General features: G+C 61.5%; 54 protein-coding genes and 1 pseudogene (1 of these 55 only partly in view). 29 read left to right on the top strand and 26 right to left on the bottom strand.

Annotated features, from left to right (window positions below):
• Positions 1–724, bottom strand: partial view of an LPS export ABC transporter permease LptF gene (lptF, locus tag BT173_RS06815; RefSeq protein WP_245794138.1) — the 5' portion only. Its footprint begins 389 nt before the window's first position; 724 of the gene's 1113 nt are visible here — the first part of the coding sequence; the start codon lies at positions 722–724; the stop codon falls past the left edge of the window.
• Positions 725–878: 154 nt separating this feature from the next.
• Here lptF and BT173_RS06810 point away from each other — a divergent pair, with 154 nt between their 5' ends.
• The 5 genes from BT173_RS06810 (at position 879) to BT173_RS06790 (ending at position 6372) form a co-directional block, all read left to right on the top strand.
• Positions 879–2507 (top strand): leucyl aminopeptidase, encoded by a 1629-nt coding sequence (locus tag BT173_RS06810; RefSeq protein ID WP_072427879.1) that lies wholly within the window; start codon positions 879–881, stop codon positions 2505–2507.
• 1 nt (position 2508) lies between these two features.
• Positions 2509–2955: a DNA polymerase III subunit chi gene (locus tag BT173_RS06805; RefSeq protein WP_072427878.1), complete on the top strand. Its 447-nt coding sequence runs from the start codon at positions 2509–2511 to the stop codon at positions 2953–2955.
• 17 nt (positions 2956–2972) lie between these two features.
• The gene (locus tag BT173_RS06800) at positions 2973–3869 is read left to right on the top strand and encodes a hypothetical protein (RefSeq protein WP_139256073.1); all 897 of its coding nucleotides are present in this window, start codon (positions 2973–2975) and stop codon (positions 3867–3869) included.
• 144 nt (positions 3870–4013) lie between these two features.
• Entirely contained in the window at positions 4014–5729 is a 1716-nt protein-coding gene (locus tag BT173_RS06795; RefSeq protein ID WP_072427876.1) for a proline--tRNA ligase, read from the top strand.
• 16 nt (positions 5730–5745) lie between these two features.
• On the top strand, positions 5746–6372 hold the full coding sequence (locus tag BT173_RS06790; RefSeq protein ID WP_072427875.1) for a lytic transglycosylase domain-containing protein: 627 nt from the start codon (positions 5746–5748) through the stop codon (positions 6370–6372).
• Positions 6373–6411: 39 nt separating this feature from the next.
• Here BT173_RS06790 and xth read toward each other — a convergent pair whose 3' ends face one another.
• From xth to BT173_RS19605, 3 genes are all read right to left on the bottom strand, one after another.
• Complete coding sequence (gene xth / locus BT173_RS06785) at positions 6412–7182, bottom strand: exodeoxyribonuclease III (RefSeq protein WP_072427874.1); 771 nt, start codon at positions 7180–7182, stop codon at positions 6412–6414.
• 91 nt (positions 7183–7273) lie between these two features.
• Positions 7274–7777, bottom strand: coding sequence for a glutaredoxin family protein (locus tag BT173_RS06780; RefSeq protein WP_072427873.1), 504 nt, complete (start codon positions 7775–7777; stop codon positions 7274–7276).
• 50 nt (positions 7778–7827) lie between these two features.
• Positions 7828–7986: a hypothetical protein gene (locus BT173_RS19605; RefSeq protein WP_175545567.1), complete on the bottom strand. Its 159-nt coding sequence runs from the start codon at positions 7984–7986 to the stop codon at positions 7828–7830.
• On the opposite strand from BT173_RS19605, the gene BT173_RS06775 reads away from it, so the two are divergent.
• From BT173_RS06775 to BT173_RS06760, 4 genes are all read left to right on the top strand, one after another.
• Complete coding sequence (locus BT173_RS06775; protein WP_072427872.1) at positions 7985–8869, top strand: Rossmann-like and DUF2520 domain-containing protein; 885 nt, start codon at positions 7985–7987, stop codon at positions 8867–8869. The genes BT173_RS19605 and BT173_RS06775 overlap by 2 nt on opposite strands.
• Positions 8866–9561: a tRNA (N6-threonylcarbamoyladenosine(37)-N6)-methyltransferase TrmO gene (gene tsaA, locus BT173_RS06770; protein WP_072427871.1), complete on the top strand. Its 696-nt coding sequence runs from the start codon at positions 8866–8868 to the stop codon at positions 9559–9561. Before BT173_RS06775 ends, tsaA begins: the two co-directional genes overlap by 4 nt.
• Positions 9558–11609 carry an ATP-dependent DNA helicase RecG gene (recG, locus tag BT173_RS06765; RefSeq protein WP_072427870.1) on the top strand — a complete coding sequence of 684 codons (2052 nt, stop codon included), beginning with the start codon at positions 9558–9560 and terminating at the stop codon, positions 11607–11609. The genes tsaA and recG overlap by 4 nt, the downstream gene beginning before the upstream one ends.
• Before the next feature lie 178 nt (positions 11610–11787).
• Entirely contained in the window at positions 11788–12588 is an 801-nt protein-coding gene (locus BT173_RS06760) for an NUDIX hydrolase (protein ID WP_072427869.1), read from the top strand.
• 59 nt (positions 12589–12647) lie between these two features.
• Here BT173_RS06760 and xseA read toward each other — a convergent pair whose 3' ends face one another.
• Complete coding sequence (xseA, locus tag BT173_RS06755) at positions 12648–14003, bottom strand: exodeoxyribonuclease VII large subunit (protein WP_072427868.1); 1356 nt, start codon at positions 14001–14003, stop codon at positions 12648–12650.
• A 342-nt stretch (positions 14004–14345) separates the two neighbouring features.
• Between xseA and BT173_RS06750 the strand changes: the two genes are divergently transcribed.
• From BT173_RS06750 to BT173_RS06710, 9 genes are all read left to right on the top strand, one after another.
• Complete coding sequence (locus BT173_RS06750) at positions 14346–14954, top strand: MotA/TolQ/ExbB proton channel family protein (RefSeq protein WP_072427867.1); 609 nt, start codon at positions 14346–14348, stop codon at positions 14952–14954.
• A gap of 4 nt (positions 14955–14958) precedes the next feature.
• On the top strand, positions 14959–15372 hold the full coding sequence (locus tag BT173_RS06745; protein ID WP_072427866.1) for an ExbD/TolR family protein: 414 nt from the start codon (positions 14959–14961) through the stop codon (positions 15370–15372).
• A 72-nt stretch (positions 15373–15444) separates the two neighbouring features.
• Positions 15445–16464, top strand: a complete 1020-nt coding sequence (gene lpxK, locus BT173_RS06740; protein WP_072427865.1) for a tetraacyldisaccharide 4'-kinase — start codon at positions 15445–15447, stop codon at positions 16462–16464.
• A 52-nt stretch (positions 16465–16516) separates the two neighbouring features.
• Entirely contained in the window at positions 16517–16702 is a 186-nt protein-coding gene (locus tag BT173_RS06735) for a Trm112 family protein (RefSeq protein WP_072427864.1), read from the top strand.
• Complete coding sequence (gene kdsB, locus BT173_RS06730; RefSeq protein WP_072427863.1) at positions 16699–17469, top strand: 3-deoxy-manno-octulosonate cytidylyltransferase; 771 nt, start codon at positions 16699–16701, stop codon at positions 17467–17469. Before BT173_RS06735 ends, kdsB begins: the two co-directional genes overlap by 4 nt.
• A gap of 81 nt (positions 17470–17550) precedes the next feature.
• A complete protein-coding gene (gene adk, locus BT173_RS06725; protein ID WP_072427862.1) occupies positions 17551–18204 on the top strand; it encodes an adenylate kinase in 654 nt (217 codons plus the stop codon).
• A gap of 300 nt (positions 18205–18504) precedes the next feature.
• Positions 18505–19125, top strand: a complete 621-nt coding sequence (trhA, locus tag BT173_RS06720; protein WP_072427861.1) for a PAQR family membrane homeostasis protein TrhA — start codon at positions 18505–18507, stop codon at positions 19123–19125.
• A 127-nt stretch (positions 19126–19252) separates the two neighbouring features.
• On the top strand, positions 19253–19816 hold the full coding sequence (locus BT173_RS06715; RefSeq protein WP_084658271.1) for an SRPBCC family protein: 564 nt from the start codon (positions 19253–19255) through the stop codon (positions 19814–19816).
• Positions 19817–19873: 57 nt separating this feature from the next.
• Positions 19874–21133: a 6-phosphofructokinase gene (locus tag BT173_RS06710; RefSeq protein ID WP_072427860.1), complete on the top strand. Its 1260-nt coding sequence runs from the start codon at positions 19874–19876 to the stop codon at positions 21131–21133.
• A gap of 119 nt (positions 21134–21252) precedes the next feature.
• Here BT173_RS06710 and BT173_RS06705 read toward each other — a convergent pair whose 3' ends face one another.
• Positions 21253–23067, bottom strand: a complete 1815-nt coding sequence (locus tag BT173_RS06705; protein ID WP_072427859.1) for a phosphoenolpyruvate carboxykinase (GTP) — start codon at positions 23065–23067, stop codon at positions 21253–21255.
• A 301-nt stretch (positions 23068–23368) separates the two neighbouring features.
• Here BT173_RS06705 and BT173_RS06700 point away from each other — a divergent pair, with 301 nt between their 5' ends.
• Positions 23369–26185, top strand: a complete 2817-nt coding sequence (locus BT173_RS06700) for a TonB-dependent receptor plug domain-containing protein (RefSeq protein WP_072427858.1) — start codon at positions 23369–23371, stop codon at positions 26183–26185.
• 53 nt (positions 26186–26238) lie between these two features.
• Here BT173_RS06700 and miaA read toward each other — a convergent pair whose 3' ends face one another.
• Genes miaA through mutL form a run of 3 tightly spaced genes read right to left on the bottom strand, consistent with a single transcriptional unit; the run spans position 26239 to position 29788 of the window.
• Positions 26239–27162 carry a tRNA (adenosine(37)-N6)-dimethylallyltransferase MiaA gene (gene miaA / locus BT173_RS06695; protein ID WP_072427857.1) on the bottom strand — a complete coding sequence of 308 codons (924 nt, stop codon included), beginning with the start codon at positions 27160–27162 and terminating at the stop codon, positions 26239–26241.
• The gene (locus BT173_RS06690) at positions 27159–27929 is read right to left on the bottom strand and encodes a hypothetical protein (protein WP_072427856.1); all 771 of its coding nucleotides are present in this window, start codon (positions 27927–27929) and stop codon (positions 27159–27161) included. Before BT173_RS06690 ends, miaA begins: the two co-directional genes overlap by 4 nt.
• Positions 27929–29788: a DNA mismatch repair endonuclease MutL gene (mutL, locus tag BT173_RS06685; RefSeq protein ID WP_072427855.1), complete on the bottom strand. Its 1860-nt coding sequence runs from the start codon at positions 29786–29788 to the stop codon at positions 27929–27931. The genes BT173_RS06690 and mutL overlap by 1 nt, the downstream gene beginning before the upstream one ends.
• Before the next feature lie 62 nt (positions 29789–29850).
• Between mutL and BT173_RS06680 the strand changes: the two genes are divergently transcribed.
• Positions 29851–30225, top strand: a complete 375-nt coding sequence (locus BT173_RS06680; RefSeq protein WP_072427922.1) for a response regulator — start codon at positions 29851–29853, stop codon at positions 30223–30225.
• 58 nt (positions 30226–30283) lie between these two features.
• On the opposite strand, the gene BT173_RS06675 is transcribed toward BT173_RS06680, so the two are convergent.
• Complete coding sequence (locus tag BT173_RS06675) at positions 30284–31558, bottom strand: N-acetylmuramoyl-L-alanine amidase (RefSeq protein ID WP_072427854.1); 1275 nt, start codon at positions 31556–31558, stop codon at positions 30284–30286.
• The gene (gene tsaE, locus BT173_RS06670) at positions 31510–32007 is read right to left on the bottom strand and encodes a tRNA (adenosine(37)-N6)-threonylcarbamoyltransferase complex ATPase subunit type 1 TsaE (RefSeq protein ID WP_072427853.1); all 498 of its coding nucleotides are present in this window, start codon (positions 32005–32007) and stop codon (positions 31510–31512) included. The genes BT173_RS06675 and tsaE overlap by 49 nt, the downstream gene beginning before the upstream one ends.
• A gap of 18 nt (positions 32008–32025) precedes the next feature.
• Here tsaE and queG point away from each other — a divergent pair, with 18 nt between their 5' ends.
• From queG to BT173_RS06645, 5 genes are all read left to right on the top strand, one after another.
• A complete protein-coding gene (gene queG / locus BT173_RS06665) occupies positions 32026–33102 on the top strand; it encodes a tRNA epoxyqueuosine(34) reductase QueG (protein WP_084658267.1) in 1077 nt (358 codons plus the stop codon).
• 63 nt (positions 33103–33165) lie between these two features.
• Positions 33166–33975 (top strand): glutamate racemase, encoded by an 810-nt coding sequence (murI, locus tag BT173_RS06660; protein WP_072427851.1) that lies wholly within the window; start codon positions 33166–33168, stop codon positions 33973–33975.
• A 68-nt stretch (positions 33976–34043) separates the two neighbouring features.
• Positions 34044–34514, top strand: a complete 471-nt coding sequence (locus BT173_RS06655) for a hypothetical protein (protein ID WP_072427850.1) — start codon at positions 34044–34046, stop codon at positions 34512–34514.
• 119 nt (positions 34515–34633) lie between these two features.
• Positions 34634–36001, top strand: a complete 1368-nt coding sequence (gene purB, locus BT173_RS06650) for an adenylosuccinate lyase (protein WP_072427849.1) — start codon at positions 34634–34636, stop codon at positions 35999–36001.
• A 21-nt stretch (positions 36002–36022) separates the two neighbouring features.
• The gene (locus BT173_RS06645) at positions 36023–37525 is read left to right on the top strand and encodes a YdgA family protein (RefSeq protein WP_072427848.1); all 1503 of its coding nucleotides are present in this window, start codon (positions 36023–36025) and stop codon (positions 37523–37525) included.
• A 145-nt stretch (positions 37526–37670) separates the two neighbouring features.
• Here the strand turns inward: BT173_RS06645 and ppnP are convergent, their stop codons facing one another.
• Entirely contained in the window at positions 37671–37952 is a 282-nt protein-coding gene (gene ppnP, locus BT173_RS06640; RefSeq protein ID WP_072427847.1) for a pyrimidine/purine nucleoside phosphorylase, read from the bottom strand.
• 80 nt (positions 37953–38032) lie between these two features.
• On the bottom strand, positions 38033–38617 hold the full coding sequence (gene rsmD / locus BT173_RS06635; RefSeq protein ID WP_072427846.1) for a 16S rRNA (guanine(966)-N(2))-methyltransferase RsmD: 585 nt from the start codon (positions 38615–38617) through the stop codon (positions 38033–38035).
• 83 nt (positions 38618–38700) lie between these two features.
• On the opposite strand from rsmD, the gene ftsY reads away from it, so the two are divergent.
• From ftsY to rpoH, 4 genes are all read left to right on the top strand, one after another.
• The gene (gene ftsY / locus BT173_RS06630) at positions 38701–39867 is read left to right on the top strand and encodes a signal recognition particle-docking protein FtsY (protein ID WP_217651412.1); all 1167 of its coding nucleotides are present in this window, start codon (positions 38701–38703) and stop codon (positions 39865–39867) included.
• A 31-nt stretch (positions 39868–39898) separates the two neighbouring features.
• Complete coding sequence (gene ftsE, locus BT173_RS06625) at positions 39899–40552, top strand: cell division ATP-binding protein FtsE (RefSeq protein WP_072427845.1); 654 nt, start codon at positions 39899–39901, stop codon at positions 40550–40552.
• Positions 40549–41454, top strand: a complete 906-nt coding sequence (ftsX, locus tag BT173_RS06620) for a permease-like cell division protein FtsX (protein ID WP_072427844.1) — start codon at positions 40549–40551, stop codon at positions 41452–41454. The genes ftsE and ftsX overlap by 4 nt, the downstream gene beginning before the upstream one ends.
• A 103-nt stretch (positions 41455–41557) precedes the next feature.
• Positions 41558–42403: an RNA polymerase sigma factor RpoH gene (gene rpoH / locus BT173_RS06615; protein ID WP_072427843.1), complete on the top strand. Its 846-nt coding sequence runs from the start codon at positions 41558–41560 to the stop codon at positions 42401–42403.
• A gap of 83 nt (positions 42404–42486) precedes the next feature.
• Here rpoH and BT173_RS06610 read toward each other — a convergent pair whose 3' ends face one another.
• The 13 genes and pseudogenes from BT173_RS06610 to BT173_RS06550 all read right to left on the bottom strand — a co-directional run bounded on the left by BT173_RS06610 (position 42487) and on the right by BT173_RS06550 (position 57082).
• Complete coding sequence (locus BT173_RS06610) at positions 42487–43965, bottom strand: O-antigen ligase family protein (protein ID WP_175545566.1); 1479 nt, start codon at positions 43963–43965, stop codon at positions 42487–42489.
• Positions 43966–44032: 67 nt separating this feature from the next.
• Complete coding sequence (locus BT173_RS06605) at positions 44033–45961, bottom strand: LTA synthase family protein (protein ID WP_072427841.1); 1929 nt, start codon at positions 45959–45961, stop codon at positions 44033–44035.
• Positions 45962–45992: 31 nt separating this feature from the next.
• Positions 45993–46901 (bottom strand): ABC transporter ATP-binding protein, encoded by a 909-nt coding sequence (locus BT173_RS06600; RefSeq protein WP_072427840.1) that lies wholly within the window; start codon positions 46899–46901, stop codon positions 45993–45995.
• Positions 46898–47728: a hypothetical protein gene (locus BT173_RS06595; RefSeq protein ID WP_139256070.1), complete on the bottom strand. Its 831-nt coding sequence runs from the start codon at positions 47726–47728 to the stop codon at positions 46898–46900. Before BT173_RS06595 ends, BT173_RS06600 begins: the two co-directional genes overlap by 4 nt.
• A gap of 11 nt (positions 47729–47739) precedes the next feature.
• Positions 47740–48585, bottom strand: coding sequence for an ABC transporter permease (locus BT173_RS06590; protein ID WP_139256069.1), 846 nt, complete (start codon positions 48583–48585; stop codon positions 47740–47742).
• Between the two features lie 19 nt (positions 48586–48604).
• A complete protein-coding gene (locus tag BT173_RS06585; RefSeq protein WP_139256068.1) occupies positions 48605–48967 on the bottom strand; it encodes a hypothetical protein in 363 nt (120 codons plus the stop codon).
• A 137-nt stretch (positions 48968–49104) separates the two neighbouring features.
• A pseudogene (locus BT173_RS19745) lies at positions 49105–49201 on the bottom strand (prepilin-type N-terminal cleavage/methylation domain-containing protein); the annotation flags it as partial.
• Between the two features lie 80 nt (positions 49202–49281).
• Positions 49282–49476 carry a type IV pilin protein gene (locus BT173_RS19985; RefSeq protein WP_308417557.1) on the bottom strand — a complete coding sequence of 65 codons (195 nt, stop codon included), beginning with the start codon at positions 49474–49476 and terminating at the stop codon, positions 49282–49284.
• A gap of 370 nt (positions 49477–49846) precedes the next feature.
• The gene (locus BT173_RS06570; RefSeq protein ID WP_072427835.1) at positions 49847–50614 is read right to left on the bottom strand and encodes a 3',5'-cyclic-nucleotide phosphodiesterase; all 768 of its coding nucleotides are present in this window, start codon (positions 50612–50614) and stop codon (positions 49847–49849) included.
• A gap of 52 nt (positions 50615–50666) precedes the next feature.
• Positions 50667–52892, bottom strand: a complete 2226-nt coding sequence (locus tag BT173_RS06565; RefSeq protein WP_072427834.1) for a CHASE2 domain-containing protein — start codon at positions 52890–52892, stop codon at positions 50667–50669.
• Positions 52893–52899: 7 nt separating this feature from the next.
• Entirely contained in the window at positions 52900–53652 is a 753-nt protein-coding gene (locus BT173_RS06560) for an FHA domain-containing protein (RefSeq protein ID WP_072427833.1), read from the bottom strand.
• Between the two features lie 22 nt (positions 53653–53674).
• Complete coding sequence (locus BT173_RS06555) at positions 53675–54505, bottom strand: Stp1/IreP family PP2C-type Ser/Thr phosphatase (protein WP_175545565.1); 831 nt, start codon at positions 54503–54505, stop codon at positions 53675–53677.
• Between the two features lie 12 nt (positions 54506–54517).
• Positions 54518–57082: a CHASE2 domain-containing serine/threonine-protein kinase gene (locus BT173_RS06550; RefSeq protein ID WP_072427832.1), complete on the bottom strand. Its 2565-nt coding sequence runs from the start codon at positions 57080–57082 to the stop codon at positions 54518–54520.
• Positions 57083–57141: the final 59 nt, after the last annotated feature.

Below are 57141 nucleotides of genomic sequence, written 5' to 3'. Positions count from 1 at the left end.
CGATCACGCGGTAGTCAGCCTGACCTTGCACACCGTCATAGCGGCGGCCGTTCTGCAACACCAGGATGCGTTCGCCATCCGGGTGGCTCATCAGATAACCCTGCTCGGCAATCGTCACGGTCTGGCGCTCGCCCTCGCGCGACTGCACGAAGATATTGCGCGCCGCACCACCGTCACCGGAGAAGTTCTCGATGAAATACACGCGGTCGGCGCGCGAGGATTCCTTGAACATGCCGGGTGCCAGCGCCGACATATCGTCGCGAGTGGCCAACTGCTCGCGGTATTCGCGGCTCTTTTGCTTGGCCCAGGGCGTCATGCCCAGGCTGAGCGAGGCAGACAAGAGGGCCATCGGCACCGCGAAGATCAGCACCGGGCGCACCCAGGCGGTCAGCGGCTGGCCGGCGGCAAACCAGATATCCATCTCGCGGTCGCGCCAGGCGCGGGTCAGCGTCATCAGCACGGTGATGAACACGGTGAGCGAGAGCAGCCAGGGCACGATGCCGAGCAGCACAAAGCCGAGCAGCGCGGCAATCGCCTCGGAGGCTACCCGGCCACCGGCTGCGAGCCCGAGCAGCTTGGCGCCACGCGTGACCACCACAATGGCCAGCAGCACGAAGAACACCCCGGCTGCCATGCTGGTGAATTCACGCAATAAGCTGCGCTCGAACAGGCGTTCGGACGGTAAACAGAAGGACAGGAAGGGGAATTTGCGGGATAACGACAAGGCGCGCTTTGACTTTTACCGGTTGAGTTCGGAAAATCGCAGACGTTTTCCGGGTTTCCGCGCCGTGGCCACAAGCGGCGGCGCGAGTTCACAACGCAGGCGGTGTGCTTTCAATCCCGAAAGCGACCGAGCCGCGATCTTACAGGAGTCCTCCGTGGAAATCATTGCCAAGGCCGTGAGCGCCGACAAACACAAGGCCGCCGTGCTGGCCCTTTCCGTACACGATGGCAAGCTGGGCAGCGCCGGCACCGTCGCGGACAAGGCTGCCGCCGGCCACCTGGCCGCCGTCCTCAAGCTGGGCGACCTGGAAGCCAAGGCCGGCAGCAGCGTACTGCTGCACAAGGTGCCGGGCATTGCCGCCGAGCGCGTGCTGCTGGTCAGCGTTGGCAAGAGCGACAAGGATTTCCGCGATGCGGCCCGTGCCGCCGTCAAGGCTGCCGCCGCCGTCGGTGGCGAGCTGGCGATTGCCTTTGATGGCAAGGACGCCGCCTTCGTGGCCGAAGAGATCGCCACCGCCGCTTTCGACGCGACTTATAAGTACGACACCACCAAGTCCAAGAAGAGCGACAAGGCCGGCATCAGCAAGATCAGCCTCTTGGTCGCCAAGGCCGACGAAGCAGCAGCCAAGGCTGCCATCGTGGCCGGTGCCGCACTCGGCCAGGGCATGAATGTGGCCAAGCAGCTGGGCAATCTGCCGCCCAACTACTGCACGCCTACCCATCTGGCCGAAACCGCCAAGGACATCGCCAAGCAGTTCGGCATGAAGGCCGAGATCTTCGATCGTCCGGCCATCGAGAAGGAAGGCATGCTGTCCTTCGTGTCGGTGACCAAGGGTTCGACCGAGCCGATGAAGCTGATCGTGCTCAAGCACGAGGGCGGCAAAAAGGGCGACAAGCCGGTCGTGCTGGTTGGCAAGGGCCTGACCTTCGACTCGGGCGGCATCAGCCTCAAGCCCGGTGCGAATATGGATGAGATGAAGTACGACATGATGGGCGCCGGCTCGGTGCTGGGCACCATGCATGCAATTGGTGCTGCCAAGCTGCCGCTCAATGTCTACGCCATCATCGGCAGCTGCGAAAACATGCCGGCCGGCAATGCCAGCAAGCCGGGCGATGTGGTCACCACCAAGCTGGGCCTGACGGTAGAAATCCTCAACACCGACGCTGAAGGCCGTCTGGTGCTGTGCGACCTGTTGACCTATGCCGAACGCTTCGAACCGGCTGCCGTGGTCGATGTGGCCACCCTGACTGGCGCCTGCGTGGTGGCCCTGGGCAACCACACCAGCGGTCTGTATGCAAACAAGGACGAGCTGGCCCAGGAACTGGCCCGCGCGGGCGATGTGGCGGGCGACCGCGCCTGGCACATGCCGATGGGCGAGGAATACCATGAGCAGCTGAAGTCGAACTTTGCGGATCTGGCCAATATCGGCGGCCCTGGCGGCGGTTCGATTACCGCAGCCTGCTTCCTGTCGCGCTTCGCCGAGAAGTACGACTGGGCCCACCTCGACATCGCCGGCACCGCCTGGAAGTCGGGCGCAGCCAAGGGTGCCACCGGTCGTCCGGTGCCGCTGCTGACTCAGTTCCTGCGTCAGCGCGCTGCCCAGGCACCGGCTGCCAAGGCCGCACCGGCCAAGGCTGCTGCCGCGAAGCCAGCTGCGAAGGCCGTGGCTGCCAAACCCGCCGTCAAGACAAGCAGCAAGACCGCCGCAGCCAAACCTGCTGCCAAGGTTGTTGCCAAGGCAGCTAGCAAGCCGGCCGCCAAGCCTGCAGCCAAGAAGAAGTAAGATGTCACAGCCAGTGGCGAGCTTCTATTTCAATGTGGCCAACCGCGAGCAGGCGCTATGCCAGCTGCTGGGGAAGGCCGTGAAGCGTAAGCTCGCCATCGGCGTGATGACGGAGTCGGAAACAGCCAGCCGGGTCATTGACCGGCTGCTGTGGGAGATCCCGCCCACCGGCTTCGTCCCCCACTGCCTGGCCGAAGATGCCTGTGCCGCCGATACCCCGGCGCTGATCGACCACCGCCTGGATAAATTATTGCCACGCGATGTGCTGTTCAACTGGACCGCACGCATGGTGCCTATCGACCCACGCCTGCAGCGGGTGATAGAAATCGTGGCCCATGACGATGAACCCGGCCGGCAAGCCGCGCGCCAGCGCGTTGCGCAATATAAGCAGGCCGGCTATGAAGTGGAGTACACGGATATGGCCAAGCTGGCCCAAGGCGGTGCGTGATGGCCGATGATTTTCCCATGCTGGACCCCGACACTGAGACACCGGCCGTGCTGGGCAAGACCGACGCGCTGATCGCCAAGCATCGCGGCCAGGGTGCCGACCCACATGTACCCGTGCTGACCGACCTGGCAGCCGACTCGGCGCTGGGCGATATCCCGGTGCTGACCGATATCGAGCCCATCATCGGCGATGAGCTGATGTTCACGCCGGAGGAAATCCGCGCTGAGCACAGACCCGCCAAGCCAGCCGAGGCGCCGATAGCCGCCGCACCGATAGCCAGCCCGCCTACCCCGACGGCCAAGCCGGCAGCACCTGCCGAACCCAGCTCGATCGAGCTCCTCGACCTCACACCCGTCGCGCCGAGCAAGCCCACCGCCCCGGCCGCCGCGGCCCTGCCGGAATTCGACTTCCCGGAACTGACGCTGCCGACGCTCAAGCCTGCCGCCAGTCCGCGCCCCAGCCCGGCGCCCGTGACGCCACCACTGCCCAGCGGCCCGCTGATGCCTGAGCTCGCACTGAATTTCGACTTCAGCCCTCCGCCGGAAGACAAGCCCAGCGCAGCGCCCAGCCCAATCCCGGCTGCTCCTCCGGCGCCCGTGCCGCCCAGCCCCGCGCCGCAGCTGGCGCCGGCCAGCCCGGTCGCTTCGCTGGCCGACGATATGCTCAATGAGCTGAGCATCGAGCTGCCCGACGAGGCCTTCCCGGTCGCCATGCCCAGCATCGACCCAGCGCAACTGGCGCAGGAAGTGCTGGCCAGCCTGCGCCCCGAGGTGGAAAAGCTGCTGCGTGCCGAAATGGCGCGCCAGGTGGCCGGCCTGCATGCCGAAGCGCTCAAACGCACGCTCGGTGCCTTGCAGCCGCAGCTGGACAAGCTGGTGCGCACGCGTATCGACGAGGCGCTCAAGCAACGCTGAACCCACACCGCACCCTGCCCCCAAGCCATACGCCCCGCCCTGCGGGGCGTGTGCTTTTGTATGCGCACGCATTGCCGTTTACGCGTCGGGCGCCGGCTCGGTTAAAATCGCGCACTTTCAATCGATTACCGGGCCAGCCGCACCATGCGCACCTCGCAATTCTTCCTGTCCACGCTCAAAGAAGCGCCGTCCGAAGCCGAACTGCCTAGCCATAAGCTGATGCTGCGCGCCGGCCTGATCAAGAAGCTCGGCTCGGGCCTCTACACCTGGATGCCGCTGGGCCTGCGCGTGCTGCGCAAGGTCGAGGCCATCGTGCGCGAGGAAATGGACAAGGCCGGTGCGCTGGAGCTGTTGATGCCGGCCATCCAGCCGGCCGAGCTGTGGCAGGAAAGCGGTCGTTGGGCCGTATTCGGCCCGCAGATGCTGAAGATGAAGGATCGCCACGAACGCGACTTCTGCTTTGGCCCGACCCATGAAGAAGTGATCACCGATATCGCACGCAGCGAAATCAAGAGCTACAAGCAGCTGCCGCTGAACTTCTACCAGGTGCAGACCAAGTTCCGCGACGAGATCCGCCCGCGTTTTGGCGTGATGCGCGCGCGCGAATTCATGATGAAGGATGCCTATTCCTTCGACGTGGACGCCGCCGGCATGGCCGAGAGCTACCGCAAGATGCATGTCGCTTACTCGACCATCTTCACCCGCCTGGGCCTGCAGTTCCGTGCCGTGAAGGCCGACTCGGGCGCGATTGGCGGCGATGCCTCGCAGGAATTCCATGTGCTGGCCGACTCGGGCGAGGATGCACTCGCCTACTGCCCGACCTCCGATTTTGCCGCCAATGTGGAAGCCGCTGAGGCACTGGCACCGGCTGCGCCGCGCGCCGCCGCCAGCGAAGCGCTGCGCGATGTCGACACCCCCAAGCAAACCACCTGCGAGGCCGTCGCCGCGCTGTTGGATATCCCGCTGCAACGCACCGTCAAGCTGATCGCCCTGGTCGCCGGCGAGCAGCTGCAGATCGTGCTGCTGCGCGGTGACCATAGCCTGAACGAGGTCAAGGTCGGCAAGCTGCCCGGCATGGCCGATTTCCGCTTCGCCAGCGAGGAAGAAATCCGCGCCTTCTTCAACTGCCCACCCGGCTTCCTCGGCCCCGTGGGCATCGACCGCTCGCGCGTACGGCTGATCGCTGACCGCACGGTAGCTGCCATGAGCGACTTCGTAGTCGGTGCCAACAAGCCCAAATTCCACACCGCTGGCGTGAACTGGGGCCGCGACCTGCCCGAGGCCGACCTGGTGGCCGATGTGCGCAATGTGGTGGCCGGCGACGCCTCGCCCGATGGCAAGGGCGTACTGGAAATTTGCCGCGGCATCGAAGTCGGCCACATCTTCCAGCTCGGCACCAAGTATTCCCAGGCACTGTCCTGCAACTATCTGGACGCTGAAGGCCAGCTCAAGCCGATGGAAATGGGCTGCTATGGCATCGGCGTCAGCCGCATCGTCGGCGCCGCCATCGAGCAGAACTTCGACGAGAAGGGCATCAAGTTCAGCGCCGCTATGGCGCCGTTCAGCGTGGCCATCGTGCCGGTCGGCTACCAGCGCTCCGAAGCAGTCAAGGCCGCCGCCGATGCGCTGTATGCCGAACTGAAAGCACAAGGCGTGGACGTGTTGCTGGACGACCGTGACGCACGCCCCGGCTCGATGTTTGCCGATATGGAACTGATCGGCATTCCGCACCGCGTGACCGTCGGCGACAAATCGCTGGCCGAAGGCAAGGTCGAGTACGTAGCGCGTCAGGACGGCAATACCGAGCTGGTCGCCCAGGCTGACATCGTTGCCCGCCTGCTTGGCAAGCTGGCCCAGTAAGGTTTATGGTCGCCTCATGCTGCGCATAACGCTTGTCCTGCTGAGTCTGCTCGCTGCCCTGCCGGCCCTGGCCGGTGCGCAGCGCGAGGAGGCTTTGTCGCTCTCGGTGGCCACTGCCATGCAGCGCTCGATCAGCGATGCCGCCGCGCCGCGGCTGGTTTTCGCCAACCCGGCCGAGGGCAAGGCCTGGCTGAGTGAGATGTCGGCGCGCCTGAAGAAGAAGATTCCCGACGACTTCATGCGCGAGAAGCTGCTGGTGGCCATTCACTACGAATCCACCCGCGCCGGGCTCGACCCACAGCTAGTCATGGGGCTGATCCAGGTGGAGAGCGGCTTTCGCAAGTATGCGATCTCCTCGGTCGGGGCGCGTGGCCTGATGCAGGTCATGCCGTTTTGGCAGCGCGCCATTGGCACCAGCGAACATAATCTGTTCGACATGTATACCAATCTGCGCTTTGGCTGCACGATCCTGCGTCACTACCTCGATATCGAGAAGGGCGATCTGTATCGCGCGCTGGGCCGCTATAACGGCAGCCTGGGCAAGCCCGAGTACCCGAATCTGGTACTCGGTGCCTGGAAGCGCCACTGGGATTGGCAGCCGGGCCAGGCCAGCATCCAGACTGTTTCCTACCCCGGCAAATAAAAATGCCCCGCTTGCGGGGCTTTTTCTTGGGCGCTTGCCTCAGTCGGCCAGCGTGGCAATGACCGGCGCATGGTCGCTCGGCCGTTCCAGGCGGCGCGGTTCCTTATCGATTTCGCAGCCGGTGCAGCGTGCGGCTAGCGCATCGGACAGCAGCACATGGTCGATGCGCAGGCCGGCGTTGCGGCGAAAACCCATCATGCGGTAATCCCACCAGCTGAACGATTTCTCGGCCTGCTCGAACAGACGGAAACTGTCCTTCAACCCCAGGTCCAGCAAGGCCTGGAAGCGCTCGCGCTCGGGCGGGCTAACTAGAACATCGTTCGCCCATTTGGCCGGGTCATGCACATCGCGGTCTTCCGGGGCGATATTGAAATCGCCCACCAGCGCCAGCTGCGGGTATTGCGCCAGCTGCTCGCGCGTATAGGCGATCAGCGCATCGATCCAGGCCAGCTTGTACGGATATTTCTCCGAATCCAGCGCCTGGCCATTGACCACATAGGCACCAATCACCCGCACACCACCGACGGTCGCCGTGATCACGCGCTTTTGCGGATCGTCGAAATTGGGCAGGTTGAACTGCACGTCTTCCAGCGGCAGGCGCGACAGCATGGCCACGCCGTTATAGGTTTTCTGGCCGACGAAGGCGACATGCCAACCCGCCGCCTCGATCTCGGCGCGCGGAAACGCATGGTCCTCCAGCTTGGTTTCCTGAATGGCCAGCACGGTCAGCTCGGGCCGCGCCGCCAGCCAGTCCAGCACCTGGGGCAGGCGCACCTTGAGGGAGTTGACGTTCCAGGTGGCGATTTGCATGGCTAAGCTCGGGAAAGTGGTTCGGCGCGCTATTTTGCCAGCTTCCGGCAATAAAAAACCCCGCCGAGGCGGGGTTGCTGGCAAGCAGGGCTTACTGCTTGGGCGCTGCGGCCGGGGTCTCGCCCGCTTTCAGCGTGGGATCGGCAGTTTGGCCATAGCCGGCCGCATCCAGCGCGCTGGCCCAGCTGGCGGCATTGAAACCGGTCAGCTTGGTATTGCTGCCGATCTGTAGCACCGGCACCGAGGCGGCGCCAACCAGCTTCTTCAGTGCTTCGAAATCAGCCGCGCTGGCTTCCGGATTACGCAGGCTGTAGGCGATGCCACGCTTGCCCAGCAGGGCGCGCGCGCTATCGCAGGGCTCGCCACAGTTATTGGTCCATAGCGTGACCGGGTTCTTGCGCATCGCTTCGCGGGTATTGAAGTTGCCGCCGCTGGTCTGCATCACATTCGCCTTGATATCGCGCTGCTCGGCCTTCTGGTTCGGCGGCGGCTGGTCGGAGAAGATGGTGTTGCCATTGGCATCCTTCCACTTGTACACGGCGGCCTGGGCCAGCGGTGTCAGTAAGAGCAAGGCAAGAATAAGCAGGCGCTGCATGGGGAAACTCCGGTTCAAGACGGCAATGACAATGGAATTATACGGGAAGCTTATTTACCAGTCACATCTGCATTGTAAACAAGCTGTTTGGGCTTGCCTGCGCCGTTTGGCAATTCGGCGCTTATCCACAGCGGCCGGGCACTGCGCCGGGCATGGCCAGCCCGCATGGCCGTGCGATAATCGGCCATCGCTTGGCTGAACCACGGCATGACGCTCCCCACTCTCAATCTAATCGGCCCTGGCCGCCTGGGCCGCACGCTGGCCCGGCTCTGGCAGCAAGCTGGCCTCGTGCAGGTCCAGGACCTGATCGGCCGCCATCCTGATCACACACAGCAGGCCATCGCCTTCATCGGTGCCGGCCAGGCCGCCAGCCTTGCCATGCTGCGGCCGGCCACACTGACCCTGCTGGCCACGCCGGACGACTGCCTGGCCGACTGGGCCGAGCAATTGGCCGCCACCGCCACGCTGCGCGCACAGGACGTGGTATTCCATTGCAGTGGCGCCCTGCCCAGCAGCGTGCTGGACTCGGTGCGCCGCCGCGGCGCCTATGTGGCCAGCGTGCATCCACTCACCTCCTTCGCCGAGCCCGCGCTGGCCGTCCAGCAGTTCGCTGGCAGCTACTGCGCTTGCGAGGGCGATGCGGCGGCGCTGGCGCAGCTTGGACCGCTCTTCGATGCAATTGGTGCACGACGCTTTGCGGTCGACCCGGCCGGCAAGACGCTCTACCACGCCGGGGCCGTGCTGGCCTGCAATGATTTGGTTGCCCTGATGGAAGCCGCGCTGCGCTGCATGGCCGGCGCCGGTGTGGAACGCAGCCAGGCCTGGGCCGCGCTACGCCCGCTCATCGACGGTACCCTGCGCAATCTAGACCAGCTTGCGCCCAGCGCCGCGCTGACCGGCCCGGTCGCGCGCGGCGATGCGGCCGCTGTCGCCCGTCAGCTGGCCGCAACGCGTGATCTTGATGTCCGCACTGCTGACACCTATCGCAGTCTCGGTTTGCTGGCTTGCGAGCTGGCGGCTGCCAAGGCCGAACACGCGCCAAGCAGCACACAGTTGGCCGCCATCCGCCAAGCGCTCGGAGAGGCCGCGTGAGCGCCTGGACCTTGCAACCCATTGGCGTGATCGAGAGCTGCTTCAAGGAAAAATTCGCCATCCCGCGCCAGCCTGGCCTCTGCCCCTCCGCCGAGGCCACGCTGATTCTGCAGCCGCCTTTCGATCAGGCGGATACGGTGCGCGGGCTGGAGCAATTCAGCCATGTCTGGCTGATGTTCATCTTCCACGAAACGGCCGCGCAAGGCTGGCGGCCCACGGTGCGCCCGCCCAAGCTGGGCGGCAATCAGCGCGTGGGCGTCTTTGCCACCCGCTCCACCTTCCGTCCCAATCCGATCGGTCTGTCGGTAGCCAAGCTGGCCGGCATCGACACCCGCGACGGGGTGCGCATTCACCTGGAAGGCGCCGATCTGCTCGATGGCACGCCGGTGGTCGATCTGAAGCCTTATCTCGGCTATGCCGATGCGCTGCCTACGGCGTCGAACGGCTATGCCGATGCGGGCGAGGCGCCGCTGCCGGTACGCTTCAGCCTCGAGGCCGACGCCGAACTCGCGCAGCTGGACTTGGCCTACCCGAAGCTGCGCGCGCTGATCAATGAAGTGCTCGCCCAGGACCCACGCCCCGGCTATGCCGACGATCCGGAACGCGAGTACGGCATGGCGCTGTACCGCTTCAATATCAAATGGCGCTGCGATGCGGCCGGCGCCCTGGTCACCGCCATCCGCGCGCTATGAAGCCCGATTTCAGCAAGATTCCCAAACCGGTACGCGACAAGCTGCATAAGCTGGGCATCCAGGGCCCGCTCGATCTGGTGCTGCACCTGCCACTGCGCTACGAGGATGAGACCCATCTCTATCCGATTGCCGATGCGCCGGTGGGCAGCCCGGCCCTGATCGAGGGCGAGGTCGTGCATGCCGAGGTGAGTTTCCGGCCGCGCAAGCAGCTGGTGGCGCGCGTGCAGGATGCCAGCGGCGAGCTATTCGTGCGCCTGCTCAACTTCTACCCGAATCAGCAGCAGATGCTGGCCGTGGGCAAGCGGGTGCGCCTTTTGGGCGAGATACGACGCGGCTTCTTCGGCGAAGAGATGGTGCACCCGAAGATGCGCGTGGTGAGCGACCATACCGCGCTGGCCGAGGCGCTGACCCCGGTCTACCCGACCGTGAACGGCCTGTCGCAACCGACCTTGCGCAAGCTGATTGCCCAGGCGCTGGACGGGCGCGAGCTGCACGACACACTACCCAGCGCCCTGCTGCGCGATCTCGACCTGCCCGCCTTCGAGCCCTCGGTGCGCCTGCTCCACTATCCGACGCCCGATATTCCAAGCCGCGCGCTGGCCGAGCGCATGCATCCGGCCTGGTTGCGCATCAAATTCGACGAACTGCTCGCCCAGCAACTGTCGATGCGGCTGTCCTACCAGCGCCGGCGCGAGCAGAGCGCGCCCGCACTGCGCGTCAAGGGTGAGCTGGCCACGCGCCTGATCGACAGCCTGCCCTTCGGGCTGACCGGCGCGCAAGCGCGCGTGCTGCAGGAAATCCGCCGCGACCTGGTATCGCCCCACCCGATGCAGCGACTGCTGCAGGGCGATGTGGGCGCCGGCAAGACCATTGTCGCCGCGCTGGCTGCGCTCGACGCGATCGAGGCGGGCTACCAGGTGGCACTGATGGCCCCGACCGAGATCCTGGCCGAACAGCATCACAAGAAACTGGCGGCCTGGCTTGCGCCGCTGGGCATTCAGGTGGCTTGGCTGGCCGGTTCGCTCAAGCCCAAGGCCAAGGCGGCGGCGATTGCCGAAGTGGAAAGCGGGGCCGCGCGCCTTGCTATCGGCACCCATGCGCTATTCCAGGATGCGGTCAGCTTTACCGAGCTGGGCCTCGCCATCGTGGATGAGCAGCATCGCTTTGGCGTGCACCAGCGCCTGGCGCTGCGCAACAAAGCGCAGGGCGACGGCAGCCGCCAGGTCGAGCCGCATATGCTGATGATGTCGGCCACGCCGATACCGCGCACGCTGGCGATGAGCTTCTATGCCGACCTCGATGTGAGCATCATCGATGAGCTGCCACCCGGCCGTACCCCGATCAAGACCCGGCTGGTCAGCGATGCGCGGCGCGAGGAGATGATCGAGTTCGTGCGCAAGGTGTGCAGCGAGGGACGCCAGGCCTACTGGGTCTGCCCGCTGATCGAGGAGTCGGAAGCGCTTGAGCTGCAAACCGCTCAGGACACCCATATCGCGCTGTCCGAAGCGCTGGGCGAATTCAAGATCGGCCTTGTGCACGGGCGACTCAAGCCGGCCGAGAAAGCCGAGGTGATGGCCGCCTTCAGCCGCAACGAGATCCAGGCCCTGGTGGCCACCACGGTGATCGAGGTGGGCGTGGACGTGCCGAATGCGACGCTGATGGTGATCGAGCACGCAGAACGCATGGGACTAGCCCAGTTGCACCAGCTGCGCGGCCGCGTCGGGCGTGGCGCGCTGGAATCGAGCTGCGTGCTGCTGTTCGCCAGCCCCTTGGGTGAAGTAGCCAAGCAGCGCCTGAAGGTGATTTTCGAGACCACCGATGGCTTTGTAATCGCGCGCGAGGACCTGCGCATCCGCGGCCCGGGCGAGATTCTCGGCGCACGCCAATCCGGCGTGCCCATGCTGCGCTTTGCCGATTTGGAGCGCGATACCGAGCTGCTTGAACGCGCGCGCGATGTGGCGGCAGATCTGTTGCAGCGCGCACCGGGAGTGGCCGATGCCCATCTGCAGCGCTGGCTGGCCGGGCGTGAGGCGCTGCTGAAAACCTGAGCGCGCCAGCGCGGTGTCGGACAAATACCAGTTGCCCATCGGCAAGCTGGCTAGATGGCGCTGCACGGATATATGCTTGCGGCAGCGCGATGCCGCAAGCAGCTTGTCGGTGCGCAAATCGAGCGACAGCGCTGCAAGACATTGAAAAGAAGCCCATTGCTGGGCCGGGAATCATGGCATGAGCAGCAATCGACTGATCGACCTGTTGGCAAAATGGCGCGGCAGCGAGCCCTCGCTCGACACCCAAGGACTGATCGCCTGGCATCTGGAAAATATCCAGGCCGGTTGGCTGCCGCCCCTGCTGGCCGAGCGCCTGCTGGCCAGCAAACTATTCCAGCTGACCCCGCGCGGCTTGTTGCTGCGCGACGACCTGGGCGGACCGCTCGGCAAGAGCCAGGCCCTGCAGGCGCTGGCGGAAACCCTGCGCGAGGAGGGTTGGATACGCGCCTGGCGTGATGAAGCTCATGACTGGCTTGACCAATGGGGACGTGTACGTTTCAGCATCGAACGCGCCGCCTTCCGCACCCTGGGCCTGTGCAGCCGCGCCGTACATGTGAATGGCTACCGCGAGGATTGCCAGGTCTGGGTTGCGCAGCGCGCAGCCAGCAAGGCAGTCGATCCGGACCGGCTCGACAATCTGGCCGCCGGCCTGATCGCCAGCGGCGAAACCCCGGAAGATTGCCTGCAGCGCGAACTGCAGGAGGAGGCCGGCGTCGGCGCTGAGCTGGCCAGGCTGGCGCGTCCGACCGGCATCATCCGCAGCCGGCGCCTGGAAGACGATGGCGTGCATGAAGAGCTGCTGTACTGCTACGACCTGCTCTTACCGAACGATTTTCAACCGCAGAATCAGGATGGCGAAGTCGCTGCTTTCCGCCTGCTCAATCCCGAGCAATTGGCTGCCGCCCTACCCGAGATGACCTGGGACGCCGGCGCCGTGAGCGCCGAATGGCTGGGGCGCTGGCTGGATGATGAACTCTAGCTCGCTAGTATTCCGCGCATCCCCTATACGCTACGCGCGTGACACCGCCGCGGTCTGCGCTAGAACAGGCTGCCCTGTTCCACCGGTGCATCGTTGACCAGCACGCCGGCCTCGCTGTGCGCAAAACGCAGCCGCAGCTTCTGTCCCAGATGCAGCTCGGCCGCATCGCGCACCAGCGCACCCTCCGTCGTTTCCACCAGGCTATAGCCACGTGCCAGTACTGCCTCGGGGTTCAGTGCACCGAGGCGGGCGGCCAGGGTGGCCAGCTGGGCGTGTGCCGCGCCCTGCCCCTGCTGCCAGGCAAAGCGGCCGCGCTGCTGCAAGCTGGCCAGCTGGGCGGCCTGCCCGCGCAGATCGGGTTTGGCATGCGCATGTTGCTGTTGCAGGCGTGCGAGCTGCCAACGCTGCCGCTCCAGCGTGCGCGCCATGCCACGCCGCAGGGCCTGCGCGGCCTCGGCTAATTGCTTGGCCTGGCGCTGCAGGCGCTCGCCCGGATGCACCAGGCGACGGCCGAGAAAATCCAGCTTTTGCATGCGGCCTTCCAGCTGCTGGCGGAAGCTACGCTGCAGACGGCGCTGCATGCCAGCCAGGGCCAGCAATTGCGCCTCGCGGTCGCTGGAGACCAGCTCGGCGGCCGCGGTGGGCGTCGGTGCGCGTACATCGGCCACAAAATCGGCAATGGTGAAATCTGTCTCGTGCCCTACCCCGCTGATCACCGGGATCTGCGAGGCGGCAATCGCGCGTGCCACGACCTCCTCATTGAAGGCCCACAGGTCCTCGATGCTGCCGCCACCGCGGCAGACGATCAGCACCTCCACCTCGGCGCGCGCATTGGCGCGCACAATCTGCGCGGCCAGCGTATCGGCCGCGCCTTCGCCCTGCACGGGCGAGGGATAGAGCACCACCGGGATATGCGGCGCACGCCGGCGCAGGGTGGACAGCACATCGCGCAGCGCCGCGGCCTGCGGTGAGGTGACGATGCCGATCGCGCGTGGACTGGTCGGCAGCGGGCGCTTGCGTGCCGCCTCGAATAGGCCTTCGGCAGCCAGCGCGGCCTTGAGCTTTTCGAAGGCCTCGAACAGCGCCCCGAGGCCAGCCGGACGCATGCTTTCCAGATTCAGCTGGAAATCGCCGCGCGCCTCGTACAGGCTGACCGTGGCACGCGCTTCCACCTTCATGCCCTCGCGCAGCTTGAAAGGCAGCAGCAGGGCACGGTTGCGGAACATCACGCAGCGCACCTGGGCGCCGGCATCCTTGAGCGACAGATAGCAGTGGCCGCTGGCGGCAATGGTCAAGTTGGAAATCTCACCACTCACCCACAGCAGCGGCAACTCGCGCTCCAGCAAGCGCTTGACAGCACGGTTAAGTTCACTGACCGACCACACTGGGGTCGCGCTTGACAGCATCTCGTTCATTTGGTCTCGCAGGGCGTTTCATCCACATTGCCGGCACTAAGACCGGCCTTGCGAACAATTCTTACACAAGTGTTACAGCAAACACTTAAATTACTGATAATAAAAGGTTTATTTTGGCCGCTCATTTTTTAGGCAAGCCAGCAAAGTGCTGGATTATCGGGGGCGAAGCCGCTTACCCACGCACTTGCCCACAAACTTATCCACAGCGAATGTGCACAACCGAAAAATCTCAATCACGACGCGGGTTTGGGTCGTATGACATATGGGAATGTCTTGCCGGACACCCCAGGCGCGGCTAAAGTTACGCGGTTTTTTGCCAACACCCAACCGGGTAGGAATTACATGCTCGCCATCATCCAGGCTGCCGGCTGGCCGATTTACACGATCATCTTCGCGTCCATCATCGCCCTCGCCATCATCATCGAACGTCTGGTCAGCCTGCGCCGCTCGCAGGTTTTGCCCGAAGGCCTCTTGGCCCTCACCGTGCAGGAACTGAAAAAGAACGGCGTAACGCCGGATATGCTGTCGCGCCTGCAAGCCAATTCGCCGCTCGGCCGCGTGCTGGCCGCCGGCCTGAAGAATGTGAAGAGCTCGCGCGAAATCATGAAGGAATCGATCGAGGAAAGCGGTCGAGCCGTGGCCCATGAACTCGAACGCCTGCTGACCACGCTGGGTACCATCGCCACCGCCGCGCCGCTGCTGGGCCTGCTGGGCACCGTGATCGGCATGATCGAGATCTTCGGCGCGCAATCGCCGACCGGTGGTTCCAACCCGGCCGCGCTCGCGCACGGTATTTCGGTTGCGCTGTACAACACTGCTTTCGGCATCATCGTGGCCGTACCGGCCCTGGTGTTCTATCGCCACTTCCGCAGCACGGTGGACAGCCTGATCGTGGAAATGGAACAGCAGGCCATCAAGCTGGTTGAAGTCGTGCACGGCGAACGGGGTTAAGACCATGAATTTCCGCCGCGGCCGCGTGCGCGAGGAACCGGAGATCAACTTCATCCCGCTGATCGACGTGATGCTGGTGATCCTGATCTTCCTAATGGCTACCACCACCTATTCGAAGTTTGCCGAACTGAAAATCGCCCTGCCCACGGCCACGGCCGAGAAGCAGGAAGCCAAGACCCTGGAAGTGGAGGTGACCGTTGCCCATAACGGTGTGTATACCGTGAATGGCAAAGCGGTCAGCTACCAGAACCCGGAGAGCTTGGCCGAGGCGATGCGTGCCGAGGCCAATGGCCAGGAACCGGTGATCGTGATCAATGCCGACAGCGCCACCAGCCACCAGTCGGTGGTGAATGTGATGGAAGCCGCCCGCCTGGCGGGCTTCGGCAAACTGACCTTCGCCACCCAGACGCCGAACTGAGCCAGCCACCGCGCTGCCAACCCGACATTCCCGCTGCTGGCGGGAATGTTTTTTTGTGGACTCGCCTTGCCTATGCATACGCCCAAGTTCTGGCAAAGCCGCTTTCCCGCCGCCCTGCTGCTGCCGCTGAGCGCCGTTTTCGGCGCACTGGCGCTGGGGCGTCGTGCGCTGTACCGCAGCGGCCTGCTGCGCAGCGAGCGCCTGGCGGTACCGGTGGTAGTGGTCGGCAATATCAGCGCGGGCGGCGCCGGTAAGACGCCCACCGTGCTCTATCTGGCCCAGGCGCTGCGCGCGGCAGGCCTGCGCCCAGGCATCGTCAGCCGCGGCTATGGCGGGCAGCAGCAAGGCGTGGTGCAAGTCGATCCACAGGGCAGCGCGCAGCACTTCGGTGATGAACCGCTGCTGCTGGCACGCAGCAGCGGTTGCCCGGTCTTCGTCGGGCGCGATCGTCCGGCTGCCGCGCGCGCACTGCTGGCTGCCCATCCAGGCACCGACGTGCTGCTGTGCGACGACGGCCTGCAACATTACCGGCTGGCGCGCGATATTGAGATCGCCGTGGTGGATGGGCAGCGCGGCCTGCAGAACGGTTGGCTGCTGCCGGCCGGCCCACTGCGCGAAACCCGTCAGCGCCTGGCCAACGTGGATGCCATCCTGTTCAACGGCGGCCAGCCCGAGCTCGGTGCACGCACCGCCCCCAACACGCCACGCTTTCTGATGCAGCTGCTGGCGCACAGCGCCTATCGGCTAGCCCAGCCCGAACAAAGCCGCCCGCTGGCCGAGTTCGCCGGCCAGCCCTTGGCGGCACTGGCGGGCATTGGCCACCCGGCGCGCTTCTTTGCCACTCTGCGTGCGGCTGGCCTGCACGGCTTCAGCGAGCATGCGTTTCCCGACCACCATGCGTATAGCGCAGCCGATCTGGCTGCCATCGCCGCGCCAACGCTGCTGTGCACCGAGAAGGACGCGGTGAAGCTCGCCGCACTGCAGCACGATGGTAATATTTGGGTCGTGCCGGTCGCGGCGCAGATTGCCCCCGACCTCGCCGCCTGGCTGATCCAGCGGCTGCGCGCTCTTCAACCGCCCACGCGGCACTAGCCGCCTTGCCCTGCGCACTGGCTGCGCCGGGGCCAAACCATCTGGAATCACCATGGACGCCAAACTGCTCGAAATCCTCGTTTGCCCGGTCTGCAAGGGGCCGCTGCATCTGGACAAGGCCCGCCAGGAACTGATCTGCCGTGGCGACCGGCTGGCCTTCGCCATCAAGGATGGCATCCCGGTCATGCTGGAAAGCGAGGCGCGCGAGCTGCCGGCCGACGAGGAAGTCGGTTCGTGAGCTTCGTCGCCCTGATTCCGGCTCGGCTCGCATCGAGCCGCCTGCCCGAGAAGCCGCTGGCCGATATCGGCGGCAAGCCGATGATCGTGCGCGTGGCCGAACGTGCACTGCAAAGCGGCGCCAGCGCCGTGCATGTGGCCACCGACGACGCGCGCATTCACGCCGTGGTGCGCGAGCATGGCTTCAATGCGCTGATGACGCGCGCCGACCATGCCTCGGGCACCGAGCGTCTGGCCGAGGCAGCCGACTTGCTCGGTCTGGGCGACGAGGCGGCGGTCGTGAATGTGCAGGGCGATGAGCCGCTGATCGACCCAGGCCTGATCGACGCGGTCGCGCATATGTTGCAGCGCGACAACACCCTGCCGATGACCACGGCCTGCCACGCTATTGCTAGCGCAGAGGACATGTTCAACCCCAATGTGGTCAAGGTCGTGCTTGACCATGCCGGCCGCGCCCTCTACTTTAGCCGGGCACCAATTCCCTACGCCCGCGACGCATTCAATCAGACGCGCGCGGCGTTGCCGACCGACCTACCGGTTTTTCGGCACATTGGCATCTACGGCTACCGCGCCGGCTTTCTACGTCAGTACCGCAATCTGGCCCCCTGTGCCCTGGAGCAATTCGAAGCGCTCGAACAGCTGCGCGTGCTCTGGCATGGTCATGCCATCGGTGTCGCCGTCATGGACCATGCCCCCGAAGCGGGCGTGGACACGCCGGCCGATCTGGAACGGGTTCGCCAACGCTGGAATGCCTTGCACGCGCAGTAGCGATCAGGCCGGTGCCGCCCATGAGCGCGGCCCGCACAGATAACAGCTTTAGATAAACCCACGAAACCAGGACCTCCTCCAATGCGATTGATTCTTCTGGGCGCACCCGGCGCCGGCAAGGGCACTCAAGCCAACTTCATCAAGGAAAAGTTCGGCATTCCGCAAATCTCCACCGGCGATATGCTGCGCGCCGCCGTCAAGGCTGGCACCCCGCTGGGCCTGGAAGCGAAAGCCATCATGGATGCCGGCGGCCTGGTGCGCGACGACATCATCATCGGCCTGGTGAAGGAACGTATCGCCCAGCCGGATGCCGCCAAGGGCTTCCTGTTCGACGGCTTCCCGCGCACGATTCCGCAGGCCGAAGCCATGCGCGAAGCCGGCGTGGATATCGACTTCGTGGTCGAGATCGATGTGCCAGATAGCGCCGTAGTGGAACGCATGGCCGGCCGCCGCTTCCATATCGCCTCGGGACGCAGCTACCACGTCAAGTTCAACCCGCCCAAGGTGGAAGGCCGTGACGATGTGACCGGCGAAGCGCTGGTGCAACGTGACGATGACAAGGAAGAAACCGTCAAGAAGCGTCTGGCCGTCTACCACGAGCAGACCGAGGTGCTGGTCGGCTACTACGGCAAGCTGGCCGCCAGCGGCGACCAGAAGGCTCCCAAGTACGTGAAGATCAACGGCATCGGCGCCGTGGAAGCGATCCGCGACCAGGTGTTCGCTGCGCTGGGCTAAGTCACCAGCGTACATTCGGCATCAAGACCAGGCGGGGGCAACCCCGCCTGTTTTTTTGCCCGTAATCGACCCTATCGCGCCAGCCACCGAACGGCCCGAGGCACCGGCCGATGCTCGGCAAGCAGCCGACTTAAGCGATGCATCAATCGCCGGCCCTAGCTGCCCGCCGCAGCGTGGGTTCCCCGCAGCTTGCACATCGTATCTATCGCCCCAATCTGCGCCACTTAGAGTGCAGATTGGTGGCTCTTGGCCTGAATATGTTTCCACCCACGGCAGCCACCCCAGAGAGGCAAGCAAGGCATGTATCGAGGCGAGCGTTTCAATAGCATCACCCACCTGGCCGGCACGGCCTTCAGCATCGCCGGCCTGGTGATCCTGGTTGTACTGGCTAGCCTGCAGGGTGACCCATGGAAGATCGTCAGCTTCAGCATCTATGGCGCCATGCTGGTGCTGCTGTATGGTTTTTCCACCATCTATCACAGCATTGCGCATAAATCGGCCAAGGCCGTGCTGCAGAAATTCGACCACTGTGCGATCTATCTGTTAATTGCCGGCACCTATACCCCGTATGCGCTGGTCACGCTGCGCGGCGCCTGGGGCTGGACGCTGTTCGGCATCGTGTGGGGCCTCGCGCTGTTCGGCATCGTGCAGGAGCTGACCCTGGGACGGCGCACGCGCATCCTGTCGATGATTCTGTATGTGGTAATGGGCTGGATGGTGCTGATCGCCGTCAAGCCACTGATCGCTGCCCTGCCCACCGGCGGCATGGTCTGGCTGGCGGCCGGCGGCCTCGTCTACAGCTTCGGCATCTATTTCTTCCTCAATGACGAGAAGTACCCGCACTACCACGGCATCTGGCACCTATTCGTGCTGGGCGGCAGCGTCTGCCATTTCGTCAGCATCGCCGCCTACGTGGCCTGAGCCCACGCCCGCCCCGCATCACCAAAAGCATGAGGCAGCGGCGACTTGGCAGGCGCCGGCCGGCGCGGCGTAAGCGGTAGTTTCAGACTACAATTGCGCCCGTCCAAAACCCGCCGGGAGTGTTGCCATGCTGCGCCCACTGCTACTGACTGCCGCCCTGCTGTGTAGTACCGCCTTGCAGGCGGCCGAATCAGCGATCGAGCTCTCGGTGGCGGTCAAGGCACCGGTCAGCGCGGTCTGGCAGGCCTGGACCAGCAGCGCCGGCATCCGCAGCTTCTTCGCACCGGAGGCCGAAGTGGACGCGCGCCCTGACGGCGCCTTTCACATCTATATGGACCCGTATGGCAAACCGGGTATGAAGGGTGCGGATGGCATGCGCATCCTGGCCATCGAGCAGGAGAAGTTGCTCTCTTTCACCTGGAATGCCCCGCCCCACCTGCCTGAAGCACGCGCGCAACGCACGGTGGTCATCCTGCGCTTTGCGCCCGAGGGTGAGGGCACGCGGCTCAGTCTCAGCCATCTGGGCTGGGGCAGTGGCGGCGAATGGCCGAAGGCGCGCGCCTACTTCGAGAAGGCCTGGCCGAATGTGCTGAAGAATCTGCAGACGCGCTTCGAAACCGGCCAGCCCCATGACTGGAGCGCGTGGCGCGCACAACTCAAGCAATGGCATGCCAGCGAGGCGGCCAAGTAACGATCAGCAACCGGTAGGCGGCCCCGGCGGCCGCCCGCAATCCCACCAGGAGCATCCATGAGCATCAAGAACGCTTTCTACGCCCAGTCGGGCGGCGTCACCGCCGTCATCAACGCCTCTGCCGCCGGTGTGATCGAAACCGCCCGTCGGCATGGCGACAAGATCGGCACCGTCTACGCCGGCCGCAACGGCATCATCGGCGCGCTGAGCGAAGACCTGATCGATACCTCGTTGGAAAGCGCCGCCGATATCGCCGCGCTCAAGCACACGCCCTCGGGCGCCTTCGGCTCCTGCCGCTACAAGCTGAAAAGCGTAGACACCCACAAGGAACAGTACGAGCGCCTGATCGAGGTGTTCAAGGCGCATAACATCGGCTACTTCTTCTACAACGGCGGTGGCGACTCGGCCGACACCTGCTACAAGGTCGCCCAGCTGTCCGAAACCATGGGCTACCCGATCCAGGCCATCCATGTGCCGAAGACGGTGGACAATGATCTGCCGATTACCGATTGCTGCCCGGGCTTTGGCTCGGTGGCCAAGTATGTAGCCACCTCGATCCGCGAGGCCGGCTACGACGTGGCCTCGATGGCCAAGACTTCGACCAAGGTCTTCATTCTGGAAGTGATGGGCCGCCATGCCGGCTGGATCACCGCGGCCTGCGGCCTGGCCGCCGAAGCCGAGGGCGAAGGCCCGCATATCCTGCTGTTCCCGGAAATCGAGTTCGATGAGGCAGCCTTCCTCGCCAAGGTGAAGGCCACGGTCGAGAAGTACGATCACTGCGTGATCGGCGTGTCGGAAGGCATCAAGAACAAGGACGGCAAGTTCCTGTCCGAAACCGGCCTGAAGGACGCCTTCGGCCATTCGCAACTGGGTGGCGTGGCCCCGACCATCGCTCAGCTGATCAAGGACAAGCTCGGCTACAAATACCACTGGGCCGTGGCCGACTATCTGCAGCGCGCCGCGCGCCATATCGCCAGCAAGACCGATGTCGAACAGGCATATGCACTGGGCAAGGCCGCGGTGGAAGCCGCGCTGGCCGGCAAGAATTCGGTGATGCCGGCCATTCGCCGCCTGAGCGACGCGCCTTACCAGTGGGATATCGTCGATGCACCGCTGAGCGAGGTGGCCAATGTCGAGAAATTCATGCCACGCGACTTCATCACGGCCGATGGCTTTCATATCACCGACGCCTGCCGCCGCTATCTGTCGCCGCTGATCGAAGGCGAGGACTTCCCACCGTTCAAGCACGGCCTGCCGCACTATGTGCGCCTGCAGAACCAGTCGGTGGCCAAGAAGCTGCCCGAGTTCAAGGTCTAAGCGACGGCTCGCCCTGGCTGATGGGCGGCCAAAGCGCCGCCGCCTGCACCAGGCCTGCCTGCCGCAGATAGAAAAAGCCACCCTAGGGTGGCTTTTTCTATCTGCATGCCCAGCACCAATCAGGCGAGCAAGGCGTCGCCAAGGCGCTTGCGCTTGGCTTGCAGCGCGGGCGGCAGGCGGTCGGCCAGCTTGGCCAGCCACTCGTCGTGCAGATCGAGCTCGCGGCGCCAGGTGTCGGCATCCAGATGCATGAGCTTGTCGAACAGGGCTGGGTTCATCTCGGCCAGATCGGTCCAGTTGATGTCCTGATAGCCCGGCGTCCAGCCCAGCAGCGTTTCATGTGCCTCGGCCTTGCCCTGCACACGGCCGACCATCCATTCAAGCACGCGCATATTGTCTCCAAAGCCCGGCCAGATGAACTTGCCGTCCGCATCGGTGCGGAACCAGTTCACACAGAAGATGTGCGGCGCATGCTGCTTGACGCGCTCGCCCATGCTCAGCCAGTGCTGGAAGTAGTCACCCATGTGGTAGCCGCAGAAAGGCAGCATCGCAAACGGGTCACGGCGGGTCAGACCCTGGGCCCCCATGGCGGCAGCGGTGGTTTCCGAACCCATGGTGGCAGCCATGTACACGCCGTCTTCCCAGCTCTTGGCCTCGAATACCAGCGGCACGGTGGACGAGCGACGGCCACCGAAGATGAAGGCCGAGATCGGCACGCCAGCCGGGTCGTTCCAGGCTGGGTCAAGCGAGGGGCACTGGGTGGCCGACACGGTGAAGCGAGCGTTCGGATGGGCAGCCTTGGTACCCGAAGCCGGCGTCCAGTCCTTGCCCTGCCAGTCGATCAGATGCTCGGGCACATCCTTGCTCATGCCTTCCCACCACACGTCGCCGTCATCGGTCAGCGCCACATTGGTGAAGATCACGTTCTCGTGCAGCATGGCCATGGCATTCGGATTCGACTTCACCGAGGTACCGGGCGCCACGCCGAAGTAGCCGTTTTCCGGGTTGATCGCATACAGCTTGCCATCCGCACCGGGCTTGATCCAGGCGATATCGTCACCCACGGTGGTGACCTTCCAGCCGTCGTAAGCCTTGGGCGGGATCAACATGGCGAAGTTGGTCTTGCCGCAAGCCGAGGGGAAGGCCGCTGCCACATAGCTCTTCTCGCCCTGCGGGTTTTCCACGCCCAGGATCAGCATATGTTCGGCCAGCCAGCCCTGGTCACGGCCCATGGTGGAGGCGATGCGCAAGGCAAAGCACTTCTTGCCCAACAGGGCATTGCCGCCATAACCCGAACCGTAGGACCAAATCTCGCGGGTTTCCGGGAAGTGAACGATGTACTTGGTGTCCTTATTGCACGGCCAGGCCACATCGGCCTGCCCGACAGCCAAGGGTGCGCCAACCGAGTGCACGCAGGGCACATAGTCACCGTCCTTGCCCAGCACGTCGTACACCTGCTTGCCCATACGGGTCATGATGCGCATCGAGGCCACGACATAGGGCGAATCGGTGAGTTCGATACCGATATGGGCAATCGGCGAACCGAGCGGGCCCATGCTGAACGGAATTACATACAGGGTGCGGCCACGCATGCAGCCGTCGAACAGACCGTCGAGAGTGCCGCGCATCTCGGCCGGATCCATCCAGTTATTGTTCGGACCGGCATCAGCCTTGTTCTGCGCACAGACATAAGTGCGATCTTCCACACGGGCCACATCGGACGGGTCGGAAAACGCTGCATAGCTGTTACGGCGCTTGGCCGGATTCAGCTTGGTTAGCGTACCAGCCTTCACCATCTGGGCCAGCAGCGCCTCGTTCTCGGCTTCGGAACCATCCACCCAGTGAATGGCATCGGGCTTGGTCAGGGCGGCCACCTTGGCCACCCAGTTGATCAGGGCTTGGTGCTGGATGTAGGCGGGGGGAGCGAACTGCATGAAGGCCTCGATAGATAAAGCAGAAGATGGCGAAAACTCGGTCGGCCAGCGCAAGCACCGACTGCAATTGCGCGCATTTTCGCAAACTTCGCCCAGCGAGTCCCGAAAAATGTAGTTGAAGAAATAAAACTACAAAACGCACTTCTTACACTTGGTTGCATTTTGGCAACCAAGTTTGTGTCTGTTGTATTGCACACAGTATTGCCTGCCGCTCCTCGTGCTAACTTTCCTCGGCGCTACGCCTTCTAAAGAAGGCGCACACACGCAAGACAGTCACCAAATCTGTTTCAGGGGAGAAGTAATGAAAGCAAAGTATCTGGCGCTCGCCATTGCCGCGATTGGTACCGCCCACATCGCGCATGCCGCTGACGAAGTCCAACAAATTGAAAAAATTCAAGTCACCGGCTCGAATATTAAGCGGACCAGCAAGGAAACCGCGGTTCCGGTGCAGGTTGTAACCAAAGAGGCGATCGCGGCTACTGGCGCACTGACACTCAAGGACGCCCTAGAGTCGACCTCCGCGGCAACGGGCGGTTTGAGCGACATCACCGGCGGCAACTCATTTGCCTCGGGCGCGTCCTCGACTTCGCTCCGGAATCTGGGTACGTCTTCAACCTTGGTTCTGCTCAACGGTCGTCGAGTTGCCGCCTTCGGTACCCCAGACTACGCGGAGTCCGTCACCAATATCGATGCACTGCCATTGGATATGGTTGAACGCGTAGAAATTCTGAAGAGCGGTGCGTCGGCGATTTACGGCTCAGATGCGGTCGCCGGTGTGATCAACATCATCACCCGTAAGGACTATCAGGGTCTTCAGGCAAAGACCACCTACAGCAACTCCATGCAGCGCGGTTTGTTCGACACGGTGAGTGCGAGCTTGACCGGCGGGATGGGCTCTCTGAGTGAAGATCGCTACAACGTGATGTTTAATGCGGAAGCCTACAAGCGTGATGGCTTTGTGTGGCGAGATGCCCTCAGGAACATTAACCCAGAGGCATACCGATTCAACCGCAGCATTGGCACCTTCTCTAGCTACTCCTACCCAGGCAACCTGGACAGCTATGCAGACGGCAGCACCTCGCCAGCGGCAGGCTGCACCCCTGCAGCCAACGGCTTGTGCATGTATGACCGTTATGAGCGCTTCCAGGCTGTTCCAGAGTCCAAGCGGGCCAACTTCCTTGTCGCCGGTACGCTGGATCTTGGCAACAACCTACAGGCTTATGGAGATGCCACCTACGCAAAAACCAAAACCAGCTATCTGAGCGCCTTCACCCTCTGGGGTTCGGGCGATAGCAGCTGGGCCAATCCCATCACTGGTGAGTTCAAGTACATGGACCGCACCAGCCCGATCCTGGCAGATAACCCTTACAACACGACCGGCGATTTCGCCGGTATTCGCTACCGCTTCGTTGATTCCGGCGAAGGCGGCAAAGTGGACGCAAGCCAATACCGCGTTCTGGCTGGTTTGAGGGGAACACTAGGCGATTACGACTGGGATGGCGCGGTTGGTCAACTTGGCTCGAAGGCAACCAATACGTTGCGCGGCGCATTCAGCGAATCGGGCTTTATCAAGCACATCGGCGATTACAAAGCGGCAGTCGACGGCAATGACCCGCTGTTCTTCAACCGGACCTACAAGCTGGGGCAACAAAACAGTGCCGCCGTCTTGAACGAACTCTTCCCGACTTACGCCTTTACGGGTGAAACGACAGTCAACTTCTTTGATGCGAAGCTGACCGGGGGCTTGGTTGATCTGCCTGCAGGCCTGCTTAGCTTCGCCGTGGGCACAGACATTCGGCACGAAAAGCTGGATGTCGGTACCTCAGAGAACATCCGGAATGGTGACATCGTCGGCTACGGCTTCAGTGGCGCCAACTCCTCACGTACCTATGGCTCGATCTTTGGTGAGTTGAGCATCCCGGTCAGTGAGAAAATTGAAGCCCAATTGGCAGCACGTGCGGATAAATTCCCCAACCTGGATCCACACGTCTCGCCGAAACTCGCTTTGCGTTACCAACCGACCAAGCAGCTAGTACTGCGCGGCAGTGTTGAAACGGGTTTCAGGGCACCCAATCTGTCTGAAAGCTCGGACTCGCTCAAAACCAGCTTCACCACGGTTGTTGACCCCAAGCGTTGTGACCAAGCACAGGCGCTCGCTACCGACCTAGAGAACCAAGCCAAAGCACTGCCGGCAAGCGACCCGCAACGGGCTACCCTGCTCGCACGGGCGGATAGTGTTTACTCGGCAGAGTGCACCTCCGGCGTTCTGGGCAAGGTCGCAAACAACCCTGACATCAAGCCAGAAGAAAGCAAGAGTTTTAACTTTGGCTTTGTCCTGGAGCCGCTTCAGAACTTCAGCATGAGTGCTGATTACTGGCGCATTGAACGTAAGAATGAGATTCGTACCGACAGCTACAGCGAAGTACTGAATCGCGAAGGCCCAACGACCGTTGGCATCATTACGCGCAAGACTCTGGATGGCACCGACCGCACATTCACTACCGCTGAGCAAGCTCAATATGGTGTGACGGCTGGCCAATTGCTGTCGATTACCAGCAAGTTCAAGAATGTTTCCAAGACCAAGACCGATGGTGTGGATTTCAACTTCAATTTGCGGAATAACCTCGGCGCACTCGGCACGCTCACATCCGAGCTGAATGCCACCTATCTGATGTCATATCGTGCGTTCAGCGAAGGACGCAATGACTGGGGTGATAACCTGGCGGGCCGCTATGGTTACTCGCGCCTGATCGGTGATCTTTCCTTGCGACTGAAGACTGGCGCATTCAGCAACACGATTCGTGTCGCGCATGAAAGCGGCACCTCGCTGCAAGGTGATTACGACGACCCGAGCTACACAATTTCCGATTGTGCCAAGAAGGGAATGTCGAGCGCCGACTGCAAGGTGGACAGCTTCTCGCGTGTCGATTACTCGGTCGCTTACACAGGGATCAAAAATCTGACCGCATCGCTGTTCATCAAGAACGTGCTCAACCGCAAGTACTTCGATCAACGCGCCTGGGGTGAGGATGGCGGCGGCATCATTCCGCCAAACTCGGAGCTGATCAACGTACAAGGACGCATGTTCAACATCGGCTTGGAATACAAGTTCTTCTAATTCCAGCCAGCATTCACCTGAATGAAATCGCCCCCGCAGATGCGGGGGCTTTTTTATGCAAGAAATGCAGCGAGTTGGTGAGAGGCCGCGGCATCAGCGGCATTGCATGGCACCAAGCCCTCCATTCCCCTCAGCCAGGTAATCTGCCGCTTGGCCAATTGGCGGGTGGCGTAGATACCGGTGTCGTGCAGGGTGCTTAGGTCGATTTCGCCGTCCAGGTATTGCCAGGCCTGGCGGTAACCCACGCAGCGCATGGAGGGCAGATCGGGCTGTAGCGGGTAGCGCGCACGCAGGCCTGCCACTTCGTCGATGAAGCCTTGGGCCAGCATCTGCTCGAAGCGCAGCGCGATGCGTGCGTGCAGGATGGCGCGGTCGACGGGCAGCAGCGCCAGTTTGAGCAAGTCGTAGGGCAAGGCCTCATTGGTCTGCTCGGCCAGCCAGGCCGACATCGGGCGCTGGCTGATGCGGAAAATTTCCAGCGCACGGCCAATGCGCTGGCTGTCGTTCGGGCTCAGGCGCGCGGCGGTGGTCGGGTCGACACGGGTCAGTTCGGCGTGCAGGGCCGGCCAGCCACGTTCAGCCGCCTCGGCTTCCAGCGCCTGGCGTACCTGCGCATCGGCGCGCGGCAGATCGTGCAGGCCGTGCTGCAGCGCATTGAAGTACAGCATGGTGCCCCCCACCAGCAGCGGCACCCGCCCGCGTGCCGTGATCTCGTCCATCAGGCGCAGGGCATCGGCGCGGAACTGCGCGGCCGAATACACCTCGGTCGGGTCGATGATATCGATCAGATGGTGCGGGGCCGCCGCCAGCTCGGCGGCGCTAGGCTTGGCGGTGCCGATATCCATACCGCGAAACACCAGCGCCGAATCGACCGAGATCAACTCCACGGGAAAGCGCTGCGCGAGCTCGATGGCCAGCGCGGTCTTGCCGCTGGCGGTGGGGCCCATCAGGAAGATGGCCTTGGGCTGCGCACTCATCCTACCCGCCTTGCCAGCTTGGTCGCGAACAGGCCGACCGCCAGGCCGGCCAAGAGCGCAGGCAGAAAAGCCCAGGCATGCAGGCTGGGAATGCTGTAGCCCAGTACATAAAAGAACACGGTAAAGCCCATCAGCCCGGTCAGAAAGCCGCGCAAGGCCAGCAGCAATGCATCGCGCCCGGCATTGGCAAAGGTGAAAGCGGGAATCACGGTGGCAGCAATCGGCGCGCCGGTGAAGATGCCGGTCAGCGTGGGGCCGAACAGGCCAGCCGCAGCAGTCAGCGACAGCACAAGGCCGGCAGCCGCGGCCATGCGGGTGGCGATTTCGATGCGCGGCAGCTGGGCCACACGCGGCGCGGCGCTGGGCCTGGGCAGCCAGCGGGTGGCGGCAAACCACAGGCCGGGCAGCACCAACAGGCCGAGCCATAGCGCATGGGCAAGACCCAGCAGATTGAGCAGCAAGCCGCTGGCCAGATAGCCTAGCCAGCCGATCGGGATGGCCACATACCAGGCCCAGCGCGCGCTGGCAAAGCCGACCAGCAGCATGTACACGATATTCGCCCACACCCCAACGGGCGCGGCCAGCGCCACCTCAGCGGCGAACTCGGGGCCGCGGGTCAGCCACAGGGCCAGCACCACCGGGCCGCCCACCAGGGGCAGGCCGCCCATCAGGCCGGCAATATTCGGCCCCCAACGTTTACCAGCCAGACTGGCGAGCGCAATCATCAGCGGGGCGGCCAGCAGTTTGACCAGGAAGGCAATCGTCATCACTGGCCCCGCATGAACAGCTTGTCGAGCTCGTTCATGCTCAGACGGAACCAGGTCGGCCGGCCGTGGTTGCATTGACCGGAACGCTCGGTGGCTTCCATCTCGCGCAACAGCGCATTCATCTCCGGCAGTGTCAGGCTGCGATTGGCGCGCACCGCGCCGTGGCAGGCCATACTGGCCAGCAGCTGATCGCGCTTTTCGGTCAGCATGCGGCTGGCGCCCACGGTGCGGATATCGGCCAGCAGCGAGCGCGCCAGCTCGATCGCATCTGCATCACGCAGCAGCATGGGAATCGCACGCACCGCCAGCTGGTTCGGCCCCAGCACGGCCATTTCGAACCCGATCTGGCGCAGGGTGTCGGCATGTTCTTCCACGGTGGCCACATCGAGCCGGTCGGCCGGAAAGGCGAGCGGGATCAGCAGCGGCTGGGTCGGCATCTCGGCCGCATCCAGCGCGGTCTTCAGTCTTTCGTACACCACGCGCTCGTGCGCGGCATGCATGTCCACCACGATCAGGCCATCGCGCGCCTGGGCCAATACATACACGCCATGCAGCTGGGCCAGCGCAAAACCCAGCGGCGGGAAGTCGTCCTCGCCCGCAGGCAGCGCGCGGCTGGTCTGCGGCGCAGCCGGCAGGACGTAGGTCGGTACAGGTCGGTCCGCCACCTCGGTGCTAGCCAGGGCATCCTGAGCGCGCGCTGCCTCGCGCAGACCGCCAAACAAGGTGCCGTAGAAATCAGCCGGCGCCCCCTCGTTAACGGCCAGCGGCATGCGCATCTGCTCGAAACTGGGCTTGGGATAGCTGAATGTGCCGAGGCTGCCAGGCACGACATCGTCGGCCGGGCTATCACCGTTAGGCGCAAGACTGCCGGCACGGGTCTCGGCCAGCGCGCGATTGAGCGAATGGAACAAGAAGCGATGCACAGCCTGCGATTCGCGAAAGCGCACCTCGGTCTTGGTCGGATGCACATTGACATCCACCGCTTCCGGATCGAGCTCGATAAACAGCACATATAGCGGCTGCCTATCCAGATGCAGCACGTCCTGGTAGGCCTGCCGCACCGCGTGCAGCACCACCTTGTCGCGCACGAAGCGGCCATTGACGAACACAAACTGCGCATCGCGCCCCGCACGCGACAGGGTGGGCGAGCCGGCAAAACCTGCCAGACGCAGGCCGCCGGCCGCCTGTTCGATCTGCAACATGCTGTCGGCAAACTCATTGCCCAGCACCGCGCGCATGCGCTCGCTGGGCGATTCGGACTTCAGCCGCCACTGCACCTTGCCATTGTGGGTCAGGGTCAGGGCCAGATCAGGGCGCGACAGCGCCACGCGCTTGAACACGTCTTCGCAGTGCGCGTACTCAGTCGCGGCCGTCTTCAGGAATTTGCGCCGTGCCGGCACATTGAAATACAGATCGCGCACCTCCACCGTGGTGCCACGTGCCAGTGCGGCCGGCTCGGCCTCATGGATCAGACCATTGTCGGCCTCCACGCGCCAGGCCTGCTCGCTGCCCTCGGCGCGGCTACTGAGGCTCAGCTGCGAGACCGAGGCAATGCTGGCAAGACCTTCGCCGCGAAAACCCAGCGTGCGCACCTTGTGCAGGTCTTCCAGTGAGGCGATCTTGCTGGTGGCATGCCGACTCAGCGCCAGGGCCAGCTCGGCGCGGTCTATGCCGCTGCCGTCATCACTAACCCGGATCAGCTTGCTGCCCCCTTCGGCCAGGTCTACGCTGATGGAGGCCGCGCCGGCATCCAGGCTGTTTTCCATCAGCTCCTTGAGCGCCGACGCCGGGCGTTCAACCACCTCGCCGGCAGCGATCTGGTTGACGAGATGATCGGGCAGTAAGCAGATTTTCGACATTGAAACGGACTTTGGAGGCAGGCCGGCAGTATATCAGCCGCCTCGCATCCGCCGAGGTAAGCATGCCGGCCGATAAGCCCAGCTTTTTCGTCATCGACGACGACAGCATTCTGCGTACGCTGATACGCGGCATCCTGACCGATGCCGGCCTTGAGCACGCCGGCTCGGCCAGCACGGGCGAGGAAGGCATTCAGGGCTGCCAGGACAAATCACCCGATCTGGTGCTACTAGATATCAATCTGCCCGGCAGCGACGGCATCGATGTATTGGCCACCCTGCGCCAGCTGCGCAAGCCCCCCAAGGTGATCATGGTCAGTGCCGAGGCCACCTTGCCGCGGGTGAAGGCTGCCACGGCGCTCGGTGTGGATGGCTTTATCGTCAAACCCTTCAGCGCCGGCAAACTGATTGAAGCGGTGGAGAACGCGCTGCGCTATTAAGCCGCCAAGCCGGGCGCAGAAAAACCAACGGCCCCACCAGGGGCCGTTGTGCTGCGCATCAGCTTTGTGCGAGCTTGTTGCGCGCCAGTGGCGGGTTCTTGGACAGATAGCGCTTGATGCCGGCCAGCAGGCTTTCCGCCATCTTGGTCTGGTAGGCCTCGTCGGCCAGCTTCTTCTCTTCCTCCGGATTGGAGATAAAGGCGGTCTCGACCAGCACCGAGGGAATATCCGGCGCCTTGAGCACGGCGAAGCCGGCCTGCTCGACATGCGGCTTGTGCAGGCGGTTGATCTCGCCGATGGCGGTCAGCATGGCCTTGCCGAGCTTGAGGCTGTCATTGATGGTGGCGGTCTGGGTCAGGTCGAGCAGAGTCTTGGCCAAATGCGGGTCTTTCACATCCAGACGCACGCCGCCAATCAAATCCGACTCGTTCTGAGTCTTGGCCAGCCATTTGGCCGCGGTGCTGGTCGCACTGCCCTCGCTGAGCGCAAACACCGAAGAGCCATTTGCATCCGGGCGCACGAAGGCATCGGCATGGATGGACATGAACAGGTCGGCATTGACCTTGCGCGCCTTGACCACGCGCTGCCCGAGCGGCACGAAGTAGTCGTCATCGCGGGTCAGCACGGCGCGCATATTCGGCTCCTTGTCGATCAGCGACTTGAGCTTCTTGCCAATGGCCAACGTAACGGTCTTCTCATAGGTGCCGCCCTTGCCTACCGCCCCCGGGTCTTCGCCGCCATGGCCTGGGTCGATGGCGATGGTCACCAACCGGTCGACCTTCAGCTCCTCGGCCTCGCCGCGCCCGTTCTCGACCTTTTGCGGCTTACTGGCCGGCTGGGGCGGCGCTTTGCCGTCCTGCAACAGGGCCAACAAAGGGTCTTCGCTCTTGGCCGGATAAAGATCGATAACCAGACGGTGCTGGTATTCGCCAAATGGCTCGAGCGCGAACACCTGCGGGCGCACCTCGGTTTTCAGGTCCAGCACCACCCGCACCGTGCCAGGCTTGAAGCGCCCGGCACGCAACTGCTTCACATACGGGTCCTCGGTACCGATGCGTCCAGCGATATTGCTGAGCTCCTCGCCCCAGTCGGCCCCTTCGAGGTCAACCACTAGGCGCTCGGGATCGGGCACAGTGAAGTGTTTGAACTGCAGCGGGGCATTCGCCTCAAGCGTGATGCGGGTATAGGCCTTGGCCGGCCAGACGCGCACCGCCACCACTGCACTGCCCGCAAAAGCGCGCGGGGCGATGCCAAACAGCAGGCTGGCGACTGCGCCTTGCAGGATCAGGCGGCGCTTGGGGTCGGCAGGGAATCGGTCAAACTTGCGAGACATGTCTTTCCAGTCAGCGTTTCAGCCTGCAGGGTCAGGCGCCGGCCGTCGGCCTCGGGCAGCAGGGTGATGATCCAGTCGGGCGGGGGAAGCAGGCCGGCGGCCTTATCGGGCCACTCGACCATGCACACGCTGGTCGGGTTGAACATTTCCCGAAAGCCAGCATCTTCCCATTCACTCGGATCACCAAACCTATATAAATCAAAGTGATGGAATTGTAAGTTAGAAACTACGTAAGGTTCAACCAAGGTATAGGTGGGACTTTTCACCCGCCCGGCATAACCCAGGCCGCGCAGTATGCCGCGAGTCAGCGTGGTTTTGCCGGCGCCGAGGTCGCCATGCAGAAAAACAGTGAGTCCGCCGCGCAGCGCGCTGGCGAGGATTTCCCCCAGACCAAGGGTGGCAGCCTCGTCGGCCAGGAAGGCGCTCAGGGTATGATCTTGCCTATGCATGATGGAAATGAACCTGCCATGGAACGGGATTGGACGGCGTTGGCCGGCGATATTAAGCGCTGGGCCAAGGAGCTGGGCTTTGATGCGGCCCAGATTGGCGATGCCGATCTGGGTGCCGAGGTCGAAGCCGGCCTGACGGCCTGGCTGGACGCCGGCTTTCACGGCGAGATGGATTATATGGCGGCGCACGGCATGAAGCGCGCACGCCCTGCCGAGTTGGTACCCGGCACGCGGCGGGTGATCTCGCTGCGCATGAACTACCGCCCGCCAGAGGCCAAGTCCAGCGAGGCCGTACTGGCCGATGGCGAGGCGGCGTTTATCTCGCGCTATGCGCTGGGGCGCGATTACCACAAGGTGTTGCGCAATCGCCTACAGAAGCTGGCCGAGCGCATTGCCGACTGCGTGGGCCCCACCGGCTACCGCGCCTTTGTCGATTCCGCCCCGGTGATGGAGGTGGCGGCCGCCGAGCGCGCTGGCCTGGGCTGGCGCGGCAAGCACACCCTGCTGCTGACGCGCGAGCATGGCTCTTTCTTTTTCCTGGGCGAATTGTTCACCGATCTGCCGCTGCCCATCGACCCGCCGCTCGCGCAGGAACACTGCGGACGCTGCACGCGCTGCCTGGATGTCTGCCCGACTCAGGCCATCGTGGCGCCCTATCAGGTCGATGCACGGCGCTGCATCTCCTATCTGACCATCGAGCTCAAGGGCGCGATTCCCGCCGAGCTGCGCCCGCTGCTCGGTAACCGCGTCTACGGCTGCGACGACTGCCAATTGTTCTGCCCGTGGAACCGCTTCGCCGTAGACACTAGCGAAGCCGACTTCGCGGTGCGCAACGGCCTGGATGCCGCCAGCCTAGTCGAGCTATTTGCCTGGAGCGAGCAGGATTTCCTCAACCGCCTGGCCGGCACGGCCATCTACCGCATCGGTTACGAGCGCTGGCTGCGCAATCTAGCCGTCGGCCTGGGCAATGCTCCGAGCAGCCCCGCAGTGCTTGCTGCACTGGCCAGCCGCCAGGCCGATGCCACGCCCCTGGTGCGCGAACACATAGACTGGGCGCTTGCGCAGCACCAGCAGCGCGGCGCCAGCCTCGCATAAAGCGCACTGGGCCTGGCGCGCAGCTGGCGTAGAATGGCGACTTCCCATCGTCATCCACCTGCCATGCCCTCCCCGCTCGCTTCCCGCCCAATCGGCGTCTTTGATTCTGGTATCGGCGGCCTAACCGTTACCCGCGCGCTGATGGAGCGCCTGCCTTTCGAGAACATCGTCTATTTCGGCGATACCGCACGCGTGCCCTATGGCGTGAAGTCCACCGCCACCATCGAACAGTTCGCCCAACAGATCGTCGACTTCCTCATGCAGCAGGAAGTGAAGCTGCTGGTCATCGCCTGCAACACTATCTCGGCCGTGGCTGCCAACAAGATCCGCGCCCGGGTATCGGTGCCGGTTATCGACGTGATTGAGGCCGGCGCGCGCAATGCGGTGGCCGTGACCCAGAACGACGCTATTGGCGTGATCGCCACGCCCACCACGGTCAACTCGAACGCCTACGCGCGTGGTGTGCATGCACTGAATGCCGATGCGCGCGTCTATTCGCAAGCCTGCCCGCTGCTGGTGCCGCTGGTGGAAGAAGGCTGGCTCGATCACCCGGTGACCCGCCTCACCGTGCAGGAATACCTGAAGCCGGTCCTGGCCGAGGGCATCGACACCCTGGTACTCGGCTGTACCCATTACCCACTGCTTAAACCGTTGCTCGCGCAGGAAGCCGGCAGCAGCATCAAGCTGGTCGACTCCGCGGTCAGCGTGGCCGAGCAGGTGGCAGCCACACTGAGCGAGCTGGGTATCGCCAATCCGCAGCGCGCCGAGCCCGATTACCGCTACTACGTGACGGATATTCCGCTGCGTTTTCAGACCGTGGGTGAGCGCTTTCTGGGGCGCAGTCTCAAGCATCTGGAAATGGTGCAACTGTGACGGCGGCCGCCTAGCAAGCGCTTTATCGGCATGCGATGATGCGCGCCACGACAAATAAGGAGTTCAACATGAAGCACGCATTGCGCCCCTATGCCCTATTGAGTGGCCTATTGCTGCTGGCCGGCTGCGCCAGCGCGCCGGTCGCCCCTTCGGCACCGGTCAGCCAGCCTGCTGAAGTCGCCACACCCACCCCAGCCGTCAGCGCGCCGGCCAGCGCCGCCATCCTCGGCAGCTGGGAAGGCAAGTGGACCATCGAGAGCATGGGTTATGAGGGCAAGACCGTGGTGGTGATCGAGCAGGTGAACGGCAATGCCGTCAGCGGCCGCGCCACCATGTTCGATACGCCCTATGGCGACCTGACTGAAGACTTCGCCCCCGCCACCTTCGACGGCAGCAAGCTGAATGTGAAGCACGCCAACAATGCCAGCTATGTACTAACCCTGAGCGAAAAGGACGGTAAGCCGCGCCTGGTTGGCCCGCTCGTGTATATCACCGATGCCGGCACCTATAACGGCACCATCCGGGTCAGCAAGAAGTAAGCCCTTGATCAGACTATGGTAATAAGCAGCCTTCGGGCTGCTTTTTTCTTGCGCGCGCTGGGCAGCAAAGCGGACCATGCTAGAATCGCGGGCTTGTTTTGATGAGACTTTTTCACGCCATGACGCTTTCTACCCTCACCGCCCTTTCCCCGCTCGACGGCCGCTATAGCAAGCAGGTCAATGCCCTGCGCGACTGCTTCAGCGAATACGCCCTGGTCAAGTACCGGGTGAAGGTTGAAGTGGAGTGGCTGAAGGCGCTGGCCGCCGAGCCGGCCATTGTCGAAGTACCGGCATTCTCGGCCGCCACGATTGCCGAACTGGACGAGGTGGTCGCCAACTTCTCCGAGGCGCATGCCGGTGAGGTAAAGGCGATCGAAAGCCGCACCAATCACGACGTGAAGGCAGTTGAGTACTGGCTGAAGGAGCGTCTATCCGGCAACCCGGAAATCGGTCCGGTCAGCGAGTTCTTCCACTTCGCCTGCACCTCGGAAGACATCAATAACCTCAGCCACGCACTGATGCTGAAGGCTGGCCGCGAAGCCATGCTGCCCCAGCTGCAAGGCATCATCGACCGTCTGAAGGCCCAGGCCATCGACCTGGCCGATGCGCCTATGATGTCGCGCACCCATGGCCAGCCTGCCACGCCGAGCACCATGGGCAAGGAAATGGCCAATATCGCCTACCGCCTCGAGCGCCAGATCAAGCGCATCGGCGCAGTCGAGCTGCTGGGCAAGATCAATGGCGCAGTCGGCAATTACAACGCCCATCTGAGCGCCTACCCGGAAATCGACTGGCCGGCCTTTGCACAGCGCTTTGTTGAATCGCTGGGCATCAGCTTCAACCCCTACACGATCCAGATCGAGCCGCACGACTACATGAGCGAGCTCTACGATCACTTCGCGCGCGCCAACACCATCCTGATCGATATGAACCGCGATATCTGGGGTTATATCTCGCTCGGCTTCTTCAAGCAGAAGGTCAAGGAAGGCGAAGTGGGCAGCTCGACCATGCCGCACAAGGTCAACCCGATCGACTTCGAGAACTCGGAAGGCAATCTGGGCCTCGCTAACGCCCTGCTCACCCATCTGAGCCAGAAGCTGCCGATCTCGCGCTGGCAGCGCGATCTGACCGATTCGACCGTGCTGCGCAATATGGGCGTGGCGCTTGGTTACACCCTGCTCGGCTATGCCTCGGCCATCAAGGGTCTGGACAAGCTGCAGGCCAACCGCGCCGCCATGGCCGCCGACCTCGACGCCAACTGGGAAGTGCTGGCAGAGCCAATCCAGACCGTGATGCGTCGCTACGCAGTGCCGAATGCCTATGAGCAGCTGAAAGACCTGACCCGCGGCAAGGCCGGCATCAACCGCGACACCCTGCACGCCTTCATCAAAACCCTGGCCATTCCGGAACCGGAGAAGGCCCGCCTGCTCGAACTGACACCGGCCAGCTATCTGGGCCGCGCTATCGAACTTGCCCGCAATATCTAAACCTTCAAGGCACACGCGCTCGTGAACCCCAAGCAGAAGATTCCTCTTATCGCCGTCGCCGTTGTCGGCGCCCTCGCCCTTGCCTACACCGGCGCCAGCTGGTGGGCCGGCAAGCAGGCGGAAACCACCCTGGCCAAGCAGCACCAGCTGCTGGCCGATCTGCCCTACTTCGTGGTCAAGTCGCGCGACTACCAGCGTGGCATCTTCAGCTCGCACGAGCGCACCACCATTGCCTTGAACCCGAACCTGATCAAGCCCTACCAGCTGCTGCAGCTGCAGGCTCTGGGCGATGTGAAGCTGGAGCTTAGCTACACCCAGACCATCAAGCACGGCCCGCTGCCCCTGCTGCTGCAAGGCAACCCCAAGCCTTTGAAGGCAGCCGTCAGCACCGAGATCGAGTTCAATCCGGACACCCAGGCCCTGTTGAAGAAGGTCTTCGGCGATCAGCAGGCACTGCAGATCGAGAACCAGATCGCCTTCAACGACGATGGCGTGGTCAAGGTCCGTATCCCCAACTTCACCTATGAGGAGACGCTGGCCAAGGTGAAGTCGGTCTGGCAGGGGTTGGACGCCACGATTGCCTACGGCGGCGACTTCAACAAGGTCGATATCAGCGCCGTGGCGCCCGGTCTGCATTTCGAGGCCGGCACCAAGGGCACGCTCGATATCAAGGATTTTCGCTTCGAGGCGCATAACCAGCGCGGCAAAGCCGGCCTGATGCTGGGCGACGGCAAGCTGACGCTGGCCTCGGCCACCTTCAAGCGCAGCGAGGAAGATCCGGCGCTGGACATCAAGCTCGATAAGCTCAGCTATCTGGTCAACACCACCGAGAAGGGCGAGTTCATCGACTCGAGTGGCGATGTGAACCTGGCTGGCCTGTTGCTGAATGGCAAGCAGTACGGCCCAGCCGTGCTGTCGGTATCGGCCAACCATCTGCATGGCCCGACGCTGGCCAAGCTATCCAAGCGCATCACCGATATCCAGCGCAAGGTGACCGACCCGGCCGAGCAGGCTGCCAAGATCTTCGCCACGCTGAAGACCGATGGCCTGCCACTGCTGCGCAATGACCCGGCCCTGTCGGTGAAGAAGCTGTCGGTTAAGCTGCCGGAGGGCGAAGTGTTCCTGAAGGCTGATCTGGCCCTGAAGGGCTTCCAGGACGGTGATCTGGACATGCCGCTCAAGCTGCTCGAGCGCCTGCAAGCCAGCGCGGACCTAAAGGTGCCCAAGCAGGTCATCGAGACCTATGTACTCTGGCAGGCACGCAGCATGATTGCGGTAGACACCGAGGATGGCGAGCATCCGGACACGGCTGATCTGGAGAACCTGGCGCGCAATCTGATGGAAAGCCAGATCCGCAAGCTGACCGAGCAGAATTTGATCAAGGCCGATGGCGACACGCTGAGCACCAGCGCCGAGTGGAAAGCCGGCCGCCTGAATGTGAACGGCTCGGCCATCCCCCTGCCTTGGCAGGCCGCGCCGGCTGCCGATGCACAGATGCCGACCGAAGAAGCGCCACAGCAATAAAGCGCGCACAGCAAGAAAAAGCCCGATCCTTGGATCGGGCTTTTTCATTCGCGCGGCGATGCACGCTATGCAGCAGTGCTAACAACATGTCGTGCAACTGATCGGCATGCGCGCCAAGCGCAGCCAGCAGCTTACCTCGTCAGACTTAACGGTACTCGCACAGATAAGCGGTATCCACGGTGACCTTGAGCTGGAACTTGCTATTGGCCGGCACGGTAAAGCGGCTACCGGCCGCAAACACTTCCCATTGCTCGCTGCCCGGTAGCTTGACGGTCAGGGCGCCAACGACCACATGCATGACTTCCAGCTGGGCAGTACCAAACTCATACTCACCCGGCGCCATCACACCCACCGTGGCCGGACCCTCGGCCATGCCGAAGGCAATCGATTTGACCGTACCACCGAAATACTCATTGACCTTGAACATGCTGATCTCGCTGAAGGGGAAAAGAGAAAGCGCAGTATGCCCAAGCCGCGTACGGTGCTTGATAACTTGTGTTTAGCCGCTTATGCCGCACTGGCCAGCGGCTGCAACAAACCATAGTGCACCACGCCGGCCTTGCCCTGGCGCAGCACTTCCCAGCCCGTAAGTTCAGGCCAGTCGGCCGTCTCGATGTATACACAGCCTTCCGGCTTCAGGCGCGGCGCGATGGCCACCAGCGCCTTGGGCAGTAAATCACTGGCAAACGGCGGATCGAGAAACACCACATCGAACTGCTCGCTGCTGCGCGCCAGCCAGGCAAGGGCCTCCGCGGCAACGATCTCGACGGCGTTGACCTGCAAGAGTGCGCGATTGGACTGCAGGGCCGCCAGTGCGGGGCGAGCCATTTCCACCATCACCACGCGGCTCGCGCCACGCGAGGCGGCCTCGAAACCGAGCGCGCCGCTGCCGGCGAACAGGTCGAGGCAGCTTTGGCCATACAGCTCCTGGCCTAGCCAGTTGAACAGGGTTTCACGCACCCGATCCGGGGTCGGGCGCAGGCCCTCGCCATCGGGGAACGGCAGGATGCGGCGGCGGTATTCACCACCGATGATGCGTAACTGATTGACGCCACGAACGGGCTTGCTGGTTTTGGGTGCGAGCTTCGGCATGCGAAGTTTGGGGGAAGGGGTTGAACAGGCTAGAATCCTACCCCAATTCGCCGGCAAGTCCGGCACCGGAAAGCCACTACTGCATGTCTGAACAAACACCATCGCAAGACAAGGACGCCGGCTGGGGCAAGAAGCTCTGGAAGGCACTGAATACCGACCTCGGTGAACTGGTCGGCAGCGACAAGCCCTCGGAGGCCGAACCCGCCGCGGCGCCCGCACCGGCAGCAGCCGCTTCCACGCCGAGCGCGGCTGCGGGCGAAGAGAAATCCTTCTGGCAGAAAACCGTCGAGGTGCTGAATACCGATGTGACGGTATTGGCCAAGGACGTGGCGCAGGCCTCCAAGGAGGTCTGGCAGTACAAGCTGAAAGCAGGTCTGGCCAAGACACGCGACAAGCTCGGCAAGGAGCTGGCCACGCTGTTTGGCGGCGGCCAGATCGACGAGGATTTGTACGAGGAGCTGGAAACGGTGCTGCTGACCGCCGATATGGGCGTGGATGCCACCAACCACCTGCTCAAGGATGTGCGCAGCCGCGTCACGCTGGCCGGCCTCAAGGATGCCAGCGAGCTGCGCGGCGCCTTGAAGGGCGCGCTGACCGAGCTGATCGCGCCACTGGAAAAACCCCTCGTGGTGGAAGGCCATCAGCCCTTCATTATCATGGTGGCCGGCGTGAACGGCGCAGGCAAGACCACCAGCATCGGCAAGCTGGCCAAATACTTCCAAGGTCAGGGCAAGAGTGTGTTGCTGGCCGCCGGCGACACCTTCCGCGCCGCCGCGCGCGAGCAGCTGATGGCTTGGGGCGAGCGCAATAACGTCACGGTGATTGCCCAGGATGGCGGCGATTCGGCCGCGGTGTGCTTCGATGCGATCAATGCCGCCAAGGCGCGCGGTATCGATATCGTGCTGGCCGATACGGCCGGCCGCCTGCCTACCCAGCTGCATCTGATGGACGAGATCGCCAAGGTCAAACGGGTGATTACCAAGGCCGATGCCAGCGGCCCGCACGAGGTCTTGCTGGTACTGGACGCCAATACCGGCCAGAACGCACTAGCTCAGGTCAAAGCCTTCGATGACGCGCTGGGCCTGACAGGCCTGGTGCTAACCAAGCTGGACGGCACCGCCAAGGGCGGCGTGATTGCCGGCATTGCCAAGCAAAAGCCGATTCCGCTGCGCTTTATCGGCGTGGGCGAAGGCATTGATGATTTGCGCCCCTTCGAAGCGAAGGACTATGTGGACGCCCTAATCGAGTGAGGAATGGGGCCCATCCGGTGCCCGCGCAAACATGATCCAGTTCAACCAAGTCAGCAAACGCTACCCAGGCGGCTTTGAAGCGCTGAAGAATCTGAGCTTCCAGATCGACGCCGGCGAGCTGGTCTTTCTGGCCGGCCATTCCGGCGCCGGCAAATCCACCCTGCTCAAGCTGATCGCGGGCATAGACAGGCCGACGGCCGGCTCGGTGGTGGTCAATGGTCAGAACCTGGCCAGCATCAGCCGCGGCGCCCTGCCCTTTCTGCGCCGCCATATCGGCCTGATCTTCCAGGATCACAAGATCCTGTTCGACCGCACGGTGTTCGACAATGTGATGCTGCCGCTGGACATCGTCGGTTATGACCGGCGCGAAGCGGCGCGGCGCGCGCGCGCGGCGCTGGATAAGGTTGGTTTGCTGGGACGGGAAAAGCTCAATCCGATCTCGCTCTCGGGCGGCGAGCAACAACGCCTGTGCATCGCGCGCGCCGTCGTGCATCGTCCGTCCATCCTGCTGGCCGACGAACCGACCGGCAACCTCGACCGCGCCTATGCGCTCGACATCATGGAATTGTTTAAGAGCTTTCATCAGGTCGGGGTAACCATCGTGATTTCCGCCCACGATGAAAGCCTGATGGCCGATTACGGCCGGCGCATCCTGCGCCTTAACAAGGGGCAGTTCACCCAATGATCCACTGGCTACGCCTCCATCGCCTGGCCTTGCTGGCCACGCTGCGCCTGATCCTGGCCCATCCGCTCGCGTCCTTGTTCAATCTGCTGGTGATCGGCATCGCGGTTGCCCTGCCGCTGGGCCTGTATGCACTGGTCAGCAATCTGCAAGGGCTGGCCGGCCAGCTCCCAACCGAGACCCAAGCCAGCGTCTTCCTGCACACCAACGCCGGCCCCGCCGATATCGGCCGCGTGCAAACCCTGCTGAGCCAGGACCCGGCCATTGCCAGCGCGCGCCATATCAATAAGCACCAGGCCCTGAAAGACCTCGAGCAGACCAGCGGCATGGCCGACCTGCTTGCCGGCCTGGGCGACAACCCGCTGCCCGACAGCTTCGAGCTGACCCTGAAGGATGGCGCCAGCACCGATCTCGCCGCGCTGCAGACGCGCCTGAAAGCCGACGCAGCCATCGAGTATGTGCAGCTTGATTCCGAATGGGCGCAGCGCCTGGCCAGCATCATCCGCCTGGGGCGCGAGGCCGCCCTGACCGTGGCCGCACTGTTCGGCGCCGCTCTGATGCTGATCACCGCCAATTTGATCCGCATGCAGATCCTCACCCGCCGCGAGGAAATCGAGGTCAGCAAGCTGATCGGCGCCACCGACAGCTTTATCCGCCGCCCCTTCCTCTACTTCGCCGCCGTGCAAGGTCTGCTCGGTGCCTTGGTCGGCATCGCCCTGGTTGGCTTGGGCTTGAACCGTCTGAACGGCCCGGTCAGCCAGCTGGCCAGCCTGTATGGCCAGAGCTTTCAGCTCCATCTACCCAGCCCGCCCGTGCTGGGTCTGAGTCTCTCCACCGTGGCCCTGCTAAGCCTGTTTGGGGCCACGCTGTCAGTCGGCAAGCATCTGCGCAGCATCGGCAATTAGTCATGGCAATCTGAACCTTTTCGCCCGCTAGCACTCTCATGTCCCGAGTGCTAATATCGTCCAGCCTAACCGCAAGACTTGGGCGAAAAGGAGAAATACGCATATGACCGCCACGTTTACCCTGCCGGTACTGAGTTCCGGCGACAGCCTAGATCGCTATCTGCAGCAGATCGCCGCGATCCCCCTGCTTACCCAGGAGGAAGAGACCGAGCTCGCCACGCGCCTGCAGCAACATAATGATCTCGACGCTGCCGGGAAGCTGGTGATGTCGCATCTGCGCGTCGTGGCCTCGATCGCGCGCGGTTACGCCGGTTATGGTCTACCCCAGGCAGACCTGATCCAGGAAGGCAATATCGGCCTGATGAAGGCCGTGAAGCGCTTCGAGCCGACCCGCGGCGTGCGTCTATTCTCCTTCGCCGTGCATTGGATCCGCGCGGAGATTCACGAGTACATCCTACGTAACTGGCGCCTGGTGCGCATTGCCACCACCAAGGCCCAGCGCAAGCTGTTCTTCAATCTGCGCAGCATGAAGAGCGGCCTGAACGCCCTGACCCATCAGGAAGCACAGCAGATCGCCGATGACCTCGGGGTGAAGCGTGAAGAAGTACTGGAAATGGAAACCCGCATGAGTGGGCACGATGTCGCCCTGGTCGCGGAAGACGGCGACGAGGACAGCTACGCTCCGATCGACTGGCTAGCCGACCACGACAACGAACCGGTCGCCGTACTGGAGCGCCGCGCCACCGACCGTCTGCACGGCGAAGGCCTGCTCAACGCCCTGGAATCCCTCGACCCCCGCAGCCGCCGCATCGTGGAAGCCCGCTGGCTAGGCGACGATAGCGGCGCCACCTTGCACGAACTGGCCGATGAATTCGGCGTATCGGCGGAGCGGATTCGGCAAATTGAGGTGAAGGCGTTGCAGAAAATGCGTATATCACTAGCAAACTAGTCAAACAATTAAGCCCCATAATATGGGGCTTAATTGTTTTCCCGTACACACCACATTACAGCAAAAGCAGACAGTACGCCCCTCTATTCAACCAACTCATTATCGTAGCCAGTTGCCGCTCCGTCCCACCACGTACCTGAAACAATCCATCCCTGACGCCAAAATCTGTAGCTAAAATGCCGATACTTAGGAATATCTTGCAAATAAATCCGCTGACTCTTGTATATGGAAGACAAATTCTGCGGCAACACTGAAACAAGAGAGATAAAGAGCGCCGCGACAGCAGCACACCCCGTGATCAAGGTCCACCGTAATACGCCCCCCAAAGAAACACCTGTCGTACTATCGAGCAGATCGTAGTTGCGCCCCCAAGACCACCCCAGCAGAACAGCCAGCCACAATTGCGGACCAGGCATGGTCATGCTGTCTGAAAATAATGAATCCACCAGCCAAGCAAGAATGGTGGCGAAAATCACAATGTCCAACCAGGCGTCCTTGCGCTCTTGACGCACAGCATTACGTGTACAAACGTATTGCTTAAATATAAGTAACACAATAAATGAAAAGAATAATAATGTGGCTGGCACGCCCCATTCGGAAAGCAGTTGTAGTAGAAAATTATGCGGACCGGATGCAACAGGATTTGGATAACTAGCAAAGTGCATGGGCCCCACGCCAATCCAAGGATGTGCCATCGCTAAGTCGAATGCTTTATTCCATAATACATCTCGGGTTGATAGCCCAGATCTCAGCATAGGGTAGGAGAATGCCATTTCCCCATGCAGGGCCCATGGAAGCAAGCCATAGAGTACCAACCACATTAAGAAACCAGCAACCAGAAATACCGTTAATCTACTTAGATAGGCTCGCCCCTGCACACCAAACGCCACGCCACAAATTAAAGCAGACACCACGACAGCCAGCAGTGTCGCTCGGGCACCCGTAATAATTGCAAGCGACATCCAAAGAGCAGAAATGACGATAAACAACACATAATAATACCTACCACGAGGCATGCAACGGTCAGCAAACAAGCATGCAGGGATAAGCAGGGTCTGAATATGATTAAATACCCTAATATTCCCATAACCTGGAAACATCTTTGCATCAGAAACAAAACTATTAAAAATAAGCGCACTTAAGTATTCGTCAAAGAATGTAAGCGTATTGCCAACAACTGCAGCAAGGAAAAATAAGATGAGCCAACGATCTACGTCCGGCTGACCGCTTCGCCAGCGCGCAATACCTACTGCTAGCAGGCATAACGTTAACCATACTGAAACCTCCAGAATGGCAATAAATGGGCGTAAAGAACTTAGGGCCGAGATCGCTCCTAGCAAGAAGATGCCAAACAATAGGAGCGCACGGTTTTTCAAGGCATCAGGAACCCGCGTCGCTGACCGAAAACTCAAGGGGATTAAACATACGAAGCAAAGTGCGATAAGCTGAAAACTACGATGGAGGTCATAAGACGCGATATCCCATATCCAGGCCGGGCGAGCAAACCACTCCCATATCCAAGGAAAAAGGCTAGCCACTAACAATGCGGGCAATACCAACACGCCCTCGAAGCCACCCCTACCTAGCATTCTCAATTTCGAAGGTGGCCGGGCAACAGTTGAAACCACGCTATTCTCTTGCATATACTGAGCCAAATGCGTTCTTTAGCTCAACCGCCGTAGATAGATATTGCCTCGACATGTCATCACTCAGCCCATCAATGAGATTTCTCTTCTCTAAAGGATCAGCATCAAGCGCATAAAACTCCGCTTCACGTTTCCCGAAAAAATAAATGAACTTACCGCCTTCAGCATCATACAGATTGAGACAATATCGCTCATAAAAACAAGAAGTAATAATCTTCTCATGCCCGCTATCATTCCCTAGCAAGCTATTCCCGGGCAACATACCATCGACCTGAACTCCAATTAAATCAAGCACGGTCGGAAACAAATCTATATGCTGTTGTAAGGTATTTCGCTTCTTCACACCTTCAATCAGCTTAGGACCATACATGACCAAGGGCACATGCATACCCTCCTCATAAGCAGCACCATTATGCGCTAACTGGCCATGTTCATTGAATGCCTCACCATGATCACCAGTAACAACCACAAGGGTGTCGTCAAGCAGGCCCTCACGTTCCATGCCAGCAAAAAGCAACTGCAGAGTTTCGTCGTTATATCGTATTGCACCTAAATATGCCTGCTTCGCAGACATAGGATCAGACAAGGGCTGCACATTACCAGGATAAATATATGGATGATGCGTAAGAACAGTGAGAATCGATGCAAAGAATGGCTTAGATTTCTTCCTATTTTCCCGCATCCATTCAATCATCGGGTCAATGAGCACCCTATCATCCAATCCTAAATACCCATAGCGCTTATGCCCTTTGCCGGCAAAGTACTCCTGCGTTACACGATGCTGAAACCCTGCTTCCGAAAGCAATCCAAATCTGTCCTCAAAATGCCCAGGGGCCACTTGGAAATGGGCCGTAGCGTATCCAGCTTCATTTAATACCGTTGGGAGGCAATGCAATGGAAATTTACCCGCGGCGTCTTGAATTACGGTCTTACCAATCGGCGGAAAAGTACCACAGTAAATACCGACAAGAGCATTCGTCGTATGAGGAACTGTTGTATATGCACGAGTAAAATTCCAGCCCTCACGCGCCAGCCCATCAAGGAATGGGGTAGTTGAACGCCCACTCAAACTGTCCTGTAAACCAGTTGCAGAGGCACGGGTAGATTCCAAAATAACAAAAAGAATATTTGACTTTCTTTTCGGCTCCTTGATGTAACTAGGCTTCTTATAAATCATCCTGGCAGCGACTTGACGACTCAGCACATCATACTCAACCGCACTAAGAGCTGACCCAACGATAAAGCTAGTAAAAACTCCCTGCCACCAAGTCGACTTACTCTTTGACAGCCAAGATAGCTGCCGAGTAACCAAGGATTTATAGTCCCCCCTATAATTCCCAGCAGTTGCTACTCCTTGGTCTTGAGCTTGAGCTTCAGCCATCAAAGACTCATGAATCCCATTTGCTGGCAATAAAGACAGTGGCGCGATTAACATTACCCGCTGAAAAATCCGTAAAGTACCACGTCGGAATTCGGCAAGTGCCATTACGTAGAGGATCAGGCATACGGCAACCGTGGAAAATATTGCCCCGTCCACACTCGACACAGCCACCGCTCGCAAATCACTGAAATTCAATATGATGAAATTCAGCATCTCGATATCAAGCACATCGCCTGTTTGGCGAAATAGCGCCTGAGAGGCTAGCGCAAATACAATCAAGAAAAGAGCAAGAATAGCGTGCGCAATTCGCCACAAACCAAGGTAACGCGGCTTGAGGTGAAGGATCCTTTCACCAATCAGATAGCTAACTAACAATCCCGTCAGAATCAGAACATCGCCCAAGAAAGCAAGACTGGTCTTCGCAATACCCCAGTTATCAGACAATCCATATCGCTGAGAAAGCATGAAAGCCACTGTGGAGAAAACAGCGAAGTAAGCGCGAAGTACAGCAGCTTTCGATAGTAAATTCATAGCAGACAAGGCTTAGGTTTTAGTTAACTGTTTACGGTACTACAGGCGCAGCCTCATCAATGAAACTGAGGAAGACTTTCTCAAGATTCAATGCAGGCTTGACTTCCAATAACTTCCCACCCTGCTCACGCACTTGCTCGAGAACGGCCCATACTGATTTACCGGATACCTCAGCGCACCAGCGCCCTTCCGCTTCCAAATGCGCGCCATTTATAGAGGCAGACCCAACATAACGAACCGTGAATGGCTGCTCATCAATGGCCAAGCCCGCCGGCGAGCTAATCGTTAGCAGTTGACCGCCTTTTATCAATCCAAATCGGTCAGCCAGGCGTTCGACATCATGTAATACGTGGGAAGTAAAAAAGAGCGTACCGCCTTCCCGCTTATACTCTGCAAGCAAGTTGACCACATCTCGTCGACCCAATGGATCGAGTCCGGAGAGCGGCTCATCCAAAATGAGCATTCTGGGTTGAATACACATCGCCTGTGCCAAGGCAACACGCTGAACCATACCCTTGGATAAGGAGCGGAGATATTTCTTACTCGCGGCAGCCAGATCAAGACGCTCCAGCCAGTACATACAATGCGCGTACTCATTCACCACTTTCACCCCATGCAAGCGCATACTCATTTGCAATACTTCAAGTGGCGTTAAGCAGTCATTCAAGTAAGGGTTCTCAGGTACATAGCCGATACCACGGCGCGACTGCGGATCTGCAATCCCCACGCCAAACAGACTGGCACTACCTTGTGTGGGCAACAAGACACCGGTAAGCATTCGAATCGTCGTGCTCTTACCCGCACCATTGGGGCCGACAAAACCGAATGCCTCACCCTGTGCAACCGTCAGGTTTAGCTCTCGAACCGCCGCCACAAGCTGTCTACGCCAAGGTGTGCGGTAAGATTTTGACAATGATTCGATATGTATTGCCGCCTTCATTTCTTCACTTTCGGTGCGCTGTTCAACAGAACGGGTTCACCAGCCTGATTCATCACATAACCAAAGCCAAAGGGATCGACAGGCAAGACGCTGATTAAGCCCGCAGCGCGAAGTTCTTCAAAGTTCTTCGCAGGTCTACCCTTTTTGCTTATGTACATTGCCGCCGCCTCCTGGAGGCTAAGCAGCACCCTGAGACGATCCACGCGGGTTTTCAGGTACTCTTTGAACTGCCCTGGCTTGGCCTGTCGGGCCATGATATCAACCACCTGCATGGCCGCTTTGGGCTCAAAGCCCTTCTCAAGCCAACGTGCAGCGATATTCTCTATGGCCATACGATCATTCTCACTCGTGACCACTGACCTAGCGTTCAGAAGTTCGACTGCAGCTTTAGCCGGATTCCCTTCAAAGTGGTAGATATTGAAGGCGTAATAAAAAATCGGCTGCCAATCGAATTTTCGCGCAGTGATGGCTTGCTTGAGTACATATTGCCCAGCATCAAGCTCATCGTTCCAAGGCAAAATAGCAGCGGCGATGTAGTAGTTGTCCTCATGGGCTGGATTCAGCCATGCGGCGTCACGCTGGACCTTGCCCTGAATGGCAAAGTTATCCGCTTGCATACGCTCGGTACTGACCAGCAGCGCCCGGAAGCTGGCCAGATTTGCGGCCAAATAACGATCGCCCCCGCTCATGGCAACCTGTACAAAGCGCGGTAAAGCCACCTGCATTTCCAACGCGGTGGAAGTATGCGGCGCCTTCAATAGTGCAAAATTCGCCGCAATATGGGCGACAAACAGCACAGGGACTAGCAATAACCAGCGCTTTTGCATGCCCAAGCCCATCAGAAGAACTCGCGGCGTGAGAAAGACAGCGTAGCTGCCAGCAGCATGATGCCCGCATAGGCCAGCGCCATGCAGATCGACCAGCCCATCAGCGTGCCGTCCATAGGCTGGTTATATAGCGCGGCGGCCCGCCAATCCAGCCGGGAAAGATCCGGCAGTATCCACCTGATCAAGCCAATGATCGGATCAAAACGCGCCGCGAGGGCGGCATCACCATCAGCTCCGCGCGCGAGGAAGTCCATGACCGCACCAAGACTCTTGCCTACTGCGGCGAAGATCAGACCGGCCGCCAGTGGCAGCATCGGGGTGGTCGAGACGGTGGCAATCCATAATGCAAAAGCGGAAACAACCGCGGCATCCAGCACAATGCCGCTTAGGGCAATCCAGTAGGGCCAGCCCAGGTTGACCGGGAACTGTTGCTCGTAACTGCCGCCCGCAAGCGCAACCGCCCCCCACAACAAGACCGCCATGCCCAATGCGACCAAAACGCTCATGGTCTGAATGGCCAGATAGCGGCCGAGCAGATAGTGGGCACGTGGTACGGGATAGGCAAGCGAGAACATCACGGTACGCCGCTCGATCTCCTTGCTGATCAGGTCTTGCACCCAGAACAGGCTAAGGAATACCAAGATGAGGCGCAAAAAAGACAGCCCCACATCCAAGGCCACGGTCTTGGGCTGGCGCGGGGAAAAATAGCCGGTCAGGAAGGCGATGCCAATCAGTAGCAGACCGAGCACAAACACGCCCAGAAAGCTCTTGCCACGCAAGCCCGCGCGCACGCCAGAAATATAGAATGTCAGCATAATCAAAAAAAACAGTGCGCTTGCGCGCACTGTTCGGTCCATCTCTTTCAGACTTAAACGCTTAGCTACCCGCGCCCGAACCCAAGGTTTTAGCTTTGGTCATTGCATCGTCGACATCAGTCTGCGCACAAACCTTGCCGGCGCATTTCTTGAACGGCAAAACCGAACCGCCAGCCGAATTAGCCATGAAACTATTGCCACCCTTCACAGAAGCACCCGCAACAGCAACCATTGAGTCCAGATCCTCATAATCCACAATGGTGTTAGCGGAGCATTTTGGCTTAAAGGTCGTCACAATAAAGCCGGCCGGATCCTTGACCTTAACTTCCTTTGCTTCGCCGCCAGAACAAACGTTTTCAACCGCAGCGTGGCTCACGCCCGACATCAGACCCAAGAACAGCACAGCCAGAATTTGCTTTTTCATCACAATCACCTCGAAAAATTTAACAGACACGCACAGCAGTGGCGCAAGCGCTTACTGCGTGGAGTTGGCGATGGCGCCGGTCAAGACATTACGTACGTCGGATTGCGCCGACTTGTCTTCACCCTTCTTGATGTATTCGGAGAACTGAGGAATGGCGATGGCGGCCAGGATGCCGATAATGGCAACGACGATCATCAGTTCGATAAGGGTAAAACCCTTTTGCAGACGCTTCATTTGCATACTCCTAGGATTGGGCTAGTGGTCGGTTAGTGCTAGCGCACGGTGAAAATTCAAGCAAGTGTTATGCCAACATCCTACAGCTCTTGGTGGGACATGGCCATAAGGAGGATATTGCGCACATCAGATTGCGCGGCTTTGTCCTCACCTTTTTTCATGTACTCGGAAAACTGCGGAATTGCGATGGCCGCCAGGATGCCAATGATGGCCACAACTATCATCAGCTCAATCAGGGTGAAACCTGCATTCTTGGTCATGATCAGCACATCCACTAAAGTTTGCCTTGTAAGTCGCAAGCGGCGTGCCAGCCAAGCAAAGTAGTAAGCAAGCCGCTGGGATTACCACACAGCCACGACACTAAGGCTCCACCCCTACCCAAAAGTCGCCCAAAGTGCCGCAAAGCGTCATTCACCTGTACTGGTGGGCTCGATACGTCGAGTATCGCAACGCCTTCATCGTGGAAGCCGTCGGCGCTTACACATCCGCTCACCACCGGGCATTCACACGAATATGGTCACTGAATGACAATATTCGTCAGTTATTTATCACCCCAGGCGGTGTACAAGCGATGACCATTCATGTGCAAGGCATTCAGAGCAGCTGGGCGATAAGGCCACACGCAAGCTAGGACAAGCGCGCTGCTCAGAACTCCAGGATTTGGCCGTTCTTGAGCATCTTGGGATGAAAAGCCGCCGCGTCCTCGCTGATTTCCTGCATGGTCAGCTCGATCTCACCCGGCTTCAAATGGGTAATGTAGACCTCGGTGGGCCGCTTGAGCTTGGCCAGTTCGACCGCCAGCATGGCCGGGCAGAGATGGCGCGAGGCCTGGGCGAGTTCGCGTTCACGATTGCAGAAGGCGGTTTCGATGATCAGGCCGCGTAGCGCGTCCATCTGGTTGAGTATCGGCCACAGGCTGTCATTCACCGTGGTGTCGCCGGTAAACACCAGGCTGCCCTGGCCAGAATCAAGCTGATAGCCCTGAGCAGGCACGGTGTGCAGAGCAGGCAGGGCTGTGACGGTCAGCTTGTCTGGCAAGGTGAGCGACTCGCCGACTTCAAGCGCACAAAAGCGCATGAACGGTTGGGCAGCACTCGGTATCTGGCGGAAATCGGGCCAGATCTGCCAATTGAAGATATGTTTGCCCAGCGCATCCAGGGTCGCCGCGCTCGCGTATACGGTGAGCGGCTGGCTGCGCATGGCGCCCACGGTATCGATAAGCAGTGGCAGCAGGGCGATATGGTCGAGATGGGAATGGGTGAGGAAGACCTGATCGATCTGGGCCATCTCGGCCACCGACAGCTCGCCAACGCCGGTGCCCGCATCGATCAGCGTATGGCGCCCAAGCAGAAAGGAGGTGGTTCGCTGGACGCCGCCGATTCCGCCGCTGCATCCGAGCACCTTGAGCCGCATAGTTTGTCCCCTGCCCCTTGCCAGCGGGCTGGCCGCTTGTTGTTTAGCCGGCCTATTTGCTGTCGAAGTCGTACACGCCGTCCCAGTCAGCCGGCGGCGCGGATAGTCGGAAGTGCCGGATACGCGCCAGGTAGAGCGCGTACAGCACGCTGTCTGGCTCGCGCTGCTGCAGATTCAGCAATTGCAGCTCGGCCATATCCCAATTCTGCGCGCGATACAGCTTGAGCGCTTGCTGGAATAGTGCCAATTCATCGCGCTGCGCCTTGCTCAGCTCGGCAGCCAAGCCCAGCGGCTGGTAGATGGTGACCGGCTCATCCTTGCCCTTCACCCGTACGCGGTCCAGCTCACGGAAAACCAGATCAGGCCCGGCTGCAGCACGGGTCTGCTCGCCGACCAGGATGCCGACCCCATAGCGCTTGGTAATGCCTTCCAGGCGCGAGGCCAGGTTCACCGCATCGCCCATCACCGTGTAGGCCTTGCGGATCTGCGAGCCCATATCGCCGACTGTCATGCGTCCGGTATTGATGCCGATACCGATCTGGATGCGCGGCCAGCCACGTGCTTCCAGGCTGGGGCCGAGTTGGGCAATCGCCTCCTGCATGGCCAACGAGGCCAGCACCGCGCTGCGCGCATGGTCAGGGTCGTGAATCGGCGCGCCCCAAAAGGCCATCACGCAGTCACCCATGTATTTATCGATGGTGCCCAGATAGCGGTTGCGTATCACCTCGGAGAGTGTGGTGAGGAATTCGTTCATGAAGCGGGTCAGCTCCTTCGGCTCCATGCTTTCCGAAATGGTGGTAAAGCTGCGTACATCAGAGAACAGCACGGTCAGCTCGCGGCTCTGCCCGTCCATCGAGTATTTTTCCGGTTCCTCGCTCATGCGCGCCACCAGCTCGGGCGGCACATATTGGCCGAACAGGCTGGCCATCTGCTTCTTATTGCGAGACTCAAAGAAGTAGCCGTAGGCCATCGAAATCGCATACAGCAACAGAATACTGAGCAAGCTGGCCGCCAGCGGCAGCGCCAGGCGCGCGTACTGCCACAGCGCGAAGTCCAACACCACCACCGCAAGCAGCACCAGGGCGGTCAGCGAGGTGGCGGGCAGCGGGTTCAGGCGCAGCAGCACCAGCAGCACCAAGCCAGAGCTGATCAGCAGCACGAACAGTTCGGCGGCACGCAGATAGTCGGGCTGGGCCGGCAGGCTGCCATCCAGCATGCTGGCGATCATATTCGCGTGCACCTCGACCCCGGGGTAGACCGCCCCCACCGGCGCCACGCGTAGATCGAGCAGGCCAGGCGCAGTGGTGCCGATCAGCACCATGCGGCCAGCCAGCGCATCTTTGTTGACACGGCCCTTGAGCACATCGGCGGCGGATAGATAGGCGAAGCTGCGCTGCTCGCCCCGGTAAGGCACCAGGGCGCGGATATGCTCATCCACCGGCACGGCCAAGGGCCCGAGGCGCAGCCATTCCAGCGGTTGGTAGGATTTCAACGGCGAGGCGCCATAAAGCGGCTCGAGCGGCGGGTAGTTCAGATAGCTGCGCACCATGGCCAGCGACAGCGATTCGTAATAGCGGCCCTCATGCTCGACCAGCATGGCCACGCGGCGCGTCACGCCATCGCTGTCGGTAAGCGGATTGAAATGCCCGGCGGCACCGGCCTGCGCCATCAGCACGGGCAGATTGGCGCCGAAGCCCGGCGCCACCACCGGCTGCACGCTACGGCCCTTGAAGATGCCGGCCGGCAAGACCGGCTTGGGCAAGACACCGCTGCGCGGCGCGCCGTCCTCGAAACTGAAGTAGTAGCCCAGCACCACATGGCGGTCGCGCAGGCTGGCAGCCAGCATGGCATCGTAATCGAGCTGATCGCGAAGGGTGGCGAACTGCTGCTGGAAAGCCGCTTCATCGCGCAGCGTGGTCTGCGCCAGCTGTTGCAGCACCGGCAGGCCGGAGCTGTCGTCACGTTCGGCAAACACGATATCGAAGCCGACCGCAGCCGACTGGTAGTCGACCACCAGCTTGTCGACCAGCTCGGCAACAACCTTGCGTGGCCACGGCCAGCGCCCGACCTCGGCCAGACTGCGCTCGTCGAGATCGACCACCACCACGCGTGGATCGATGCCGCCCGGCATGGTCATCACTAGACGCGCGTCATACAGCCAGTGGTCGATCTGCTCCAACGCGCGTGGACGCCACAGATGGGCTGCGTAAGCGAGGAAGCAGCCAAGCACCAGGGCGCTCAGCAGAAGTTGCAGCCAGTGGCGGCGCAGCGTTTTCATGCTCGCCTTACTTGTAGAAGAACTCCATTTTCACCCCGGCCAGCTCGATCACATCGTGGTCGTTCAGCGCCTCGGCCTGCACGCCAATCTGCCGCCCATTGATTAGCGGTCGGCTGGGGCCTTCCACATGGGTGAGGAAATAGGCGGTCGGGCGGCGGGTGATGATGGCCACCTGCACACCGGGCTTGCCCAGCGAGGTCAGATTCTTCACCAGATCGAGCGATTTGCCGGCATTACCGCCGGTCAACACCTTGATGGCCGCCGGCTTGAGGTCGGCACTGGCCGAATGGCTAGGTGCGGCCGGCGCCGGTGTGGCCGCCGGGCTGGGGGCGGCAGCCGGCTTGGCGGCTGGCAGCTCCATGACCGTATCCGGCGCCTTGGCATCGCTGGGCGGCATGGGCCGCAGGCTGTCGGCGCGAATCACCATGGTCTTGTCCAGATCATCGGGCTGCGGCCGGCCGGTTGCGAGGCCCGCTTCGCTCAGGTATTTGAGCTTGTACTTGCCGATCTCGATGCTGTCCTCATCCTTGAGCATCTGGCGCTGGATGGGTTGGCCATTGATCGAGGTGCCATTGGTACTGTCCAGATCTTCGAGGAAGGCATCGCCGCCGATCAGGCTCAGGCGCGCATGTTCGCCCGAGACGGCGAGATTATCGATCTGCAGCTCATTGAATGGCTTGCGCCCGATGCGAGTGGTATCGCGATCGAGCTTGATTTCGCGCAGGACCACGCCGTCCAGGCTGAGAATGAGTTTGGCCATCAGTGTTTCCTTTTGCTTCCTGTCAGCGGCCCAGCCTGCCCAGCAGGCGGGACCACAAGCCGCGTTGGGCGGCGAATTTCCGGTTGATGCGAACCAGGACGACCGAGACATTATCTCGCCCGCCATTGTCGTTCGCCATTTGTATCAATTGCTGCGCCGCCTCGGGCAGATGGGTATTCAGCTGGTTCAGCACCGCTGCGATATCCTCATCGTCGACCATATCGTTCAGTCCGTCGGAACAGAACAGATACAGATCGCCCAGGGCGACGTCATAGTCGTTCAGCTCGGGCTCGAGCTGCGGGTCTATGCCCACGGCACGGGTCACCAGATTCTTGTTATGCGACTGCCTGGCTTCCTCAGGGGTGATCAGACCGCTATCGAGCTGCTCCTGTAGCAAGGAATGGTCCCGCGTGAGGGTCTGCAGCAAACCATCGCGCAAACGATAGAGGCGCGAGTCGCCGACATGGGCCACGGTGAGGCGATTGTCGTAGAACAGCGCGGTGACCAGGGTGGTGCCCATGCCCGCACATTGCGGCTGACTTTGCGCGGTCTGGAAGATGGCCAGATTGGCCTTTTCGATCTCCAGACGCAGGATGCGGTGCGCGGCCGGCTTCTGGCTCATGGTCTCGGGCAGATGCGGTGGCATCACCTCGAGGGCAGCCTTGATGCCCTGGGACAGCAGGGTGGTGGCGATGCCGCTGGCCACTTCGCCGGCATTGTAGCCACCCATGCCGTCGGCCAGGATGACGAGACCGGCGGCCGGATCGAAGTCGATCGCATCCTCGTTATGGCCGCGCACCATGCCCGGGTCGGTCAGACCGACGATTTCAAGCGCGTTGACAAGCTGTGACATGCACAAACTCTCTTATAAGGTCGCGGCGCACTGCTTGAGCGCGTCGGCAAAAGCCTGGCCGGACTGGAAACGTTCATCCGCATTCTTGTGCAAGGCCTGGTCGATCACGCTGACCAGGCACTCGGGCAGTTTGGGGTTGATCTCGCGCGGATTGCGATACGGTTCGTTGGCGATACGGAACATCAGCTCGGCCATCGACTCGCCACTGAACGGCAGGCCGCCCACGCTGAGCTGGTAGAGCATCACACCGAGACTGAACAGATCAGAACGACCATCGATCTTCTTGCCCGACAACTGCTCGGGTGACATATAGCTGGGCGTACCCAGCACCAGGCCCGTGCGCGTCTTGCTGGCATCGGTAATGCGCGCGATGCCGAAATCGGTGACCTTGACCTGGCGGCTGTCCAGCTCGTACATGATATTGGCCGGCTTGATATCGCGGTGCACCACATTCTGGCGGTGCGCGTAATCGAGCGCCTCGGCCACCTGGATCACGATATGCATGACATCCGCCAGCGGCAGTAGCTGGCCGGCCTTGGTGTACGGGGTCAGATCCTTGCCCTTGAGGAATTCCATGGCGATATAGGTGAGGTCCTGCTCCTCGCCGGCATCGTAGATGGTGACGATATTCGGATGGTTGAGCCGCCCGGCCGTCTCCGCCTCACGGAAGAAGCGCTTGCGTGCCTCCTCCAGCTCATCGGGCTCGAATTCCTGGCTCAGCACCATGGTCTTGATCGCCACCACCCGGCCTATCTTCGGGTCCTTGCCCAGATAGACCACGCCCATGGCGCCCTTACCCAGCTCCTTCTCGACCCGGTAGCGACCCAGCATCGGTTTCTCCACCGCATCACCACCCAGCACCAGGGTGCCGGACGGGCTGGCTGCCGCATTTCCGCCAAGAATGACGGTTTCCGCCATCTGCTTGGCGCGGCTGAGCTTCTGGGCGAGATCCTTGAACTTCGGATCAAAGCTGGCCATATGCCGGTAGACCATCTCGGCCTTGTTGAACTGGCGCTTGCGTTCGAAATCCAGACCCAGGCTGTACAGGGTATCCATCAGGCCGGCATCCAGCGGCACCTTGCGGAACTTATCGAAGGCCATGTCCAGCTGGCCCTGGCCCTGGAAAGCCAGGCCCAGCATGCGGTTCGATTCGGCCGCACCCAGCTCGGAGGCCTCCTTGCCGCGCTCGGTCAGCAGGAAGCGCTTGGTGGTCAGCACCAGATGGCCAAGCAGCAGCAGGGCCGCCGGGCTCATCAGTTCCAGCCACATCATCTGGCTGCCCATGAGCAGGAAGTGGGTGAGCAGCAGTAGCGCGAAACCCGCGCCCGTCAGCGCAGCGGCCGGACCGGCCTTCAGGCGCGGCAGCACCAGCATTAGATAGAGCGCCACCAATAGGCAAAGGCCGAGCTTGAGCCAATAGCCCCAGGCCGGCGCGGTGAAGTAGTCCTGCTGAAGAATGCTGGACACGTTGTGGGCAAGCAGCTGCACCGGCGCCATGCCCGCCCCACGCGGGGTGACGAAGCTGGTGCCGATGCCGGAGGCAGTGGTGCCGATCAGTACGATCTTGTCGCGGTATTTATCGGCCGACACCTTGTCGGCCAGCACATCGAAGAAGGAGTCGGTGGCAAAAGCCGGCTGATTGCCGCGCTCGGGATAGTAATAAGTGAGCAGCGCGCTATCGGCATCAGTACGCATTGTCAGGCCACCCAAGCGCACGGCCTCGCCGTACTCAAGCACGATCTGCTCGGGCGGCAGGTTCAGGCTCTTGGCCACGGTCAACAGGGCCAGGGAGGGATAGAGCGCATCGTAGTAGCGCATCACCAGCGGCTCGATGCGTACCACCCCATCGGCCAGATCGGGCAGCGCAGTCAGGTGGCCGATGCCGGCCGCCTTGCTGGCCAGCGGGGCAATCGGGGCCAGCATGCGGCGGCTGGGCACCGGCAGGCCATGGCGCGGGTCACCAGCCGGCGTCACCGCGTTCGCGCTCACATAGTCGGGGGTTTCGGCATCCGGATTGCCCTGCACCTCGCCCGGATCGAGCAACATGGGCAATAGCACCCTATTCGCCCTACCCAGGCTGGCGGCCAGCTGGGCATCAAAATCCAGCTTGGCGGCAGCCTCGGCCAGCAGGGCGCCAAAGCGATCGGGGCGCGGCGCGGGGGCGGCTTGCAGCTCACCACTCTCGGCATCCAGCACCGGCTCGGGCACGGCTGGCTTGGGTTGGGCGCGATACAGGGCCAGCAGCTGCTTGATGTAGGCTGCGCCCTTATCTTCCTGGGCCTCGGTGAAAAGTACCGAGCTGACGATCAGCTTGGGTTTGGCGGCCGCCAGCTTGTCGATCAGCTGGGCATGGATATCGCGCGACCACGGCCAGCGGCCGATATTGTCGAGGCTGGTCTGGTCGATGGCGATGATGGCAATACGGTCGCTGGGCTGGCGTTCGGTCAGGCTCAGGCCCGTGTCATAGGCCTTGCGCTCCAAGGCCGCCAGCAGATTGCTACTGCTGCCCACCAGGGTAAACACGACCACCACCAGCAGACCGACAAACCAGTCCGTCTTCCAGAACGACACTTTCATTGATGCTCCCAGACCCGCCGACTTATATTCGAATTTCAGCAAGATTAGATGCCATACGC

Source organism: Chitinimonas taiwanensis DSM 18899 (assembly GCF_900119825.1).
In the GTDB taxonomy this organism is placed as follows: Bacteria; Pseudomonadota; Gammaproteobacteria; order Burkholderiales; family Chitinimonadaceae; genus Chitinimonas; species Chitinimonas taiwanensis.
The sequence above is the reverse complement of the archived record's forward strand: the minus strand, read 5'-3'. Positions and strand labels throughout refer to the sequence as shown.

Bases quoted from the DNA above. Each gene is read 5' to 3' on its own strand.
- BT173_RS06805 (WP_072427878.1), top strand. From the start codon at position 2,509: ATGTCACAGCCAGTGGCGAGCTTCTATTTCAATGTGGCCAACCGCGAG.
- BT173_RS06800 (WP_139256073.1), top strand. From the start codon at position 2,973: ATGCTGGACCCCGACACTGAGACACCGGCCGTGCTGGGCAAGACCGAC.
- BT173_RS06795 (WP_072427876.1), top strand. From the start codon at position 4,014: ATGCGCACCTCGCAATTCTTCCTGTCCACGCTCAAAGAAGCGCCGTCC.
- BT173_RS06790 (WP_072427875.1), top strand. From the start codon at position 5,746: ATGCTGCGCATAACGCTTGTCCTGCTGAGTCTGCTCGCTGCCCTGCCG.
- xth (WP_072427874.1), bottom strand. From the start codon at position 7,182: ATGCAAATCGCCACCTGGAACGTCAACTCCCTCAAGGTGCGCCTGCCC.
- BT173_RS06780 (WP_072427873.1), bottom strand. From the start codon at position 7,777: ATGCAGCGCCTGCTTATTCTTGCCTTGCTCTTACTGACACCGCTGGCC.
- BT173_RS06775 (WP_072427872.1), top strand. From the start codon at position 7,985: ATGACGCTCCCCACTCTCAATCTAATCGGCCCTGGCCGCCTGGGCCGC.
- BT173_RS19605 (WP_175545567.1), bottom strand. From the start codon at position 7,986: ATGCCGTGGTTCAGCCAAGCGATGGCCGATTATCGCACGGCCATGCGG.
- recG (WP_072427870.1), top strand. From the start codon at position 9,558: ATGAAGCCCGATTTCAGCAAGATTCCCAAACCGGTACGCGACAAGCTG.
- BT173_RS06760 (WP_072427869.1), top strand. From the start codon at position 11,788: ATGAGCAGCAATCGACTGATCGACCTGTTGGCAAAATGGCGCGGCAGC.
- xseA (WP_072427868.1), bottom strand. From the start codon at position 14,003: ATGAACGAGATGCTGTCAAGCGCGACCCCAGTGTGGTCGGTCAGTGAA.
- BT173_RS06750 (WP_072427867.1), top strand. From the start codon at position 14,346: ATGCTCGCCATCATCCAGGCTGCCGGCTGGCCGATTTACACGATCATC.
- BT173_RS06745 (WP_072427866.1), top strand. From the start codon at position 14,959: ATGAATTTCCGCCGCGGCCGCGTGCGCGAGGAACCGGAGATCAACTTC.
- lpxK (WP_072427865.1), top strand. From the start codon at position 15,445: ATGCATACGCCCAAGTTCTGGCAAAGCCGCTTTCCCGCCGCCCTGCTG.
- BT173_RS06735 (WP_072427864.1), top strand. From the start codon at position 16,517: ATGGACGCCAAACTGCTCGAAATCCTCGTTTGCCCGGTCTGCAAGGGG.
- adk (WP_072427862.1), top strand. From the start codon at position 17,551: ATGCGATTGATTCTTCTGGGCGCACCCGGCGCCGGCAAGGGCACTCAA.
- trhA (WP_072427861.1), top strand. From the start codon at position 18,505: ATGTATCGAGGCGAGCGTTTCAATAGCATCACCCACCTGGCCGGCACG.
- BT173_RS06715 (WP_084658271.1), top strand. From the start codon at position 19,253: ATGCTGCGCCCACTGCTACTGACTGCCGCCCTGCTGTGTAGTACCGCC.
- BT173_RS06710 (WP_072427860.1), top strand. From the start codon at position 19,874: ATGAGCATCAAGAACGCTTTCTACGCCCAGTCGGGCGGCGTCACCGCC.
- BT173_RS06705 (WP_072427859.1), bottom strand. From the start codon at position 23,067: ATGCAGTTCGCTCCCCCCGCCTACATCCAGCACCAAGCCCTGATCAAC.
- BT173_RS06700 (WP_072427858.1), top strand. From the start codon at position 23,369: ATGAAAGCAAAGTATCTGGCGCTCGCCATTGCCGCGATTGGTACCGCC.
- miaA (WP_072427857.1), bottom strand. From the start codon at position 27,162: ATGAGTGCGCAGCCCAAGGCCATCTTCCTGATGGGCCCCACCGCCAGC.
- BT173_RS06690 (WP_072427856.1), bottom strand. From the start codon at position 27,929: ATGACGATTGCCTTCCTGGTCAAACTGCTGGCCGCCCCGCTGATGATT.
- mutL (WP_072427855.1), bottom strand. From the start codon at position 29,788: ATGTCGAAAATCTGCTTACTGCCCGATCATCTCGTCAACCAGATCGCT.
- BT173_RS06680 (WP_072427922.1), top strand. From the start codon at position 29,851: ATGCCGGCCGATAAGCCCAGCTTTTTCGTCATCGACGACGACAGCATT.
- BT173_RS06675 (WP_072427854.1), bottom strand. From the start codon at position 31,558: ATGTCTCGCAAGTTTGACCGATTCCCTGCCGACCCCAAGCGCCGCCTG.
- tsaE (WP_072427853.1), bottom strand. From the start codon at position 32,007: ATGCATAGGCAAGATCATACCCTGAGCGCCTTCCTGGCCGACGAGGCT.
- queG (WP_084658267.1), top strand. From the start codon at position 32,026: ATGGAACGGGATTGGACGGCGTTGGCCGGCGATATTAAGCGCTGGGCC.
- murI (WP_072427851.1), top strand. From the start codon at position 33,166: ATGCCCTCCCCGCTCGCTTCCCGCCCAATCGGCGTCTTTGATTCTGGT.
- BT173_RS06655 (WP_072427850.1), top strand. From the start codon at position 34,044: ATGAAGCACGCATTGCGCCCCTATGCCCTATTGAGTGGCCTATTGCTG.
- purB (WP_072427849.1), top strand. From the start codon at position 34,634: ATGACGCTTTCTACCCTCACCGCCCTTTCCCCGCTCGACGGCCGCTAT.
- ppnP (WP_072427847.1), bottom strand. From the start codon at position 37,952: ATGTTCAAGGTCAATGAGTATTTCGGTGGTACGGTCAAATCGATTGCC.
- rsmD (WP_072427846.1), bottom strand. From the start codon at position 38,617: ATGCCGAAGCTCGCACCCAAAACCAGCAAGCCCGTTCGTGGCGTCAAT.
- ftsY (WP_217651412.1), top strand. From the start codon at position 38,701: ATGTCTGAACAAACACCATCGCAAGACAAGGACGCCGGCTGGGGCAAG.
- ftsE (WP_072427845.1), top strand. From the start codon at position 39,899: ATGATCCAGTTCAACCAAGTCAGCAAACGCTACCCAGGCGGCTTTGAA.
- ftsX (WP_072427844.1), top strand. From the start codon at position 40,549: ATGATCCACTGGCTACGCCTCCATCGCCTGGCCTTGCTGGCCACGCTG.
- rpoH (WP_072427843.1), top strand. From the start codon at position 41,558: ATGACCGCCACGTTTACCCTGCCGGTACTGAGTTCCGGCGACAGCCTA.
- BT173_RS06605 (WP_072427841.1), bottom strand. From the start codon at position 45,961: ATGAATTTACTATCGAAAGCTGCTGTACTTCGCGCTTACTTCGCTGTT.
- BT173_RS06600 (WP_072427840.1), bottom strand. From the start codon at position 46,901: ATGAAGGCGGCAATACATATCGAATCATTGTCAAAATCTTACCGCACA.
- BT173_RS06595 (WP_139256070.1), bottom strand. From the start codon at position 47,728: ATGCAAAAGCGCTGGTTATTGCTAGTCCCTGTGCTGTTTGTCGCCCAT.
- BT173_RS06590 (WP_139256069.1), bottom strand. From the start codon at position 48,585: ATGGACCGAACAGTGCGCGCAAGCGCACTGTTTTTTTTGATTATGCTG.
- BT173_RS06585 (WP_139256068.1), bottom strand. From the start codon at position 48,967: ATGAAAAAGCAAATTCTGGCTGTGCTGTTCTTGGGTCTGATGTCGGGC.
- BT173_RS06570 (WP_072427835.1), bottom strand. From the start codon at position 50,614: ATGCGGCTCAAGGTGCTCGGATGCAGCGGCGGAATCGGCGGCGTCCAG.
- BT173_RS06565 (WP_072427834.1), bottom strand. From the start codon at position 52,892: ATGAAAACGCTGCGCCGCCACTGGCTGCAACTTCTGCTGAGCGCCCTG.
- BT173_RS06560 (WP_072427833.1), bottom strand. From the start codon at position 53,652: ATGGCCAAACTCATTCTCAGCCTGGACGGCGTGGTCCTGCGCGAAATC.
- BT173_RS06555 (WP_175545565.1), bottom strand. From the start codon at position 54,505: ATGTCACAGCTTGTCAACGCGCTTGAAATCGTCGGTCTGACCGACCCG.
- BT173_RS06550 (WP_072427832.1), bottom strand. From the start codon at position 57,082: ATGAAAGTGTCGTTCTGGAAGACGGACTGGTTTGTCGGTCTGCTGGTG.